Consider the following 57,538-nt stretch of genomic DNA (forward strand, 5'->3'; position numbering starts at 1 on the left):
GCCCCGGCTCCCGCCCCGGGAGCGGCCGGCGCCGGGGCGGGAGCCGGGGCAGGTGCCGGAGCGGGCGCCGGGGCGGGCGCCGGGACCGGTGGTGTGGGCGCCACCGTCAGGCCGGCGAACGGCGGCGGCACCGGGGCCAGCGGAACCGGGACGGCGTGCAGGGCGGCCAGATCGGACAACCCCGCAAGGCCCGCCAGCGGCGCCGCGGCCAGCGGAGCCAGCACGGTGGTCAGCATCGGCAGCATCACCGGGATCAGCACGATCGCCTGCTCCAGCAGCGTCTTGAGCAGCGCGATCACGTCGGTGATGATGGTGCCGACCGCCTCCACGGCGGTGAACAGCAGCGTAGCGGCGATGGTGCCCGGGTTACCGCTGGCGAACGCCGCGGTGAGATCTGCGGCGATGAACGCGAACGTCTGCGACAGGTAGGCGGCGAACGATCCGAAGTCCATCGGGTAGCCCAGCGCGAACGCGATGTTGTACGGGCTGAAGAAGCCCAGCGGGTTGCCCAGAACGGGCAGCCAGGGGTCGAAGCCGGCGAACATCGACTGGAAGTAGGGATTGGCCGCCAGCTCGTTGATCATCGGCTGCAACACGTTGTTGTAGAAGTCGGTGTAGCCGCTGTTCTGCAGCCACTCCATGATGTCGTTCTGCCGATCCGGCGGCAGCTGCGGCTGGCTGGCGTCGCTCGAGCCGGCCGATTCGGCCGTGGCGATCTGCGGCGCCGCGACCGTCTGCGGAGTCGATGCCACCGCCGCCCCGGCGACGGCCTGATAGGTGGCCATCACGGTGGCGGCCTGGATCCACATCCGGCCGTAGTCGGCCTCGTTGAGCGCGATCGGGATGGTGTTGACGCCGAAGAAGTTGGTGCCCACCAGCACCGCATGGGTGGCGTGGTTGGCTGCCAGTTCGGCCAGCGTCGGCATCGCCGCCAGCGCGCTGCTGTAGGCCGCGGCCGCGGTCTGCTGCTGCGCGGCCGTCGCGGCACTGACGGCGGCGGCCTGAAGCAGCCAGGCCAGATACGGCGCGTTGGCCGCCACGTAGGCCTGTGCGCTCGGGCCCTGCCACACTCCGGCCTGCACCGCCCCCAGCAGCGCCGCCAATTCGTCGGCGATCTCGGCGTACTCGGTGCTCAGCGAGCTCCAGGCCGCCGCCGACGCCAACAGTGGACCGGCGCCGGGTCCAGCCGACAGCAACGTCGAATGAACCTCGGGGGGAGACGCGATCCAGATCGGCGCGGTCACGTTCGCCAGCTCTCTCGGGGTGCTCCGCCCCGAATCGCAGGTCGCGACGACGTGAGTATCCTGGCTCTCGGATCGCTGCTCCCCTCGCCTTCCAGCTCGGTGCACGAGCCGTGGCAGTGAGGTTCACTCCCCGATGACAGTGGCGGGACCGCGCCGGATTCGCACCGGCTTCCTCATCGTCATCGCCTTACCAGCGCATTGTCGCATGTCACCGCCGGGCCGGAGAACAAACCGGCGGTCTGCGCCATCAGTCCTTGGCGTCGATCACGGCGTTCAGCGTCGGGCTGGGCCGCATCACACCCGCGGTCATGTCGTGGTCGGGCGCGTAGTAGCCCCCGATGTCCACCGGCTTGCCCTGCACCACGGTCAGTTCCTCGAGAATGGCGTCCTGGTTCTTCTCCAGCGCCTCCCCCACCGCGGTGAAGTGCTTGGCCAGCTCAGGGACCTCGGACTGCGCGGCGAGTTCTTCCGCCCAGAACTTGGCCAAGAAGTACTGGCTGCCGCGGTTGTCCAGCTCACCGGTCTTGCGCGACGGGCTCTTGTCGGCGTCGAGCAGCTTGCCGATCGCCGCGTCCAGCGTGGTGCCCAGGACCTTGGCGTTCGGGTTGCCGGTCTTGACGCCCATGTCATCGAAACTGGCTGCCAGCGCGAGGAATTCGCCGAGCGAATCCCACCGCAGGTGGTTCTCCTCCACCAGCTGCTTGACGTGCTTGGGCGCCGAACCGCCCGCGCCGGTCTCGTACATGCCGCCGCCGGCCATCAACGGCACTATCGAGAGCATCTTGGCGCTGGTGCCCAGCTCCAGGATCGGGAACAGGTCGGTGAGGTAGTCGCGCAGGATGTTGCCGGTGACGGCGATGGTGTCCTGACCGCGGATCAGCCGCTCCAGGGTGTAGCGCATTGCCCACACCTGCGGCATGATCTGGATCTCCAGGCCCTCGGTGTCGTAGTCCTTCAGGTAGGCCTTGACCTTCTTGCGCAGCTCCGCCTCGTGGGGGCGCTCGGTGTCGAGCCAGAAGACCGCCGTCATGCCCGAGACCCGGGCCCGGTGCACGGCCAGCTTCACCCAGTCCCGGATCGCGGCGTCGGTGACGGTGCACATCCGCCAGATGTCGCCGGCCTCCACGTTCTGGGTCAGCAGCACCTCACCGGTGGCCAGATCGACGATGTCGGCGACACCGGACTCGGGAATCTCGAAGGTCTTGTCGTGGCTGCCGTACTCCTCGGCCTTCTGCGCCATCAGACCGACGTTGGGCACCGTGCCCATGGTGGCCGGGTCGAACTGGCCGTGGGTCTTGCAGAAGTTGATCAGCTCTTGGTAGATGCGGGCGAAGGTCGACTCGGGGTTGACGGCCTTGGTGTCCTTCTGCCGGCCGTCGGCGCCGTACATCTTGCCGCCGGCGCGGATCATCGCGGGCATCGAGGCGTCCACGATCACATCCGACGGTGAGTGGAAGTTGGTGATGCCGTTGGCCGAATCGACCATCGCCAGTTCGGGGCGGTGTTCGTGGCAGGCGTGCATGTCCTCGATGACCTCCTCGCGTTGCGAGGCCGGCAGCGTCTCGATCTTGCTGTAGAGGTCGGACAGGCCGTTGTTGACGTTGACGCCGAGGTCGTCGAAGAGCTTCTGGTGCTTGGCGAACGCATCCTTGTAGAACACCTTGATGGCGTGGCCGAACACGATGGGGTGGCTGACCTTCATCATGGTCGCCTTGACGTGCAGGGAGAACATCACGCCGGTCTTGCGGGCGTCCTCCATCTGCTCCTCGTAGAACTCCCGCAGCGCCTTGATGCTCATGAACATCGAGTCGATGACCGTGCCGTCGAGCAGCGCGACCTTCTCCTTGAGCACAATCGTCTTGCCGCCCTTGGTGGTCAGCTGCATCTTGACGTCGCGGTCGCGGTCCAGCGTCATCGACTTCTCGCCGTGGTAGAAGTCGCCGTGGCGCATGGTGGCCACGTGGGTGCGCGACGCCTGCGACCACTCACCCATGCTGTGCGGGTGCTTGCGCGCGTACTCCTTGACCGCCTTCGGCGCACGGCGGTCCGAGTTGCCTTCGCGCAGAACCGGGTTCACCGCGCTGCCCAGGCATCTGGCGTAGCGTGCGTGCACGTCGCGCTCGGTGTCGGTCTTGGGGTCCTCCGGGTACTCCGGCAGGTTGAAGCCCTTGCCCTGCAGTTCCTTGATGGCGGCGACCAGCTGCGGGACCGAGGCGCTGATGTTGGGCAACTTGATGATGTTGGTGTCGGGCAGCTGGGTGAGCCGGCCGAGTTCGGCCAGGTTGTTGGGCACCCGTTGTTCCTCGGTGAGAACGTCGGGGAACTCGGCGAGGATGCGGGCGGCCAGTGAAATGTCACTGGGCTTGATGTCGATACCCGCGGGCCCGGTGAAGGCCTGCACGATCGGCAGGAACGAATACGTCGCCAATAGCGGCGCCTCGTCGGTCAGCGTGTAGATGATGGTCGGCTGGTCGGCGCACATGGCTGTTCTCCCGGCGTCAGTGTTCGTGTGTGGTTGTGCTCCGCGTTGTACACGGCGGCATCAGTATCCCGCACCACGCAACGGCGCCCACCGCCGGTGATCAGGTGGCGGCACCTCCACGGCATGCGATAGGCTGCGAAGCGGTCATGAGTGCCAGCGCTAAGCCCCGGCTTGCTGGCCGGCAACCCTCCAACCGCGGTGGGGTGCCCCGGGTGATTGACCGGGTTGAGTAGCCACCGCCGGCTACGCGGCAAGCGCGGGTCCGCCACAACGGGCCCCCCGAGTAGAACAGGGGAACCTGATGCGTGCCTCCTTGCGCCCGCTCACCCGTTGCTGTTGTCGCTGACCCCACTCCTGCACCAGCGATAACAACTCACGGAAGAAAGCATTCACACATGACCGCCGGTAACAACTGGTCGTTCGAGACCAAGCAGATCCACGTCGGCCACGCCGGTGACCCGGAGACCGGGTCGCGCGCCCTGCCGATCTACCAGACCACGTCGTACCTGTTCAGCGACACCGACGAGGCCGCCGCCCGCTTCGCGCTGGCCGAGCCGGGCAACATCTACACCCGGCTGACCAACCCGACCAGCGCGGTCATCGAGGAGCGCATCGCGGCGCTGGAGGGCGGGGTGGCCGCCACGCTGCTGTCCTCGGGACAGTCCGCCAGCACCTTCGCGATCTTGGCCCTGGCCGAGACCGGCGACCACGTCGTGGCCAGCCCGCGGCTGTACGGCGGCACCTACAACCTGTTCCGCTACTCGCTGCCCAAGCTGGGCATCGAGGTCAGCTTCGTCGAGGACCCCGACAGCCTGGAGTCCTGGGCCGCGGCGGTGCGGCCGAACACCAAGGCCTTCTACGCCGAGACCATCTCCAACCCGAAGATCGACATCCTCGACACCCCGGGGGTCTCGAAGGTGGCCCACGACCACGGTGTGCCGCTGATCGTCGACAACACCATCGCCACCCCGTACCTGATCCAGCCGATCAGCCAGGGCGCCGACATCGTCGTGCACTCGGCCACCAAGTACCTCGGCGGGCACGGCACCGCGATCGCCGGCGTGGTCGTCGACAGCGGCAACTTCGACTGGACCCAGGGCCGCCACCCGGGCTTCACCACCCCCGACCCCAGCTACAACGGCCTGGTCTACGCCGACCTGGGCCCGCCGGCGTATGCGATCAAGATCCGCGCCCAGCTGATGCGTGACTACGGCTCGGTGACCTCGCCGTTCAACGCCTTCCTGATCGCCCAGGGCCTGGAGACGCTGAGCCTGCGGATCGAGCGCCACGTCGCCAATGCCCAGCGGGTCGCGGAGTTCCTAGCCGCCCGCGACGACGTACTGAGCGTCAACTACGCCGGGCTGCCCGACTCGCCGTGGCACCACCTGGCGCAGCGGCTGGCCCCCAAGGGTGTCGGCGGGGTGCTGTCCTTCGAGGTGGCCGGCGGTGTCGAAGCCGGCAAGGCGTTCGTCAACGCGCTGAAGCTGCACAGCCACGTCGCCAACATCGGCGACGTGCGCTCACTGGTGATCCACCCGGCGTCCACCACCCACAGCCAGCTCTCCGGCGACGAACTGCTGTCCACCGGGGTCACCCCGGGCATGGTGCGGTTGTCGGTCGGCATCGAGGGCATCGAGGACATCCTGGCCGACCTGGAGCTCGGGTTCGCCGCAGCCTCGGCACAGCTCGGCGAATCGTCGGCGCTGGCGGCGCGTTGAGGCGGTCGCCGGTGACGATCTCCGACGTGTCCAGGCAGGTGCTGCCCGCCGAAGGCGAAATCGGCGTGGTCGGCATCGGCTCGCTGCGCTTGGAGAGCGAAGCGGTGCTCGACGATGTCAGCATCGCCGTGCAGCGCTGGGGCGAACTGTCGCCGCAGCGCGACAACGTCGTCATGGTGCTGCACGCGCTGACCGGGGACTCCCACGTCACCGGGCCCGCCGGGCCCGGGCATCCCACCGCCGGCTGGTGGGACGGGATCATCGGTCCGGGCTGCCCGATCGACACCGACCGCTGGTGCGCGGTGGCCACCAATGTGCTGGGCGGCTGCCGGGGATCGACCGGCCCGAGTTCGCTGGCCCGCGATGGAAAGCCCTGGGGCTCACGGTTTCCCGCCATCTCGATCCGCGACCAGGTGGAAGCCGACATCGCCACGCTGGACGCACTCGGCATCACCGAGGTGGCCGCGGTGCTGGGCGGTTCGATGGGCGGTGCCCGCGGGCTGGAGTGGATGGTCGGCCACCCGGACAAGGTGGGCGCGGGCCTGCTGCTGGCCGTCGGCGCCCGGGCGACCGCCGACCAGATCGGCACGCAGAGCACCCAGATCGCCGCGATCAAGGCCGACCCGAACTGGCAGGGCGGGGATTACCACGGCACCGGCCGCAGCCCGGACACCGGGTTGGCGATCGCCCGGCGCATCGCGCACCTGACCTACCGCGGCGAAGCCGAGCTGGACCGGCGGTTCGCCAACGCCGCCCAGGACGGTGAGGAACCGGCGAACGGCGGCCGCTTCGCGGTGGACAGCTACCTGGCATACCAGGGCGGCAAGCTGGTGTCGCGGTTCGACGCCGGCAGTTATGTGACGCTGACCGATTCGCTGTCCACCTTCGACGTGGGCCGCGGCCGGGGTGGAGTCGCGGCGGCGTTACGCGGCTGCCGGGTGCCGGCGGTGGTCGCCGGCATCACCTCCGACCGGCTGTATCCGCTGCGCCTGCAGGCCGAGCTGGCCGACCTGCTGCCCGGGTGCGCCGGCCTGCAGGTGGTCGATTCCGAGTACGGTCACGACGGCTTCCTGCTGGAGACCGACCGCGTCGGCGAGCTGATCCGCCAGACCCTGGACCTGGCGGACCCGGCCGGGGGCCAGCGGCGGTGAGCCCGCAGGCGCGGCACGACCGATCACTGTCGTTCGGCTCGCAGGCCGCCGCCTACGAGCGGGGCCGCCCGTCCTATCCCCCGGAGGCCATCGACTGGCTGCTGCCGCCGGACGGCCGTGACGTCCTGGACCTGGGCGCCGGCACCGGCAAGCTGACCGCCCGGCTGGTGGAGCGCGGCCTGGATGTGGTGGCCGTGGATCCGATCGCCGAGATGCTCGAGGTGCTGGCCGCGGCGTTGCCCGACACGCCGGCCCTGCTCGGGACCGCCGAGCAGATCCCGCTGCCGGACAACAGCGTCGACGCCGTGCTGGTGGCGCAAGCCTGGCACTGGTTCGATCCGGCCCGGGCCATCCCCGAACTCGTGCGGGTGCTGCGGCCCGGCGGCCGTCTGGGCCTGGTGTGGAACACCCGGGATGAACGGCTGGGCTGGGTCAAGGAGCTGGGCACGATCATCGGCCGCGAGGACGCCCGCGACGCGGTGGATGCCGGGGTCAGCCTGCCCGAGCCGTTCGGCGACATCGAGGGCCACCAGGTCGAGTGGACCAACTACCTGACACCGCAGGCGCTGATCGACCTGGTCGCCTCGCGCAGCTACTGCATCACCTCACCGGACGCGGTGCGCACCAAGACCCTGGACCAGGTCCGCCGGCTGCTGGCCACCCACCCGGCGCTGGTCGGCGCTACCGGACTGGCGCTGCCCTACATCACGGTGTGCGTGCGGGCGACGCTGCACTGAGCCCGACGGGCGCCGCCGCGCTTGACCCGCGCTACGCCGCGAACAGGTCCGCGAAATCGTCGGCGATCGATTGCAACCCGCTGGCGACGGTCATCAGCTGGAATCCGATGGCAGTCCCGACCAGCCCGATATCGGCAGCGATCGGAAGACCGATGGCGTTGATCAGTGAGGTCAGCAGATCATCACCGCTCTGGAATGCGTTGAGGAACAGGCTCAGATCGTAGGCGGGCATGGCCGTCAGCACTGCGTTGAGGATGTCCGCGGTCGGCAGCAGCATCGAATACAGCGTTGAGGCCGCGCTGGTGAACGTGTTGACGACGTCGGTGAAACCGGGCAGCGCGAAATCCGCCATCGAGCCGGCCGCATCCGCCGCACCGCCCAGCGACAGGTGCCCGAGGTCGTCGAGGAAGGCCTCGAATCCATGTTGGGCTCCTTGCCCCAGGGAGTTCAGCAGCTGGAATACGTCGATGTCCTGCGGGAACAAACCGAAGGGGGTCAACACATTTGCCGGGCCCTGGTCCCAGCCACCGTGGGTCAGCACCCCGTCGACGTAGGTGTCGACATTGCCGTAACCCAGATCGACCAGAATCCTGGTGACGGGCTCGAGCAGGTCGTACAGCGGCTCGCCGAACACCGGAATGCCCAACAGCGGCTGCAACAGCGGCAGCGTCTCCGCCGGAATCATGTAGTAGTCGGTGTTGAGCGCGGCCGCGACGCCGTCGGGAAGTGTCAGCAGCCCGTCGTAGTGCGTCGACCCCAGCAGCAGCTGGGCGCTGTCGATGGAATCGGGCCGGCTGTAGCCGGGTCCGTGCACCAGCGCGATCCCCATGATCGCGTTGAGGGTCGACACCAGGTTGATCGGATAACGCGGGAAGTCGGCGAAGCCGTCGTACTCGGCGATGTAGATGTCGGTCGCGTAGGGGGTGTCGGGCGTGGCCCCGTAGAAGTCGATCCCCATGGACGGGATGTAGAGCGGGACGTCCGGGACCGCGAAGCGGGACAGCAGGCCCCCGTTGGGGAACATCTCGTTGGCGATCAAGACGAACGACAACTGGTCCGGGTCGGGAGCACCGTTCATGGCCGCCAAGTTGTTCATCTCCAGCGAGGAGATGACGGCGCTCTGCGAGACGCCGTAGACCACCAGCTTGTCGCCGGACTGGAGGTGGTCGCGGATCGTCGCGTCGAGAATCCGGACGCCCTGGTCCACCGAGGTCTCCAGCGGCAGGCTCTTGACCCCGGTGCCCGGGTAGAGGCCCTCCGGGGTGAACACGCCCTTGGGCAGGTAATCCCCGTACCCGAGATGGCCCAGGTACGTGGCGGCTCCGGTGAAGTCCCACTGCCCCGGGATGGGTGTCCCGCTGCCGCCCATGATCAGGGCCACGTTGTCCAGCAACGCCACATCGGCGAGCACCGTCGGCACCCCGGACGACAAGGACGGCGTGATTACCGGCGAGACCGCGACAGCGGCGGCGGTGCAGACGGCGGCCGCCGCGACGCCCAGCGCGCGGAACCTATGGTGTGCCTTCATCGGCGACCTCCGGCAGCGGACGCGGGACGACTTACTTGCCGGACCACCGTAACGACAACATGATAAAAACCTCAAGATATTCTAATTAATTCTAAGTTTGGTTGGGTAAATGCTCCGCTGCGCGGCTCGCAGCCCGACATAGGCGGAGCCGAAGGTGCCGTCACCGGCGAACGACCGGACTGTGCGCCAAGCGTGACCTGCTCGTGTCGCCGGTGTGACCGCGTTGCTGCAACGTTCTTATCGACGGGCGGCCATCGAGCCGCCCGCAACCACGACGGATGGGGGACCGACATGGGATACAGCCGCGCGAGAACAGCGGTGCCGACGGCGACGGCGTTGACAGCGGCCGGCGCGGTGTGGGCAGGCCTGATCGCCTCGGTGTGGCTGGCGACGCCGGCAGAGGCGAGCCCGGTGGACACCTCGTTCCTGTCGGAGCTGGCCGGAGCCGGGGTCCCCGTCGGTGACCCGGCGGCGACGACGGCGCTGGGCCAGTCCGTCTGCCCGATGCTGACCGAGCCCGCCGGCACCGCCGCGTCGGTGGCCTCCCCGATCGCCGGACTGGGCGGCGGTCCGGCCATGTCGCCGGAGATGGCGCAGATGTTCACCGAGGTCGCGGTTCAGGCGTACTGCCCGCAGATGCTCTCCCAGCTGGCCAGCGGCCAGGTGCCGGAGTTGCCGCAGATCCCCGGCATGTCCGTCGGGATCCCCGGCCTGTCCGGCGGGCTCCCGGCCATCCCGGAGATTCCGGGCTTGCCCGTCGGCCTGTAGCTCCGGCCCGACCAGGTCACCCCGGCGACCCAGCCGGATCGCCGCGGGACAGCCTCAGCTGGTCCCCAGCGGGTCGATCGTCGCGGCGATGTAGAGCATCACCGTCGACATGGTGGTCATGGTCGCGAAGTCCAGCCCGCGGTCGCGCAGCACCAGCAGCCCGGCCCGGTCCTCGCTCAGCACCAACCGCAACGCTGCCGCCACCCCGGTGCCGATCCCGATCAGCAGCGCCCCGCGGCGCCAGAAGTTTGCCCCGGCCAGCACGAACGCCGCCGTGAAGATTAAGCCCACCACCACGATCGGCCACTGCCGGATGAGCGTCGCGCGGAGCACGGCCAGCGCGTTCACGCTGTGCTCTCGGCCCGTTCGACGACGTTGGTCAGCAGGAACGCCCGGGTCAGCGGGCCCACGCCGCCGGGGTTCGGCGACACGTGACCGGCCACCTCCCATACGTCGGGATGAACGTCACCGGTCAGTCCGGCGTCGGTGCGGCTGACACCGACGTCGACGACGGCCGCCCCCGGGCGCACCATGTCGGCGGTGAGCATGTGCGGCACGCCGACCGCGGCGACGATGATGTCGGCCTGCCGGGTCAGTGCCGGCAGGTCGCGAGTTCCGGTGTGGCACAACGTCACCGTGGCGTTCTCCGAGCGGCGGGTCAGCAGCAGCCCCAGCGGGCGGCCGACCGTCACGCCCCGGCCGATCACCACGACATGAGCGCCGGCGATCGGCACGTCGTAGCGGCGCAGCAGGTGCACGATCCCGCGCGGCGTGCACGGCAGTGCCGCCGGGGTGCCCAGCACCAGCCGGCCCAGGTTGGTCGGATGCAGCCCGTCGGCGTCCTTGGCCGGGTCGACGCGCTCGAGTGCGGCGTTCTCATCCAGCTGTTTGGGCAGCGGCAGCTGCACGATGTAGCCGGTGCATTCCGGATTGGAGTTCAGCTCGTCGATGGTGTCGTTGAGCTGCGCCGTGCTGGCGTCGGCGGGCAGGTCGCGGCGAATCGAGGTGATGCCGACCTTGGCGCAGTCGGCGTGCTTGCCGCGCACGTAGGCCTGTGAGCCGGGATCGTCGCCGACCAGGATGGTGCCCAGCCCGGGCGTACGGCCCGCAGCCGTCAGCGCGGCCACCCGAGTTTTGAGGTCGACGAAGATCTCGTCGCGCGTGGCCTTGCCGTCCAACGTGATCGCACCCACGCGGACAGTCTGGCATGCCCGCCCGCGGTACCGACGATGACGACCCGCCGCGCCCGACTTCGTCGCGCTCGCGGTCGACCCCAACGTCGAACAATGACGACCCGCCGCGCCCGACTTCGTCGCGCTCGCGGTCGACCCCAACGTCGAACAATGACGACCCGCCGCGCCCGACTTCGTCGCGCTCGCGGTCGACCCCAACGTCGAACAATGACGACCCGCCGCGCCCGACTTCGTCGCGCTCGCGGTCGACCCCAACGTCGAACAATGACGACCCGCCGCGCCCGACTTCGTCGCGCTTGCGGTCGACCCCAACGTCGAACAATGACGACCCGCCGCGCCCGACTTCGTCGCGCTTGCGGTCGCCATTAAGCTCCCGATATGCCCGCCCCCGATGTCTTCAGTCCCGCCAAGCTCGGTCCGATCACCCTGCGAAACCGGGTCATCAAGGCAGCCACCTTCGAAAACCGCACGCCCGACGCGCTGGTCTCCGACGACCTCATCGAATACCACCGGCTGCCGGCCGCCGGCGGGGTGGGCATGACCACGGTCGCCTACTGCGCGGTCGCCCGCGGCGGCCGCACGTCCGACGACGGGTTGTGGATGCGCCCGGAGGCCGTCCCCGGGCTGCGCCGGCTCACCGACGCCGTGCACGCCGAGGGCGCGGCCGTCAGCGCGCAGATCGGCCACGCCGGCCCGGTCGCCGACGCCCGGTCCAACAAGGCCCGCGCCCTGGCACCGGTGCGGTTCTTCAACCCGATCGGCATGCGCTTCGCCAAGAAGGCCACCCGCGACGACATCGACGAGGTCATCGCCCAGCACGCCGACGCGGCCCGCTACGCCCTCGACGCCGGGTTCGACGCCGTCGAGATCCACCTCGGCCACAACTATCTGGCCAGCTCGTTTCTGAGCCCGCTGATCAACCGCCGCTCCGACGAGTTCGGCGGCTCGCTGGCCAACCGCGCCAAGGTGGCTCGCGGGATCGTGCAGGCGGTCCACCAGGCGGTGGGCGGACAGATGGCGGTGACGGCGAAGCTGAACATGTCCGACGGGGTGCGCGGCGGTATCAGCCTGGACGAGTCGCTGACCACCGCGAAGTGGCTGCAGGACGACGGCGGCCTGGACGCCCTGGAACTGACCGCCGGCAGCTCCCTGGTCAACCCGATGTACCTGTTCCGCGGGCACGCCCCGATCAAGGAGTTCGCGAGTGTCTTTCCCCCACCGCTGAGTTGGGGCATGCGGATGACCGGCAAGAAGTTCCTGCGCGAGTACCCCTACACCGACGCCTACCTGTTGGAACAAGCCCGGCTGTTCCGCGCCGAGCTGTCGCTGCCGCTGATCCTGCTCGGCGGTATCACCAACCGCGAAACGATGGATCAGGCGATGGCCGAGGGCTTCGAATTCGTCGCGATGGCCCGGGCACTGCTGGCCGAGCCGGACCTGATCAACCGGATCGCCGCCGAGCCGGCGACCCTGTCGGAATGCATCCACTGCAATCAGTGCATGCCCACGATCTATAAGCGCACCCACTGCGTGGTCACCGGCGCGCCGGACTCGCTGCACTGACGGGCCGCTGACGATCCGCGCCGACTCGCGGTGCGCTGGGCAGGCCGCCCATCCATCCGCCCGATACAGTTGATCCAATGAGTCACCCTGCTCCGCCGGTGCTGACCGTGCGCTACGACGGGTCGCAAGGCACGTTCTCCGCGGGCCACGATGTGGTCATCGGGCGTGACCTGCGCGCCGATATCCGCATCCCCCATCCCCTGGTCTCCCGCGCGCATCTGCTGCTGCGTTTCGAGCAGGGCCGATGGCTGGGGATCGACAACGGTTCGCTGAACGGCATCTACGTCAACGGCCAGCGGGTACCGGTCGTCGACATCCGCGATGGGCAGGCCGTCAACCTCGGCAATCCGGACGGGCCGCGGGTGGCCTTCGAGGTGGGGCGGCACCAGGGTCAGGCCGGCCGTCCCCCGCAGACCGTCTCGATCCAGCTGCCGCAGCCGGGTATCGCGCGCCCCGGCCGGCCGCCGCAACAGGGCTGGCCGTCCCATCCCGACCCCGCCCCCCACTACCCGGACCCGCGTTCGGGCGCACACCCCGGCGCGCAGCAGCCCTACCGGCCTGCTCCGCCGCTGCACCAGCCGGCGCCTCCCACGCACCGGCAGCCGGCATATCCTTCCGGTCCCGCCGGCCCGGCCGGTTCGTCGGCGGGCGAGGCCGCGTTGCGGCCCGGCTACCAACCTCCCGTCCAACCGCCCGCGCCGCCGTCGTCGCCCGCCGAGGTGTTTCCGGCCCGACAGCCGTCCACCCGCATGGCGCCGGTGGCGGCGAAGCCCCCGGAGGTCGGCAACCTCGCCACCCGGATGATCGACATCCTGCGGCCCGGTTCCGCCGCACCGCCGGAGGCACCGGCCGGTGCGCTGACCATCGGCCGCGCCACCGACAACGACGTCGTCATCTCCGATGTGCTGGCCTCCCGCCACCACGCGATGCTGATCCCGACCCCGCTGGGCACCGAGATCCGCGACAGCCGAAGCATCAACGGCACGTTCGTCAACGGCGTCCGGATCGGCTCGGCGATCCTGTCCGAGGGCGACGTGGTCACGATCGGCAATGTCGACCTGGAGTTCACCGGCGGCACCCTGCTGCGCCGCACGGAGGCGGCGACCCGCGCCGGCGGCCTCGAGGTCCGCGATGTCTGCTTCGACGTCGAGGGCGGCAAGCGGCTGCTCAGCAACATCTCGCTGACGGCGCGGCCGGGCACCCTGACCGCGATCATCGGTGGCTCGGGCGCCGGCAAGACCACGCTGTCGCGGCTGATCGCCGGCTACACCAAACCGACCGCCGGTTCGGTCACCTTCGAGGGCCACAACATCCACACCGAGTACGCTTCGCTGCGCAGCCGGATCGGGATGGTGCCGCAGGACGACGTCGTGCACCGGCAGCTCACGGTCAACCAGGCGCTGGGCTACGCCGCCGAACTGCGGCTGCCGCCGGACAGCACCAAGGCCGACCGGGACCGGGCGGTGGCCCAGGTGCTCGAGGAACTCGAGTTGACCAAGCACGCCGACACCCGCGTCGACAAACTCTCCGGCGGCCAGCGCAAGCGCGCGTCGGTGGCACTGGAGCTGCTGACCGGGCCGTCCCTGCTGATCCTCGACGAGCCGACCTCAGGTCTGGACCCGGCGCTGGACCGCCAGGTGATGCTGATGCTGCGCGGGCTGGCCGACGCCGGCCGCGTGGTGCTGGTGGTCACCCACTCGGTGTCCTACCTGGATGTCTGCGACCAGATTCTGCTGGTGGCCCCCGGCGGCAAGACCGCCTACTGCGGCCCGCCCAAAGAGGTGTTCTCCGCGATGGGCGCCGACAACTACGCCGACATCTTCGCCAACGTCGGCGCCGACCCCGACGAGGCCAACCGGCGCTTCCTGGAACGCGAAGGCGGCCACCGCCAGGGCGCCGCCGCCTCGGTTCCCTCGACGCCGCCCGTCGATCTGGGCAGCCCGCCACCGGAGAGCCTGCGAAAACAGCTGTCGACGATCGCGCGCCGGCAGGTCCGGCTGATCGTCTCCGATCGCGGCTATTCGATCTTCTTGGCCGTTCTTCCGTTCATCGTGGGCGGGTTGTCGCTGACGGTGAAAGGCAAAGGCGGGCTGGGCATGCCGGGGCCCGACGCTCCCACCGAGCCGCAGTACATCATGGTGCTGCTCATCATCGGCGCGGTCTTCATGGGCACCGCGCTGACCATTCGAGATCTGATCGGGGAACGCCCGATCTTCAAACGTGAACAGGCCGTGGGCTTGTCGACGATGGCCTACCTGCTGGCCAAGGTCGCGGTGTTCTGCGCCTTCGCCACCGCACAGGGCGCGATCGCCACCACCATCGTGATCCTGGGCAAGGGCGGGCCGACACAAGGCGCCGTGATGTTCGGCAGCGCGAATCTGGACCTGTTCCTCGCGGTCGCCGGAACCTGTGTGGCCTCAGCGATTCTCGGGTTGGCCCTGTCGTCGTTTGCGGAGTCCAACGAGCAGATCATGCCGATGCTGGTGGTGTCGATCATGTCGCAGCTGGTGCTGGCCGGCGGCATGATCCCGGTGACCGGGCGCGTCGGCCTGGCGCAGGCCGCCTGGGTGACTCCCGGCCGGTGGGGTTACGCCGCGGGCGCCTCCGCGATCGACTTCAACAAGCTGGTCAACGTGCCGCAGATCCCCAAAGACCACCTGTGGGACCACACCAAGGGCATCTGGCTACTGGACATGGGGATGCTGGCGCTGCTGTCGGTGTTCTACACCGCGGTGGTGTGGTGGAAGATCCGGCTCAAGCGCTGAGCGCCTGGCCGAGATCGGCTCGCTCAACCGTTGGACACCAGGCTGGACAGCGCGTACTCGCTGATCGCGATCAGCGCGTCGCGGGCGGACCGCTGGTCGCGTGCGTCGACGGTGATCACCGGGATGTGGTCAGGCAGCGCCAGCGCCTTTCGAACGGCGGCAACCGGATAGCGCGGTGCGCCCTCGAATTCGTTGACCGCGATCAAGAACGGCAGGTTGCGGTGCTCGAAGAAGTCGACGGCGGCGAAGCTGTCCTGCAACCGCCTGCAGTCGGCCAGGATGATCGCCCCGATCGCGCCGCGCACCAGGTCGTCCCACATGAACCAGAACCGGCGCTGGCCGGGCGTGCCGAACAGGTACAGCACCAGATCATCGGCCAGCGTGATGCGGCCGAAGTCCATCGCCACCGTGGTGGTCCGCTTGTCCGGGGTGGCCTCCAGGGTGTCGACGGCCGCCGTGGCGTCGGTGACCAGCGCCTCGGTACGCAACGGCATGATCTCCGAGACCGTGCCGACGAACGTGGTCTTGCCGACCCCGAACCCGCCGGCGATGACGATCTTCGTCGACGCTGAATCCCTTGCGCCGCCCGGCCTATCCAAGCGCTCGTAGGCCACGGAGCGTCCTTCCTATCAGTTCTCGGCGTTCGTCCCGGGTGGACGCCTCGCTCAGCGTGCGACGCACCCGAAGGTATCCCGAGGTGACCAGATCCCCCACCAGGACGCGCGCAACACCCACCGGCAGATCCAGTCGGGCGGATATCTCGGCGACCGACGGGCCCGCCTGACACAGCTCGACGATCCGGCCGCGCGGGTCGCTGGCCGGCCACTGGTTGGGTTGCGCCGGCCGCAAAGTCTGCACCGGGGCTTCCAGCGGCAGGCTGACGTCGGTGTGGGTCCTACCGGCGGTCAGCGTATACGGGCGTACCAGGTTGGCCTCGGCTTCCTGGGACTCCCGGATATCCGGCTCGGAGGTGTCCATCACCATTCACCGGCGCCTCATGCCGGGCCCCCCGGTGCCGACGGCGCGGCCCGCCGCGCCGACTGCACCACCGCACCGACCCGTTCCACCAGGACCGCCATCTCATAGCCGATCTGGCCGATGTCACAAGAGGCGCTGGCCAGCGTCGCCAGGTGCGAGCCGTCACCGACCCGCATCAGCAGCAGGTAGCCGTGCTCCATCTCCACCACCGACTGCAGCACCCGCCCGCCCTCGAACAACTGGGCCGCTCCACTTGCCAGGCTGGCCAAACCGGACGCCACCGCGCCGAGCTGGTCCGCCCTCTCCGTGGGCAGGTGCTCGCTGGCCGCGACCGTCAGCCCGTCGACCGACACCAGCACCGCGTGCGACACCCCGGGCACCTCGCGGGCGAAGTTGGTCACCAGCCAGTCCAGCGAGCTTTCGGGAGCGCGCCGCGGGTCACTGTGGTCAGTGGGGAAAGTCATTGCTGGTTCTGCCCCTGGTCGGTGTCGAGTCCGTTTTCCCGGGCGTGCGATCTCGCGGCGCGCACCCCGCTGAAGTGGCTGCTGATCGAGGCGCGGATCGCCGCGGGATCGCGCTCCGGTGCCGCGTGGGCGGGCCCGCGCGGCACGCCGTTGGATGCTACCGGTTCCCCGGTGTCGCCGGGATGGCGCTCGGTGCCGTCCGGGCCCTCCGGGGGTGTGTCGGCTTCGGCCGAGCCGGGCACCAGCCGGGCACCGGGTTCGCGGACCGGCAGGCCGTGCTCGGTGTGGGCGACGACCGGGATGTTCTCCACCTCGGCGGCCACCGACCAGCCGCGGTCCCACACCGACTGCCAGTCCAGGTCGGCGCGCAGGCTCGGATCGTTGGGATCGTTGCCCACCGATTCCGAGAGCATCCGCTGATAGATCGTGTCGGTGTCCGGATCGTTCGCGGCGCTCTCGACCCGGGACCGCGCCGCGAAATACGCCGAAGTGTCTGCCGGAGAAGTCTTTTCGGCTACCCGCTCGGCAGCGCCGAAGTCGTCTATGCCCGGTTCCGCAGCGTAGGAGCCTGCTTCGTCGGGCTCGTCGGCCTCCCACCAGGGCTGCGGCAGTTCGCGCCGCCCCGCGCCGCGGTCGGCCTCGGCCGGCACCGGAGGCCCCGCGGGCACCCCGGTGATGCCACTGGAACCCGGAGTGCGGCGCGGCAGCAGCGAGACGACGGGGCCGGGGTCGGTGTCCTCGGGGCGCACATCCGGCTCGGGCTCGTCGGGCGGGTAGGACTCGTCGAACCCCTCGGACTGGTATGTCTCGTAGGGCTGGTCGGGCTGGTATGCCTCGTAGGGCTGGTACGCCTCAGGTTCGGGTGCGTAGGACGGCGCAGGCGCGGTGACCGTCGGGCGCTGCGGCGGAGCCGGTTCCTCGGCGGCCGCGTGGATCAGCAGGTGCGGCGGCAGGTACACCTCGGCGGTGATGCCGCGCGACCCCTGCGACGCCGGGAACAGCCGGACCTCGATCCCGTGCCGGTGGGCGAGCCGGGAGATCACGAACAGACCCATGTGGCGGGCGTTCTCCGGACTGAACTCACCGCCGGACGCCAGCCGCATGTTGGCCATCCGCAAGTCGGCGTCGGTCATCCCCAATCCGACGTCGACCACTTCGACCACCACCCCGCCGTCGTTCTCGATACCGGCGACCACCCGCACCGGCTCCGTCGGCGCGGAATAGCGCAGGGCGTTGTCGATCAACTCCGCGAGCAGGTGCACGCCGTCGGCCGCCGCCGCGCCGATCACCGTGACCTCGGGCACCAGCACCGTCTGCACCCGGTGATAGCCCTCCACCTCCGAGGCGGCGGCGCTGATCAGCGTCGCCAGCGACACCGGCCGGCCGCGCTCATGCGGCACCCGGGCACCGGCGAGCACCAGCAGGTTGGCGCCGTTGCGCCGCATCCGGGCGGCGAGGTGGTCCAGGCGGAACAGGCTCTCGAGACGATCCGGGTCGTCCTCGTTGCGCTCCAGCCGGTCGATGAGCGCCAACTGCTGGTCGACCAGGGACCGGTTGCGCCGCGACATGGTCTCGAACATCTCGTTGACCAGGCGCCGAAGCCGGGCCTCGTCACCGGCCAACAACAGCGCCTGCGCATGCAGTTCGTCGACGGCGTGGGCGACCTGACCGACCTCTTCGGTGGTGTAGACCGGCAGCGGCGCGGGTTCGCGTTCGTCCCCGGCGCGCACGCGGGCGATCTCGTGTTCGAGGTCGGTGTGCGCGACCTGCAGCGCGCTGTCGCGCAGGGTGCGCAGCGGCCGCACCAGCGAGCGGGCCACCAGCCAGACCACCAGCAAGGTGGCGATGAGCGCGGCCAGCACCAGCACGATGTCGCGCACGGCGGCGGCGCGCCGGTCGTCGGCGCGGTCCTCCACCGCCTTGGTCACCGCGCCGGTGTTCTCGGCGATCAGTCGCGCGGCGATCTGGTCGGTGGTGCGGATCGAGTCCCGCAGCACCGGGTTGTTGGGCAGCACCTGTTGCGGGTCGGACATGATCGCCATCCGGGTCACCAGCTGCTGCTGCAGGGTCTTGGCGTCCGGGGAGTCGACGCCGAGCACCTCGCTCATCCCGAACAGCGTCGACGGCTCGGTGCCGGCCAAGGTCATCATCGAGCTGCGCAGTTCCGGGTCGGGAAGCTCACCGCCCCGGTTGACCAGCAGTTCCTGCATCATCATCTGACCGCGGGCGCCGACGGCGCGGCTCAGTGCCTCGGTCTGTGACCGGATCCTTTCGCTGTCCACCCGCACCGACCCGGTGATGGTGTCCTCGGCGGTCAGCAGGATCGGCGCGTAACCGGTCACCTCGTCGCGCAGGCTCACGCCGGTGCTCGACACCAGGTCAAGCAGTCCCTGGCCGCGCTCGATCAGCGTGCTCACCCCGGACCGCACATCGGTCGCGACGTCGGTGTGCGAGAGCCGCGACCGCAGCTCGTACTTGCGGTTCTCGAAGTTCTTCCGGGCGCCCTCGGCGTCGCCGTCGGAGGAGGCGGCCACCAGCGCATCGCCCAGCGCCGACATGTAATGGGTGATCGCCGGGATCATCTCGGCACGGTCGGCGACCAGCCGGAGCCGGTTGGCCTCGGACAGCGCGCTGGAGACCCGCAGTCCGCCGAACACCCCGGCCAGCAGCATCGGCAACAGGGCGATCGCCAGCACCTTCCACCGCACCGGCCAGTTGCGCACCGACCACCGCGACGGGCGTTTCACCACCGCTGCCGCGTCCGGCTCTTCCGCTGGGTCGGCGAACGCCGGGTCCACCCCTTCCGGGTGGTCGAAGAGCGTCACCGCTCGCCGGCCGGCTCACCGACCGCTCGGCTGAAATTCACCGTTTGCGCCTTCATTCATTGGAGCTTCCGGCACATCGCACCCGCTGAACCGTTAGCGGTGTGAGACCCGCCTTGATCTAGGCCGTCCTACGTCGGCAATTCGACGAGTATGACAGTCTGCGCGTGCCATCACCATAGCCTTTACCGAAAAGGCACAGCTCCCGAGATGCTTTCGTGTCTCGCGGCCCCAAGCCCGGGCACGAGCCTCACGCCGTAACCTCAGCAGCGTGTTCAGGGTGCTGTTCTATTCGCCGCGCATCCCGCCCAACACCGGCAATGCGATCCGGATGGTGGCGGCCACCGGCGCCGAGCTGCATCTGGTGGAGCCGCTCGGCTTCGATCTGTCCGAACCCAAACTGCGCCGCGCCGGGCTGGACTATCACGATCTGGCGGCGGTCACCGTACACCCGTCGTTGCCGGATGCCTGGGCGGCGCTGATGCCGGCCCGGGTCTTCGCCTTCACCTCCCAGGCCGCAACGTCGTTCGCCGACGTGCGGTACCAGGTCGGTGACGTGCTGATGTTCGGTCCCGAGCCCGACGGGCTGGATGCGGCGACGCTGGCCGATCCGCACATCAGCGAGCAGGTGCGCATCCCGATGCTGGCCGGCCGGCGCTCACTGAACCTGTCCAATGCCGCCGCGGTCGCGGCCTACGAGGCCTGGCGCCAGCACGGGTTCGCCGGCGGGGTGTAGCCACCCCGGGTCCGGCCATGCCCCGACCCGCGCACGACGCAACACGTTTCACACACCCGGGCGCTTGCCACTTCTCGTTCCCACCGTGTACGGTCTCCGCTATACCCCTACTCCCTAGGGGTATAAAGGAGGCGGTGGTCATGGCTCGTTCGACTGGCGGCCGGACACCGACGAGCCGGGCGCCGGGCCGCAGGGCCCGGACCTGCGCAGTCACGGGAACTGCCAGTGCGGCAGCTGATCTCGCCCCGTCTTCGCCAAACACCCAACGATCGAAGGAGCACATGATGGGAACATTTCGCAAACTCGGCGAGCACAAGCGCGTGGTCGCCGGCACGTTGGCTGCGACCGGGATCGCGGTCGCCACGTTCTTCGGCGGGGCCTGGGCCGGATCCTCCGGGGCGGTCACGCTCGGGGTCACCCCGGCTTCCCACGCAACGCACATGCCGGGCGATGCCGAAGAATCCGGCGGCCACTCGTGCTGCCCCATGCACTCCGGCGAGAAGGGCGCGGGCATGGGCAAGCACGGCGACATGCACTCCGGCGAGATGAGGCCGGGCATGGGCAAGCACGGCGAAAAGTGACGCGCGATGCTTGACACCATCACCGGCCTGCCGGCACATCCTCTGCTGGCACACCTGGTCGCCGTCCTGGTGCCGGTGACTGCCCTGCTGGCCGTCCTGGGTGTGGTCTGGCCGGCCGCCCGCCGGCGCATCGGTGGCGCCTCATTGTTCGTCGCCGTGGCCACGCTGGCGGCCGTGCCGTTGACCACGGCCGCCGGCGGCTGGCTTCACAGCCGCGTGATGGGCAGCCAAATGCTGGACCAGCACGCGGCATTGGGCAGCCGGCTGGTGCTGTGGTCCGCGCTGCTCACGGTGGCCATGATCTGCTGGTGGGCGCTGCACACCCCACTGTTCGCGGCGGAGGTGGGCGCGCTGGCGCCCGCCATCCGCCGCGTCGGTGTCGTCGTGACCGCAGCAGCCACCCTGGTGTTCGCCGTGGCATCGACCTGGCTGGTGGTCCGCATCGGTCACAGCGGCGCCCAGTCGATGTGGGGTCCGATGGCCTGCGGCGGCTAGGTGTTGGCGGCTCGCCAGGTGTCGAAGTGCGCCACCTGCTCGGCCGGCAGCCGCTTGGCCGGCTTGAAGTCGGTGCCCTTGGTGTAGGCGATCGGGAACAACCCACCCTGGCTGTACTGCTCGTAGGGGATGCCGAGCACCTCGGCGGCCTGCTTCTCACCGTCCTCGAGCAGGTGCAGCGTCGTCCAGCAGGAGCCCAGCCCACGGGAGCGCAACGCCAGGCAGTAGCTCCACGCAGCCGGGAACAGCGACGCCCAGAACGACGCGCTGATGCCCAGCGGCGCCTTCTCCGGCCGGCCCTCCAAACAGGGGATCATCATCACCGGCACGTCCTGCAGGTGCTCGGCCAGGTATTTGGCCGAGTCGCTGACGAACTCCATCCGCTCGCCGCGCACGTCGCCCTCGCCGTAGTCGGGCTTCATCTGGTTCAGATACGGCATGGCGTTGGCGCGGTAGATGTCGGCGATCGCCTGCTTCTTGACCGGGTCGGTGACGAACATCCATTGCCAGCCCTGGGCGTTGGAGCCGGTGGGCGCCTGCAGGGCGATCTCGAGGCACTCCATGAGCACCTCACGCGGAACGGGCTTGTCGAAGTCGAGTCGTTTGCGGACCGATCGGGTGGTGGTCAGGACTTCGTCTGCGGACAAGTTGAGTGACATGTGGCGAGACTATCGGGCTTTACCGTCAATGTCCGCAATGCCTGCCGCCTACTACGGCGTCGCCTAGGCCGCCGGCGCGGACGGGCGGTCCTCCAGCCCGTCGAAAAACTCGAGGATGGCCCGCGCACCGGTCTGCGGAATCTCGGCCTGCCAGAAGTGGCTTGCAAACGGCAGCAGCTTGACGTCGTCGGGCGAGCCGGGAATATCGTGGGCCAGCCGTGTTCCCCAGGAGGGCGGCAAGAAGCAATCCTCCGCAGCCCAGATCACCCGTGCCGGCTTGGTCCAGGATTTCAGTGTCGGGACCGCATCGAGCGTCCAGTGCGGCGATTGCGAGATCACATAGCGGATCCAGTCGCGCCGCAGTTGGCCCCCTTGGTCCAAGGCCGCGAACCAGTCCTGGGCCAGCGCGGCGGGAAAACGGCCGCGCACGATGGTCTGCGGCAGACTGTGCCGCTTGAGGATGAACTGCAGGAGCCGTATTCCGGACAGCAGCGGGACGAGCCGGTGCCGAGCCAGCCAGGACGTGATACTGATCATCGGGACCAGCCAATTGTCGTAGCAGACAACGTCGGTGAAGACGACGGCCTTGACGCGCGCGCCGTAGCGTTTCAGGAACTGCTGGCCGTGTGAGCCGCCCTGATCGTGAAAGACCGCGTAGGTTTCGTCGATACCCAGGCCGTCCAGCAGTTGCGACAGCATCAGCGCCTGGCCGGGGCTGGACAGGTCGGCGTCGGCTTTGGGCGCAGATCGCCCCAAACCGAGCAGATCCGGCACGATGCAGTCGTAGCGCTCACCCAGCGTGCCCAACAGCGGTTCCCACAACCGGGAAGAGGTGGGAATCCCGTGGACCAGCAACAGCTTTGGCCCACTGCCGTGGCGCAGGTAGGAGACGCGCCCGCAGTCCAGATCGATGTACTGCCGTTGCAAGGTCCCCACCGCCATGGACGGTGTTTCCGGTTGCATGCGGCGCAGCGGCGCCCTGTTCGCTGTCAGCATCTGTCTCCCCCAGGTATGGCATCCCGGTATCCCCTGCCCCGATTGCGTGAAGCTCAGCGTGCGGGACCCTGAGCTGAGGGTAATCGATGCCATTTGCCGCGACGGACCGCCCTCGGGTGTCAGCGGAAATCCCGGGACCGCGACCCCACCGCCAACTCGAGGGCGCCCAGCCGCTCGGCCAACACGGTGACCGCCCCGCTGGCGTTCTGCACCCGCCCGCGGATCAACAGCGCCGTCGCGGTCTGCGCCAATCGGCGATGCCGCGTCCACACCCCCGGCGTGCACAGCACGTTGACCATCCCGGTCTCGTCCTCGAGATTGACGAACGTCACCCCGCGGGCGGTCGCCGGCCGCTGCCGGTGCGTCACCGCGCCGGCCACCAGCACCCGGGTGCCGTCGGGGACGGCGGTCAGTTGCCCGGCCGGAACGACCCCGGCCGCGTCCAGGTCGGCGCGCAGGAACTGGGTCGGGAAGCTGTCCGGCGACACCCCGGTGGCCCACACGTCGGCGGCGGACAGCTCGATCTCGCTCATCCCGGGCAGTGCCGGGGTGTGCCCGGGCACCCCCACCCCGGGCAACCGGTCCGGCCGCTGGCCCGCCGCCGCCCCGGCCGCCCACAACGCCTCACGGCGCGAGGTGCCGAAGCAGCCGAACGCGCCCGCGGTCGCCAGCGCCTCGGCCTGCGGGGCGGTCAGTTGGACCCGGGCGGTCAGATCCAGCATCGAGGCGAACGGACCGTGAGCCTCGCGGTCGGCCACCAGCCGCTCGGCGAGGTCGACACCGATGCCCCGGACGGCACCCAGCCCCAGCCGGACCTGCGTCCCGGCCTCGGCCAACGTGGCATGCGCCAGGCTGGCGTTGACGTCCGGGCCGTGCACCACGACCCCGTGCCGGCGGGCGTCGGCGACCAGCGACTGCGGCGAATAGAAGCCCATCGGCTGCGCCCGTAGCAGTGCGGCGCAGAACGCAGCCGGGTGGTGCAGCTTGAACCAGGCCGAGTAGAACACCAGCGACGCGAAGCTCATCGCGTGACTCTCCGGAAACCCGTAGTTGGCGAAGGCTTCCAGCTTTTCGTAGATCCGATCGGCCACCGCGCCGGTGATGCCGTGACATTCGGCCATGCCGTCGTAGAAGCGGTCTCGCAGCCGGCGCATCCGCTCCGGGGACCGCTTGGAGCCCATCGCGCGCCGCAACTGGTCGGCTTCACCCGCGGTGAAGCCGGCGCAGTCCACCGCCAGCGTCATCAACTGCTCCTGGAACAGCGGTATCCCCAAGGTTTTTCGTAACGCCCGCTCCATGCTCGGATGCTCATAGGTCACCGGGTCGATGCCGTTGCGACGGCGAATGTAGGGGTGCACCGACCCGCCCTGGATCGGCCCGGGGCGGATCAGCGCCACTTCCACCACCAGGTCGTAGAACACCCGCGGACGCAGCCGCGGCAGGGTGGCCATCTGCGCGCGTGACTCCACCTGAAACACCCCGACCGAGTCGGCGCGGGCCAGCATCTCATACACCGCCGGCTCGGACAGATCGATTGCGGCCAGGTCCACCTCGATGCCCTTGTGCTCGGCCACCAGGTCGATCGCGTAGTGCAATGCGGACAGCATGCCCAGCCCCAGTAGGTCGAACTTCACCAGACCGATTGCCGCACAGTCGTCTTTGTCCCACTGCAACACACTGCGGCCGGGCATCCGAGCCCATTCCACCGGGCACACGTCGGCGATCGGCCGGTCACAGATCACCATGCCGCCGGAGTGGATACCCAGATGCCTTGGCAGGTCGGCGATCTGGGTGGCCATGTCGATGACCTGCCCGGGGATGCCTTCGATATCAGCATCGTCGGCATGATTCAATGCGCCCCACCGGCCCAGCTGCTTGCTCCAGGCGTCCTGCTGGCCCGGCGAGTAGCCCAGCGCGCGGGCCATGTCCCGCACCGCGCTGCGACCCCGGTAGGTGATCACATTGGCGACCTGGGCGGCGTGGTCGCGGCCGTATTTGTCGTAGACGTACTGGATCACCTCTTCGCGCCGATCCGACTCGATGTCGATGTCGATGTCGGGCGGGCCGTCGCGGGCCGGGGACAGGAACCGCTCGAACAGCAACCCATTGGCCACCGGATCCACCGCGGTGACACCGAGAGCGTAGCAGACCGCGGAGTTGGCCGCCGATCCCCGGCCCTGGCATAGGATGTCGCTTTTCCGGCAGAACCGGGTGATGTCGTGCACCACCAGGAAATACCCCGGAAAACCCAGCTGGGCAATGACTTCCAGCTCTCGATCGATCTGAGCGTAGGCTTTTCGAGCGCGCGGCGCTCCCCCGGGCGGCCCATAGCGTTCCGCGGCGCCGGCCAGGGTCAGCCGCCGCAGCCAACTGTTCTCGGTATGCCCGTCCGGGACGCGGAACGAGGGCAGCTGCGGGGCGATCAGCGCCAGCGAAAACGCGCACTGTTCGCCGAGTTCGGCCGCCGCCGGCACCGCCGACGGGTGCGCCGCGAACAATCGGGCCATCTCCGCGCCGGAACGCAGATGCGCACCGCCCAGCGGGGCCAGCCGGCCGGCGGCGGCATCCAGCGACTGCCGGGCCCGGATCGCCCCCATCGCCATCGCCAGTCGCCCCCGCTCCGGCCGGGCGAAATGCGCTGCGGTGGTGGCCACTACCGAAACCCCGAACCGGGGCGCCAGCGCCGCCAAGGCCGCGTTGCGCTCGTCGTCGCAGGGATCGTCGTGCCGGGTCAGCTCGACACTGACCCGCGCGGCCCCGAACCGGTCCACCAGGCCGGCCAGTGCCGTCGCCGCGGCGTCCGGTCCGCCGGTGGCCAGCGCGTGACGGACGTGGCCCTTGCGGCATCCGGTCAGGATGTGCCAGTGCCCGCCCGCGGCGTCGGCCAGCGTGTCCAGATCGAAACGCGGCCTGTCCTTTTCGCCGGCCAGGTGCGCGGCGGCGATCTGCCGTGACAACCGCCGGTAGCCCTCGGGGCCGCGGGCCAGCACCAGCAGGTGCGGGCCGGGCGGGTCCGGGTCCTCGGTGCGGGCCCGGAAAGCCCCGAAACCACCGGAAGCACCCAGCGACAGCTCGGCGCCGAAGACGGTGGCGATCCCCTGGCCCGCGGCGGCCAGCTCGGCGGCCGCCTCGGCGAACCGCACCACCCCGTACAAGCCGTTGTGGTCGGTCAGCGCAATCGCCCGCAGGCCCAGCCGGGCGGCCTCGGCGACCAGTTCCTGCGGGGTGCTGGCCCCGTCCAGGAAGCTGTACGCCGAGTGCGCGTGCAGCTCGGCATAAGGGACCGTCGGGCCGGCCGGGCGGGGCTCGGCCCGCGGCGCCGACCGTCCGCGATCGGCCGACACACCGGCCGGGCTACCAGTGTGACGAGGCTTACCATCGAGCACTCGCTCCATTTCCGCCCAGCTCGGCGGCCCACTGCCCCAACCCACACCCATCACGATATCGAACGTATGTTCGATTCGCGCACCCTTGAGTGTTGGAAAGAACTTTGATGCACTAATCTGTGTCAGATTCCGGCACCACCCGAAAGGCAATTCTTGATGTTCGGCGTTGTCAGACGCGCGTGGTTACCGCTGCTCATCGTGATGGTTCTCGTGGTGGGGGGGTTCGTCGTGCATCGCATTCGCGGCTATTTCGGCGGTGATGACAGCGGCAGCAGGGCCGTCCCCTTCGAGGACACCAAGCCGTTTCACCCCAAGGTCGTCGTCTACGACATCTTCAGTCCGGACGGGACCTACGCCGACATCAACTATCTCGACTTGGAAGCCTTACCGCAGCGGGTCGACGGTGCCGCCCTGCCGTGGTCACTGACCCTGTCGACCACCAACCCGGCGGTGAGCCCCAATATCGTCGCCCAGGGTGACGGCAGCACCATCGGCTGCCGGGTCACCATCGACGGCGTGCTCAAAGACGAACGAATCACCAGCAGCCCCGTCAGCGCCCAGACCTTCTGCATTGTGAAATCAGGATGAGCAAACACCTCAGCGACGACACCCCCACCGAAACGCTGCCGGCCGCGCAGCCGCCCCACCGCGGCGCCATCGCGACCTGGGTCCGCCGGCTCGCGGTACCACTCATTCTGGCCTGGTTGGCGATCACCGTGCTGGTCAACGTGATCGTGCCGCAACTCGACGAGGTCGGGGCGATGCGCGCCGTCTCGATGAGTCCCAAAGACGCCCCGTCGATGATCTCGATGATGCGCATCGGCAAGACCTTCGACGAGTTCAAGTCGGACAGTTCGGCGATGGTGGTGCTCGAAGGCGACCAGCCGCTCGGCGACGACGCGCACAAGTACTACGACGAGCTGGTCGCCAAGATGCAGGCCGACACCGAGCACGTCGAGCACATCCAGGACTTCTGGAGCGACCCGCTGACCGCGGCCGGGTCGCAGAGCCCGGACGGCAAGGCCGCCTACGTGCAGGTGTATCTGGCCGGCAACATGGGCGAGACGCTGGCCAACGACTCGGTCAAGGCCGTCCAGCAGATGATCGCCGAGACCCCGCCGCCGCCCGGTGTGCAGGCCTATGTCACCGGTCCCTCGGCGCTCAATGCCGATCAGCACATCGCCGGCGACAAGAGCCTGAAGATCATCACCGCGCTGACGTTCGTGGTGATCATCGTGATGCTGCTGAACTTCTACCGGTCGATCGGCACGGTGCTGCTGGTGCTGGGCATGGTGGTGTTCGAACTGGCCGCGGCCCGCGGCGTGGTGGCCGTACTGGGCTTCTACAACATCATCGGACTGTCCACATTCGCGGTGAACCTGCTGGTGACGTTGGCCATCGCCGCCTCCACCGACTACGCGATCTTCCTGCTCGGCCGCTATCAGGAGGCGCGGTCGCTCGGCGAGGACAAGGAGTCGGCCTTCCACACCATGTATCACGGCACCGCGCACGTGATCCTGGGCTCGGGGCTGACCATCGCCGGGGCGACCTTCTGCCTGTCCTTCACCCGATTGCCCTACTTCAAGTCACTGGGTGTCCCGCTGGCGATCGGCATGGTGGTGGTGACGTTCGCGGCGCTGACCTTCGGTGCCGCGGTGGTGGTCGTGGCCAGCCGCTTCGGGATGCTCGAGCCCAAGCGGGCGATGCGGATCCGCGCGTGGCGGCGGCTGGGCGCGATGATCGTGCGCTGGCCGGGGCCGGTGCTGGTGGCCACCACCGCGGTCTGCCTGGTCGGGCTGCTCACCCTGCCGGGGTATGAGACCAACTACAACGACCGGGTGTACATGCCGGACTACGTGCCGGCCAACATCGGCTACGCCGCCGCAGACCGGCACTTCTCCCAGGCCCGGATGAACCCGGAACTGCTGATGATCGAATCCGACCACGACCTGCGCAACCCGGCCGACTTCCTGATCATCAACCGGATCGCCAAACGGGTCTTCGAGGTGCCGGGGGTGGGGCGGGTGCAGACCATCACCCGGCCGCTGGGCACGCCGATCGAACACACCACGATCCCGTTCGCGATGAGCATGCAGGGCACCACCCAGCAGCTGAACATGAAGTACATGCTCGACCGCATGAAGGACATGCTCAAGATGGGCGACGACATGATGGTCTCGGTCGAGTCCATGCGCCAGATGCTGGAAGTCACCCGCGAGATGTCCGAGACCACCCACAGCATGGCCACCAAGATGCACATCATGCTCGACGACATCCAGAAGATGCGCGACGAGATGGCCGACTTCGATGACATGTGGCGCCCCATGCGCAGCTACTTCTATTGGGAGCCGCACTGCTTCGACATCCCGATCTGCTGGTCGATCCGGTCGATCTTCGACCTGATGGACGGCATCGATGCGATGACCGAGGACTTCGAGAAGGTGCTGCCCGACATCGACCGGCTCGACTCGCTGATGCCGCGGATGCTCGAGATCATGCCGCCGATGATCTCGACCATGGAAAACATGCGGAACACCCAGCTGAAGATGCAGTCCACCATGGAGGGCCTGCAGCTGCAGATGGACAAGATGATGGACGGCCAGAACGCCATGGGCAAGGCGTTCGACGACTCCAAGAACGACGACTCCTTCTACCTGCCGCCCGAGGCGTTCGAGAACCCCGATTTCAAGCGCGGTATGAAGATGTTCCTCTCCCCGGACGGGCATGCGGTGCGGTTCATCATCAGCCACGAGGGCGACCCGATGTCCCCGGAGGGCGTCAGCCACATCGACCCGATCAAGAAGGCCGTACACGAGGCACTCAAGGGCACCCCGATGGAGGGTTCACGGGTGTACCTGGCCGGCACCGCGTCGGTGTTCAAGGACATGAAGGACGGCTCGGCCTGGGACCTGATGATCGCGGGCATCGCCTCGCTGTGCCTGATCTTCATCATCATGCTGCTGATCACCCGGGCGGTGGTCGCCTCGGCGGTGATCGTCGGCACCGTGCTGTTGTCGCTGGGCACCTCGTTCGGGATCTCGGTGCTGGTCTGGCAGCACATCATCGGACTGCACCTGCACTGGATGGTGCTGGCGATGAGCGTGATCATCCTGTTGGCGGTGGGCTCGGACTACAACCTGCTCTTGGTCTCCCGGATGAAGGAGGAGATGCGCGGCGGGCTCAAGACCGGCATCATCCGCGCCATGGGCGGCAGTGGCTCCGTGGTGACCTCGGCCGGCCTGGTGTTCGCCTTCACCATGATGTCGATGCTGGTCTCCGACCTGCGGGTGATCGGTCAGGTGGGCTCGACCATCGGACTGGGCCTGATCATCGACACCCTGGTGATCCGCTCGTTCATGACGCCGTCGATCGCCGCGCTGCTGGGCCGCTGGTTCTGGTGGCCGCAGCGGGTGTGGTCACGACCGAGCCCGGTGGCTCAACAGGTCTCGCCGGCCGCGGCCCCCGACCCGGTGTCTGTCGGCCGCGTCTGAGCGGTCACGTCTTCGGGCGGACCACCAGCACCGGTGCATGCGCCGACTGCACCACCGCCAGGCTGACCGAGCCCAACAGCATGCCGGTGAAGCCGCCGCGGCCGTGGCTGCCCACCACCACCAGCTGGGCTTGCTGCGACTGCTCGACCAGTTGGTCGGCCGGCCGGTCGCAGACCACCACGCGACGCACCGTGACGTCGGGGTAACGCTCCCGCCAGCCGGCCAGCCGCTCGGCCAGGGCCAGTTCGCCGTCGGATTCCATTGCGGCCGCGTCGATGCCGGGGAAGTCGAGTACTCCGGTGTCGTGCCAGGCGTACACCGCCACCAGTTCCACTCCGCGCAGCGAAGCCTCCTCGAACGCCAGCGCCGTCGCGGCCTCCGACACCTGGGAGCCGTCGATGCCGACCACCACCGGTGCGGTGGCCGGGCGAGGATCGCCCTCCGGAGGGCCTTCGTGGATGACCACAACCGGGCAGTGCGCATGCCGGACCAGTGACGAGCTGACCGAGCCGAGCAGGCTGCGACGCAGCAGCCCGTGCCCGCGAGACCCGACCACCAGCCGGGCGGCATCCCGGCTCATGTCCACCAGCATCGGAACCGTCGAGCCGACCGCGATTTCGGCATCGACATGCAGGTCGGCGCCCTGGCTCTCGGCGATCTCGACGGCTTCCCGCAGGTGGCGCTCACCCTGTTCGTGCTGCCACTCGGTGTAGCCGGGCGGCATCGGCGTCTCGGGGAAGGTCATCACCACCGGCGGGGCCAGCACATGGACCAGGGACAGCGGCAGGTTGTGCAGAACGGCGTCGCGGGCCGCCCACTCGACCGCCGCTTTCGACGACGGCGACCCGTCGACACCGACCAGGATTCCGGGGTTCACCCCTCCACGCTAAGCGGTGTGACACGGTGGTGACTACGTATCGTTCAACTCAGGAAGGCGAGCCGAAGGTGCCCATCACGATCGACCCGCGCCGGCACGACGCGGTGCTGTTCCGTCTCGACGCCGGTGACGGCACGGCGGCGCTGACCGAGCGTCTGCAACAGGCCGGGGTGCGGGCGCAGTCGGTGGCATCGGGCGCCGAGCTGGTGTCCGCGGCCGCCCGACTGGGGGTCCGCCCGGGCCGGTGCGTGGTGCTCACCGGCTCCGAACCGGACCTAACCACCGCTCGCCGTGCGGGTTTCGCGCTGGTGATCGGCCTCGGGTGCGAGGGCGGCGACGCGACGGTGACCGACCCGGGCCAGATCGCGGTGCGCACCGGGGACCGGCCCATGTCGGCGCTGCCCGACGCGATGACCGCCCCGGAGTTGCGGGAGGTCACCCGCCCGGCGGTGTTCTTCGACTTCGACGGCACGTTGTCAGACATCGTCGACGATCCCGAGGCGGCCCGGCCGGTGGCCGGCGCGGTGGATGCGTTGGCCGCGTTGGCCGCCCGCTGCCCGGTCGCGGTGCTTTCCGGCCGCGATCTGGCCGATGTGCGGGCGCGGCTCGACCTGGCCGGGATCTGGTACGCGGGCAGTCACGGCTTCGAGCTGATCGGTCCCGATGGCGCCCATCACCAGAACGACGCTGCCGCCGAGGCGGTACCGGTGCTGGCCGGTGCGGCCGCTTCGCTGCGCGAACAGCTCGATTCGATTCCGGGAGTCGTGGTGGAGCACAAGCGATTCGCCGTTGCGGTGCACTATCGCAACGCGGCCCGGGATCGGGTCGGGGAAGCGCTGGCGGCGGTGCGCGACGCTGGGCGGCGCCTGGGGTTGCGGGTGACGACCGGCCGCGAGGTGATCGAGCTGCGTCCGGAGATCGACTGGGACAAGGGCCGCACGCTGCACTGGATTCTGGACCGGCTGCCCGAGGGTGAACCGGTGACGCCGCTGTTCCTCGGCGACGACATCACCGACGAGGACGCGTTCGACGCGGTGGCCGAGCTGGCAGGCGCCGGAATCGTGGTGCGGCACACCGACGACGGCGACCGCGCCACCGCCGCCCGGTTCGCACTGGACAGCCCGGACCGGGCGGCCGAGTTCACCGCACGTTTGGCCGAGCGGCTCCCCGGCTGACGGTCGGCTGGGGACTTCCGCCCCTTTCGTCGCGCGCCGGCGCGGTGATCGGATGTGGCCATGGACGCGTATACGGCCGCTGAGAACGCGGAGATCGGCAGTGAGTATCTGGAATTCCCGGAGCTGGATGACCGCGACTTCCAGAAGCTTGCCCACGCCCGCGTCCAGAAACTGACCAAGATGTTCATGCCGTCCAATCACCCGCCGGTGCTGGAGCTGATGGTCTCGATCTGGGTGGACGGCCTGGCCACCGGGCTGCGGATGGCCGGCGAGAATGCCTTGGAGGGTTAACCCCGAGCACCGCAACGCCCCCCGCCTAAACCACAGTGACACAAGTGGTTTCAGGGGCTTACGGGGCTGAAGACATCAGTCCCGGTATTCGGCCGCCCCGTCGTCGAGCACCACCCGTGGGTTGGCGCCGTCGCGACCGGCGGCCTCGGTGCGAAACACCGCCTTACCCGGCTCCGTGCGCCAGATCGAGGTGGTCAGCGTCTCCCCCGGGAAGACCGGGTCGGTGAAGCGCGCCGCGATCGCACTGACCCGATGTGCGTCGCCGCCACCGAGTTCGGCGACCAGCGCCCGGCCGGCGAATCCGTAGGTGCACAGCCCGTGCAGGATCGGCTTGGGGAAACCGGCCAAGGTGGTGGCGAACCACGGGTCGCTGTGCAGCGGGTTGCGGTCGCCGGAGAGCCGATACAGCAGCGCCTGGTCCTCCCGGGTCGCATAGGCGATGCGCGCATCCGGCTCGGAGTCCGGTATCTGCGGGGCGGCCGATCGCTGCCCCGGCTCCCCGCCGAAGCCACCGGCCTTGCGGATGACCAGGGTGGTCAGCGTCTCGGCGATCGGCTCGGAGGTCGTGGGGTCGGTGCCACGCGCCCGCAGCATCACGACGGCGTTCTTGCCCTCCCCCTTGTCCTGAATATCGGCGACCTCGGCGACCACCTGCAGGCTGCCGGCGGGCGGCAGCGGCGCGAACAGCCGCACCTCCTGGGAACCGTGCAGCAGCATCGCCGGGTTGAAGGTGCCGATTTTGCCGGCGGCCGCGAAGCCCATGCAGCAGATGACGGCGTAGGTGGGCAGCACCTGCTGGGCGACGTCGTGACTGTTCTCGGTGGTGAACGCCAGATCGGCCGTACCGGCACCGACCCCGAGGGCATAGAGCATGGTCTCGCGATCGGTCCATTCGACCAGCACCGGATCGGTGGTCACACCGACGGCTGTCGGGTCCAGCGCCATGGGTTCTCCTAACGGCAGACATCGAGCGGATTCGACTCACCATTTCAGCAGAACCGGCCCCGTCGGCGTCGCCGACACGGCAGGCTGTCGCCATGGGGACGCTCATGGGGAACCGCAGCAGAAAGTTGATCGGCGTCGTGGCGGCCGCACTCGCCATGGCCCTGGTGCTCGGAGGTTGTTCGGGGACACCGCATCTGCGCACCATCACCCTGACCCTGATCCGGCACGCGGAGTCCGAGAGCAACGCCGCGGGGATCGTCGACACCTCGGTACCCGGTCCGGGGCTGACCGAGAAGGGCCGTGCCGAGGCTCAGGAGATCGTGGATCAGCTCTCGCGCAATCACTACGACGGTGTCTACGCCTCTTCCATGGCGCGTACCCAGCAGACCGCCGCCCCGCTGGCGCGCGAGCTCGGCCGTCAGGTGCAGATCCTGCCCGGGCTGCGGGAGATCAACGCCGGCTGGTTCGCCGACAAGTCCAGCTCGGTGGTCAATGCCCCGTATCTGCTCGCCCCGAAAGCCTGGATTCACGGTGATCGGACCACCGCCATACCCGGCTCGATCGACGGTAACCAGTTCAACGAAGAGTTCAGCGCCGCGGTGCAGCGGATCTACGACAGCGGAGACACCAATCCGGTGGCGTTCTCGCACGCGGCGTCGATCATGACCTGGACCCTGATGAACGTCAAGAATCCGCGCGATGAGCTGATGACCGATCATCCGCTGCCCAACCTCGGCCGGGTGGTGGTCAAGGGCAACCCGGGCACCGGCTGGAAGCTGGTCGACTGGGACGGCATTCGCGCGTTCTGAGCGCGGCGCTGCCGGCTTGCTACCCGGTCGATATCCCGGCGTCGGCGGGCGGCTCCGAAATCGATGGTTGACGTGGCTGCCGAGAGCGGCCACCATGACCGAATGCGTTATGTCGTTACCGGCGGTACCGGGTTCATTGGACGGCGTGCGGTGTCGCGCCTGCTGGAGACACGGCCCGACGCGCAGGTGTGGGTGCTGGTGCGCCGCGCCTCGCTGGGGCGCTTCGAAGCTCTCGCCTCGCAACGCGGCCATGCGTGGGGTGACCGGGTAAAGCCGCTGGTCGGCGACCTGACGGCGGAGAATCTCGGGCTGACCGACACGGTGATCGCCGAACTCGGCAGCATCGACCACGTGCTGCACTGTGCGGCGATCTACGACATCACCGCCGGTGCGGCCGAGCAGCAGGCGGCCAATGTCGAGGGCACCCGCGCGGTGATCGGGCTGGCAACACGGCTCGACGCCACCTTGTCGCACGTGTCCTCGATCGCGGTGGCGGGCGACTACGCCGGCGAGTTCACCGAAGATGACTTCGACATCGGCCAGCAGCTGCCGACCGCCTATCACCAGACCAAGTTCGAGGCCGAAGCGCTGGTACGCGCGGCGCCGGGACTGCGCTACCGGGTATACCGCCCGGCGGTGGTGGTGGGCGATTCGCGCACCGGTGAGATGGACAAGGTCGACGGGCCCTACTACTTCTTTCCGCTGCTGTCCAAGCTGGCGGCGCTGCCCCGGCTCACCCCGATGGCCGTGCCTGACACCGGACGCACCAACGTCGTCCCGGTCGACTACGTGGTCGATGCGCTGATCGAGCTGATGCACGCCGACGGCTACGACGGGCACACCTTCCACCTGACGGCGCCGAAATCCATTGGGCTGCCCGAGATCTACCGGGCCGTCGCGCGGGAGGCCGGGCTGCCTGCGCTGCGCGCCAAGCTGCCCGGTGCGGTGGCGGCCCCGGTGCTCAACGTCGGCGGGCGGGCGCGGGTGTGGCGCAACATGCTGGCCACCCAGTTGGGCCTTCCCGCCGAGGTGCTCGACCTGGTGAACCTGCGGCCGACATTCATCGCCGACGCCACCCGGGACGCGTTGCGGGGAACCGGTATCGAGGTCCCGCGGTTCGCCGAGTACGCGCCTCGGCTGTGGCGATACTGGGCGCAGCAGCTGGATCCCGACCGCGCCCGCCGCGGTGATCCGGCCGGACCACTGGTCGGCCGCCACGTCGTCATCACCGGGGCGTCCAGCGGCATCGGCCGGGCCTCGGCCATCGCCGTCGCCGAGCGCGGCGGTGTCGTCTTCGCGCTGGCCCGCAGCGCCTCCGCACTCGACGAACTGGTGGCCGAGATCCGGGCCGCCGGCGGGAAGGCCCACGCGTTCACCTGCGACGTCACCGATTCGGCCTCGGTGGAACACACCGTCAAGGACATCCTGGGCCGGTTCGGGCACGTCGACTATCTGGTCAACAACGCCGGTCGGTCGATCCGCCGCTCCGTGGTCAGTTCCACCGACCGGCTGCACGACTACGAGCGCACGATGGCGGTCAACTACTTCGGTGCGGTGCGGATGGTGCTGGCATTGCTGCCGCACTGGCGGGAACGCCGTTTCGGGCACGTCGTCAACGTCTCCAGCGAAGGGGTGCTGGCCCACAGCCCCCGCTACAGCGCGTATGTGCCCACCAAGGCCGCGCTGGACGCGTTCGCCGATGTGGTGTCGACCGAGACGCTGTCGGACCACATCACCTTCACCACCATCCACATGCCGCTGGTGGCCACCCCGATGATCGCGCCGTCGCGAAAGCTGTTGCCGGTCGGGGCGATCAGCGCCGAGCACGCGGCGGCGATGGTGGTGCGCGGCCTGATCGAGAAGCCGGACCGGATCGACACCCCGCTGGGCACCCTGGCCGAGGCGGGTAATTACGTCCTTCCCGGGCTGGCGCGCCGGGTGTTGCACCAGGTCTACCTGGGTTACCCGGACTCGGCCGCCGCGCGCGGCGTGGCGCCCCCTGAGGCTGCCCAACCCGTTGCGGCGCACCCGACTCGACGCCGCCCCAAGCGGCCGGCCCGGGCGATCACCCGGGTGCGGGTGCCCCGCCCGGTCAAGCAAGCGGTACGGCTGGTGCCGGGCGTGCACTGGTGATCACGCGGCTGTGACACTGCCTGTCTTCGCCGACGTCGACACCGGCGTCGACGACGCGGTCGCACTGGTGTACCTGCTGGCCAGTCCGGATGCCGAACTGGTGGGTCTCGCCTGCACCGGCGGAAATGTTGCGGTGCAACAGGTCTGCCGCAACAACCTGGCCCTGCTGGAATTGTGTGGGGCCCCCGGCATCCCGGTGTCCAAGGGTGCCGACGCACCGCTGGACGGGCCGGTCCGCACCGCCGAGACCATCCACGGACCGCAGGGGCTGGGCTATGCCGAGTTGCCACCCGGCACCGGCCGGCTCACCGGACACGACGCTGCCGCGGCGTGGGTCGCCGCCGCGCGGGAACACCCCGGGCAGCTGGTCGGGCTGGTGACCGGCCCGCTGACCAACCTGGCGCTGGCGCTGCGGGCCGAGCCCGCACTGCCCACGCTGCTACGCCGGCTGGTGATCATGGGCGGCGTGTTCTCCGGCGAGCGGGCCGACCGGGCCGAGTTCAACATCGGGTTCGATCCCGAGGCGGCCGCCGAGGTGTTCTCGGCGTGGGCGGCTGTTGCGCCGCAACGGCTTCCGCTGGTATGCGGGCTGGATCTGACCCAGCGCATCGCGATCACCCCGGCGATCCTGGCACTGCTGCCGGCTCCGACGGACAGCCCGGTGGTCCGGTTGCTCCACGACGCACTGCGGTTCTACTTCGAGGCGCACGATGCCCGGGGGCACGGGTACCTGGCGTATCTGCACGATCCGCTGGCCGCGGCGGTCGCGCTGGAACCCGACCTGGTGACCACCCGGCCGGCCGCGATACGGGTTGTGCTCACACCCGAGGCGGAGCGCGGGCGCACGATTCCCGACTGGAACGCGCGCCAGCCCAACGCGCTGATCGGCGTGGGCGTCGACCCGGCGGCGTTCTTCGACCGGCTCGTGCAGCGAATCGGCACGTTGGCCCGCCGGACCCCGCCGAGCGTGTAACCACTGCGATTCGGGGCGAGTTTTTTCGCAGTGAGTACACGTTCGGCGAAGAAAGCCGGGAAGGAGACGTGCGAAGGCCCAGCCGCGTCACTCATAGCTGCCCTCCAGGTACCACCGCCGCAGCCGATAACACAGCAGCAATGCCGCACCGGGCGCGCCGCCATCCGGGGAGCCCTCCAGCAGCGCCTGGACCCGGGCGGTGCGCCCCGATCCCGGGCCTTCCCGCTGCGGGTCCCACCACCGCTCGTCGACCGGCCAGGGTCCCGCCCACCAGCGCAACCGGTCGTCACGGCCCCGGGCGACCAGCCAGACCGGGTCGGCGGAGAACAGTCCCCGGCCGGTCACCCGGATCGGATTGCGTTCGGCGTCAAGAAGTTCCACCGGATCATCGAGAAGCACCGCCGGTGACGGCTCGGGGAGCCGACCGGGCCACGGCTGACGCGGATCGGCCAGCGGCACCGGTTCATCGCCCAGCGGGGTCAAGGTGATGCGCTCCGCCGGGCCGCGGCCGCCGGAGAGCACCGGCACCCGCACCGCGTCCGGGCCGAGCAGGCCCTGCACCCGCACCAGCGCCCGGAGGGCACGCAGCCGGTCCTCCTCACCGAGACCACCCCAGAGCGGCAGTTGCAGCGCCTCGGTCGACGAGAGCAGCTCCACCGGCTGCAGCCGCAGCAGCGTCACCGGGCCGGTGGGCCGGCCGGAGGTGCGGCTGCTCAGCCAGCCGTCCAGTTGCCAGCGCACCCGGTCGGCGGTGGCGTCCTCGGTCAGCGGCTCGGCGCACCGCCACACCCGGGTCAACTCCTCTCCGGTGGTGGTGACGGCATGAATGGCCAGCCGGGTGCAGCCGACGCCAGCGGCCATCAGCGTCCGGTGCAGCACACCGGCCAGCGAGCGGCCGGCGAACGCCGCGGCGTCGACCCGGTCGATCGGCGGATCGCAGTGCAGCACGACATCGAGATCCGGTGTCGGCTCCCGTCCGGACGGCCCGCGTTCCGGCTCGCCGCGGGCGAACCGGTGCGCGATGAGCGCATCAAGGCCGAACCGTGATGTCACATCCGGGCGCGGCAGTGCAGCGAACTGACCGATGGTACGAATCCCCAAGCGCCACAACAGATCGACTAGGCTGTCACGTCCGGGCCCGGACAGGCTGGGCTCGGCGGCCAATTGCCTGATCGACAACGCCGACAGGAATCGGGCATCTCCTCCGGGCGGCACCACTGCCCCGGCGCGCGCGGCGAGTACCGCCGTGGAGAGCCCATCGGCGATCCCGACCTGACATTCGACACCGGCCTCGGTGCTGACAGCCACCGCATCGACGAGGCGTTCGGCGGCGTGGCGCTCGGAGCCGAAGGCCCGGGCCGCGCCGCGCACCGACACCACCAGCAGGCCGGGCCGCAACACCTCGGCATGCGGCACCAGTTCGTCGACCGCGGCGAGGACCGGCTCGAACAACCGGGCGTCGCGGTCGGTGTCGGCGGCCACCACATGCAGGGGCGGGCAGCGGGCCGCCGCTTCGCGGCGCCGCAGCCCGCGCCGCACCCCCGCCGCGCGGGCGCCCGCCGAGCAGGCGATCACCCGGTTGGCCAGGGTGACCGCGATCGGCGCGGTGGCCGGCAGGCCCGCCGCGACCGCCGCGGCAACGGCGGGCCAGTCCATGCACCACAGTGCCAGCACTCGGGAATCGGCCATGAGAAGACCCGCTACCCGGCCCCGGTTCGCCCGGCCGCGCCCCCGCGGGCCTGTACCTGGAGCCGCACCGCACCGATCCGCCCGAAGCCGGGGCGCGCCGCACAGCCCCCGCTTGTCACCTCATAGCCGCTCACCCGGGCGTCCAGCCGCAGCGCCGCGCCCTGCCAGTCACCGCCGGAGATCAGCAGGACGCAGCCCCGGTGCCGGGCCCGGGCCAGCACCACCCGGGTGCGCGCCGGCGGCACGCGGCAGCCGCCCAGGCCGAGCACCACCAGATCCATGCCGTCCATCAGCACCGTGGCCACTTCCACCGGATCGTTGCCGGGGTCGGGGATCACCGCGAGTCGGCTCAGGTCGGCGCCCATCTCCGCCGCGGCCAGCAGGCCGGTGTCCGGCTGGCCGACGATGGCCGCGTTACCGCCGGCTCCCGTCACCGTGGCCACCATGCTCAGCACCAGTGAACGGGCCCCCGAGGCCACCGCCACCGTGCCCCGCGGCAATCCCGCGGGCAGCACCGCGGCCAGCAGCGGCGGGACCGGCAACACACGCTCAGAAGCTGGAGCCGCCGGGGCCGCCCCCCGCCGCCCGGCGCCCACCTTCCCGGCCACCGCCGCCATCTGCCGACGCAGCTGTTCCAGCTGGTCAGCACGATTTTCAGGGGCGCTAGGGCGTTGCCCCACGTCCACCGCCGCCGTCATGATCGCCTCCGGGAAAACTCGCCTCAGTTCGAAACTATGTTCGATACGACCGAGTGAACACTTCCCCACCGACAACCGTCAAGCCGGGCCACCTCAGGGGGTATCACCGGCCCCGGGAGTCACATCCGCACCGCGTCAGAAGGTGTGAGATCTTTCCGAAACGGCTAGCGCATGCGCTATCGCGAAGGGGTGCCGGCGGCCATCGCCCGATACCCTTCCCGCACGCTCGGGTACCGGGGCGCCCAGCCCGCGTCCGCGTGGAAACGCGCGTTGCTGACACGTAGTGATCGGGTTATCGATGTGGTGCGATCCCCGAGCAGAAGGGCCAACCGGCCCGGCCCGGCGATCCACGGTTTGGCGCCGACGGCCTCGGCCAGCGCTTGGGTGTGCTGCTTCTTGGTGACGGGTTCGTCGTCGACGACGTTGTAGGTACCGGCGGGGCATGTCAGAGCGGCGGCCACGGCGCCGGCCGCATCAGGGAGGTATATCGATGACATGTAGGAATCCCGGCGGCCGGCCTGGAAAGCGACGTGATGACGGGCCAGGTCCATGATCTGTTCGCTGTGGGCCGCGCCCGGCCCATAGAACTGTCCGAAGCGCAGAATCACTGCGTCACCGCCGGTTTCGGCGAATCGCCGGGCGCTGGATTCTGCGGCGTGGTTCCCCGATGCAATCGGATAGTGGTCCACGGCCGAGTCCTCGTCGAGCCAGCGGTCCCCGCCGTCGTGGTAAATCATCACCACCGACTCCTGCACCACTCGCGGGACTGCCGCGGCCAACGCTGCGTCGACGACCGTCGCCGACCCCTCGGTACGTATCCGCTCGCATGCGGCCCAGGCGGATTGGAGAAGGAACCGCTGCGGAGAAGGGAGCGCGGAGGCCATATTCACCACCGCGTCGTGGCCATGGAAGGCTTTGGTAAGTGCGTTCCGGTCGAACAATGACACGCGAATCGGCCTGGCGCCCTGGCTGATTAGAACCGCCGCTTTGGCGTCACTTCTGGCCATTGCCGTGACCTCGTGCCCAGCGGCGATCAACGCGGGCACCGTGTGGCTACCGATTGCGCCGGTGCCACCCGTGACGAATACGCGCACTGCGGGCACCTCCGTATCGGTCACCCACCGGAGACTGGTGATATCACCGGCGCAATCCGATTTGAACTCATCACACCACAACTCCGCTGGTGCGCAAGTGACAGCTGTTACTCGCAGGTCGGCGCGGCCCGGAGATCACTCCCACTCGATGGTGCCGGGCGGTTTGCTGGTGATGTCCAGCACGACCCGGTTGACCTCGGCCACCTCGTTGGTGATCCGGGTGGAGATGCGCTCCAGCACCTCGTAGGGCACCCGCGTCCAGTCGGCGGTCATGGCGTCCTCGCTGGACACCGGCCGCAACACGATCGGATGCCCGTAGGTGCGGCCGTCGCCCTGCACCCCGACCGAGCGGATGTCGGCCAGCAGCACCACCGGGCACTGCCAGATCTGGTGGTCCAGACCGGCGGCGGTCAACTCCTCGCGGGCTATCGCGTCGGCTTGGCGCAGTGTCGCCAACCGCTCGCCGGTGACCTCGCCGACGATCCGGATCCCCAACCCCGGGCCCGGGAACGGCTGGCGCTCAACGATCACCTCCGGCAATCCCAATTCACGCCCGACCGCACGCACTTCGTCCTTGAACAGCAGCCGCAGCGGCTCCACGAGGGTGAACTTCAGATCATCCGGCAGTCCGCCGACGTTGTGGTGGCTCTTGATGTTCGCGGTGCCGGCGCCCCCACCGGATTCCACCACGTCGGGATACAGCGTGCCCTGCACCAGGAAGTTGATCTCTTCATCGGCGGCCAGATCACGCACCGCGCCCTCGAAGGCGCGAATGAACTGGCGGCCGATGATCTTTCGCTTGCCCTCGGGATCGGACACCCCCATCAGCGCGTCGAGGAATACCTCGGCGGCATCCACCGTGACCAGCCTTGCCCCGGTGGCGGCGACGAAGTCCTCCTGCACCTGCTCGCGTTCCCCGGCGCGCAACAGCCCGTGGTCGACGAACACACACGTCAGCCGGTCGCCGATGGCGCGCTGCACCAGCGCCGCGGCCACCGCGGAGTCCACCCCACCGGACAATCCGCAGATGGCATGGCCGTCTCCGATCTGGGCCCGCACCTGTTCGATCAGCGCATCGGCGATGTTGGCGGGCGTCCAGGCCGCGTCGATGCCGGCGAACTCGTGCAGGAACCGGCTGAGCACCCGTTGCCCGTAGGGGGTGTGGATCACCTCCGGGTGGTACTGCACCCCGGCCAGCCGGCGGGCCCGGTTCTCGAACGCGGCCACCGGCGCGCCGGCGGTGCTGGCCACCACCGCGAACCCGTCCGGCGGGTCGGTCACCGCGTCGCCGTGGCTCATCCACACCGGCTGGGTGCTCGGGAAGCCCGAATGGAGTTCGCCGCCGGTCACTTTCAGTTCGGTGCGGCCGTACTCACTGGTGCCGGTCCGCTCGACGGTGCCGCCGAGTGCGGCCGCCATGGCCTGGAAGCCGTAGCAGATGCCGAACACCGGCACGTCGAGGTCGAACAGCGCCGGATCGAGCCGGGGGGCGCCGTCGGCGTAGACACTGGCCGGCCCGCCGGACAGCACGATCGCCCGCGGTTCACGCGCGGCGATCTCCTCGACGGTCGCGGTGTGCGGGACGACTTCGGAGAACACCCGCGCCTCCCGGACCCGGCGCGCGATCAGTTGGGCATACTGCGCGCCGAAGTCGATGACCAACACGGGGCGAGGCGATGGAGACGACACCAAAGAGAGTTTAGTGGCCGCAAAACTCAGCCGATCCGACGGCGGGCATGGTGAAGTGGACACCAGCGGAAGGAGGGCCGACCGTGTCCGAGCTGCTCGGGCTGCCCCGAACGGTGCGCGCCTGCCTGTTCGACCTCGACGGTGTGCTCACCGACACCGCCAGCGTGCACACCAAGGCATGGAAGGCCATGTTCGACGCCTACCTGGCCCAGCGCGCCGAGCGCACCGGCGCGCCGTTCGTGCCGTTCGACCCGGCGGAGGACTACCTGCGCTTCGTCGACGGCCGGAAACGCGACGACGGGGTGCGCGCCTTTCTGGCCAGCCGCGACATCGTGCTGCCCGACGGCGGCGACGACGACCCGCCCGACGCCGAAACCGTGCACGGCCTGGGCAACCGCAAGAACGCGGCGTTCCTCGAGACGCTGCAGGCCGACGGGGTGGAGGTGTTCGAAGGCTCGCGGCGCTACCTGGTGGCGGTCACCGAGGCGGGCCTGGCCACCGCGGTGGTGTCAGCCAGCGCCAACGCCGGCGAAGTGCTGGCGATCACCGGCCTGGACAAGTTCATCGCACAGCGTGTCGACGGGGTGACCCTGCGCACCGAACACATCGCGGGCAAGCCGGCCCCGGACTCGTTCCTACGGGCGGCGCAGCTGCTCGGTGTGCCACCCGCAGCAGCCGCGGTATTCGAAGATGCACTATCGGGGGTGGCGGCCGGACGGGCCGGCGGGTTTGGATTCGTGGTGGGCGTCGATCGGGTGGGGCAGGCCGAAGACCTGCGCAGCCATGGCGCCGATGTCGTCGTCACCGATCTGGAGGAACTGTTGCGAAGGCAAGCCGATGATTCCTGAGGACTATTTTCCGATCGAGCCGTGGCAGCTCCGCGAAGCCCGGCTCGACCTGGATCTGCTCGGGCAGACCGAATCCCTGTTCACACTGTCCAACGGGCACATCGGGTTGCGGGGCAACCTCGACGAGGGCGAGCCCTACGCCCTGCCCGGCACCTACCTGAACTCGTTCTACGAGGTGCGGCCGCTGCCCTACGCCGAGGCCGGGTTCGGCTATCCGCAGGCCGGCCAGACCGTCGTCGACGTGACCAACGGCAAGATCATCCGGCTGATGGTCGACGACGAGCCGTTCGACGTCCGCTACGGCGAACTGGTCGACCACGAGCGCATCCTCGACATGCGGGCGGGCACCCTGACCCGCCGCGTGCACTGGCACTCCCCGGCCGGCAAGCAGGTCAAGGTGCACTCGGTCCGACTGGTGTCACTGGCCCAGCGCAGCGTCGCGGCCATCGAGTACGTCGTCGAGGCGGTCGGCGAATTCGTTCGTGTGACAGTGCAATCCGAGCTGGTCGCCAACGAGGACCAGCCGCCGACATCCGGCGATCCACGGGTCGCGGCGATCCTGGAGAACCCGCTGGAGGCCGTGGAACGGGAGAACACCGACCGCGGCGCGGTGCTGGTGCACCGCACCCGGGCCAGTGGGCTGATGATGGCCGCGGCCATGCACCACGAGATCGAGGTGCCCGGACGGGTCCAGGTCAACACCATGGCGATTCCCGACGTGGCGGCGACCACCGTGGTGTGCGGGCTGCGCCCGGGACAGAAACTGCGGATCATCAAGTACTTGGCCTACGGCTGGTCCAGCGAGCGGTCCCGGCCCGCGCTGCGCGACCAGGCCGTCGCCGCGCTGACCGGAGCCCGCTACAGCGGCTGGCAGGGCCTGCTCGACGCCCAACGCGCCTACCTCGACGAATTCTGGGACGGCGCCGACGTCGAGGTCGACGGCGATCCGGACTGCCAGCAGGCCGTCCGCTTCGCGCTCTTCCACCTGCTGCAGGCCAGCGCGCGCGCCGAACGCCGGGCGATTCCCAGCAAGGGCCTGACCGGAACCGGGTATGACGGCCACACCTTTTGGGACACTGAGGGTTTCATCCTTCCGGTGCTGACGTACACCGCTCCGCACGCGGCGGCCGATGCGCTGCGCTGGCGCTCATCGACACTCGATCTGGCCCGCGATCGGGCGACCGAACTCGGGCTGGCCGGGGCGGCGTTCCCGTGGCGGACGATCCGTGGCCAGGAGTGCTCGGGGTACTGGCCGGCCGGGACGGCGGCCTGGCACATCAACGCCGACATCGCGGCGGCGTTCGAGCAGTACCGGATCGTCACCGGGGACGGTTCCCTGGAGGGCGAGTGCGGGCTGGCGGTGCTGGTCGAGACCGCGCGGCTGTGGCGGTCACTGGGTCACCACGACCGGCACGGCGTGTGGCACCTGTCCGGCGTGACCGGGCCCGACGAGTACACCGCGATCGTCCGGGACAACGTGTTCACCAATCTGATGGCCGCCCACAACCTGCGCACCGCCGCCGAGGCGTGCGCACGCCATCCCGATGCCGCTCACGAGATGGATGTCACCACCGAGGAGATGGCCGGCTGGCGAGACGCGGCCGACGCGACGCACATCCCCTACGACGAGGAACTCGGCGTGCACCCGCAGTGTGAAGGCTTCACCTCCGCCGCGGAGTGGGACTTCGACAACCGGACCACCTACCCGTTGCTGCTCAACGAACCCTATGTGCGGCTCTACCCGGCCCAGGTGGTCAAGCAGGCCGACGTCCTGCTGGCCATGCACTGGCGCAGCCACCTGTTCAGCCCCGAAGAGAAGGCCCGCAACGTCGACTACTACGAGCGGCGCACGGTGCGGGACTCCTCCCTGTCGGCGTGCACCCAGGCGGTGATGTGCGCCGAGGTGGGGCATCTGGAACTGGCCCACGACTACACCTACGAAACGGCGTTCGTCGACCTGCGCGATCTGCACGACAACACCCGCGAGGGACTGCACCTGGCGGCGCTGGCCGGGACGTGGCTCTCATTGGTGGCCGGGTTCGGCGGCCTGCGGGACGACGAAGGCATGCTGGCGCTGGATCCGGCTCTGCCGGAGGGGATCTCACGGCTTCGATTCCGGTTGCGCTGGAGGGGGTTCCGCGTCACGGTCTGCGCCACCGACAATGACGTCACCTACACGCTGCGCGACGGGCCCGACGGCCGGCTGATGATCCACCACGGCGGCAAGGAACTCGAACTGACCACGCAGGCACCCACGACGGTGCCGGCGCGCCGGCGCGAACCGCTGCTGCCGCCGCCGCAGCAGCCGCCCGGCCGCGAACCCAACCACCGCCGCCGCGTCGCGCGGTGAGGCCTCAGGCGATGCCGGAGGTCCAGCGCAGCGCGCCGACGGCCTGGTCGGGCACCGCCGGGTTCTTCGGCGCGATCGGGTCCAGCCGCCGGTAGGGCTCACCCTGGGCCGGCCGCTGGTCGGCCTCGCCCTTGTTCGGCCACAGTGACGCGGCCCGTTCGGCCTGGGCGGTGATCGACAGCGACGGGTTGACGCCGAGGTTGGCCGAGACCGCCGCGCCGTCCATCACGGCCAGCGTCGGGTAGCCGTACACCCGCTGGTAGGCGTCGATGACACCGTGCTCGGGACTGTCGCCGATCGCGGCTCCACCCAAAAAGTGCGCGGTGAGCGGGATGTTGAACAGCTCGCCCCAGGTGCCCCCGGCCACGCCGTCGATCTTGGCGGCGATGCGGCGGGTGACCTCGTTGCCGACCGGGATCCAGCTCGGGTTCGGTTCGCCGTGCCCCTGCTTGCTGGAGTAGCGGCGGAAGCCGAGCTTGCCGCGTTTGGTGAAGGTGGTGATCGAGTTGTCCAGGTGCTGCATGACCAGCGCGATCACGGTGCGCTCGCTCCACTGCTTCGGATTCAGCAGCCGCAGGATGTGCGCCGGGTCCTCGCGGGCCTGGTCCACCAGCTGCCGCCAGCGCGGAACGTCGGTCCCCTTCGGACCCGCGCCGTCGGTCATCAGGGTCTGCAGCAGACCCATCGCGTTGGAGCCCTTGCCGTAGCGGACCGGTTCGACGTGGGTATCGGCGGTGGGGTGGATCGAGGAGGTGATCGCCACGCCGTGGGTCAGGTCCAGCTCCGGGTTGACCTTCAGCGTCGCCGCTCCGACGATCGATTCGGAGTTGGTGCGGGTCAGTACACCCAGCCGCGGCGACAGGTTGGGCAGTTTGCCCTTGTCCCGCATCTTGAACAGCAACCGCTGGGTGTTGTAGGTGCCGGCGGCCAGAATCAGATACCGCGCGGTGAAGGTCTTACGGTGCCGGCGTGCCCGCAGGCCGGTGCGCACCGTACGCACCTGCCACAGTCCGTCGGCTCCCTGCTCGAAGGCCGTCACCGTCGTCATCGGATGCACCTGTGCGCCAGCGGATTCCGCCAGATACAGGTAGTTCTTCACCAGGGTGTTCTTGGCGCCCCAGCGGCAGCCCGTCATGCACTCGCCACACTCGATGCAGCCGGTGCGCTGCGGGCCGGCGCCGCCGAAGTAGGGGTCGGCCACCGTCTTGCCCGGGGCCTTGACCCCGCTGGCGCCGTCCGGGCCGAAGAACACCCCGACCGGGGTGGGCACGAACGTGTCGCCCACCCCCATGTCGTCGGCGACCTGCTTGATGATGCGGTCGGCGTCGGTGAACGTCGGGTTCTTGACCACCCCGAGCATCCGCTGCGCCTGGTCGTAGTGCGGCATGAGCTCGGCGCGCCAGTCGGTGATGTGCGCCCACTGCTTGTCGGCGAAGAACGGCTCCGGCGGGACGTAGAGCGTGTTGGCGTAGTTCAGCGAACCGCCGCCCACCCCGGCGCCGGCCAGCACCATCACGTTGTCGAGCAGGTGGATTCGCTGGATGCCGTAGCAACCGAGCTTCGGCGCCCACAGGAACTCGCGCAGGTGCCAGGAGTTCTTGGCGAAGTCCGCGTCGGCGTAGCGGCGTCCCGCCTCCAAAACGCCTACGCGATAACCCTTCTCGGTCAGTCGCAGCGCGCTGACGCTGCCACCGAAACCCGAACCGATGATCAGTACGTCGTAATCCGGCTGCATCGCACCAGTATGCACCAGCCGGTACCGGCGGTAGCAGGGTCGTCGAGGCTACATTTCCGCCCGTTTTTTGTCCCCGGGAGACGAAAAACGCTCCGAGCTCAGCTCCCGACGGTCAGCCCGACTTTCTGAAATTCCTTGAGGTCGCAGTAGCCGGCCTTGGCCATCGACCGGCGCAGCCCGCCGACCAGGTTCAGCGACCCGAACGGGTCATCCGAGGGACCGTCGAGCACCTGCGCCAACCCCGGCCGCTCCCCGTAGGCGACCTGCATCAGCGCGCCGCGCGGCAAGGACGGGTGCGCGGCGGCCGACGGCCAGTACCAGCCGTCGCCCTGCGCCTCGGCCGCCGCCGCCAGCGGAGTACCCAGCACCACCGCGTCGGCACCACAGGCGATCGCCTTGGCCAGGTCCCCGGAGGTGTGGATGTCGCCGTCGGCCAGCACATGCACGTAGCGCCCGCCGGTCTCGTCGAGGTATTCGCGGCGGGCCGCGGCGGCGTCGGCGATCGCGGTGGCCATCGGCACGCTGATGCCCAGCACCTCATCGGAGGTGGTCACCCCCGAGGTGGAGCCGTAACCGACGATCACCCCGGCCGCGCCGGTGCGCATCAGGTGCAGTGCGGTGCGGTGGTCGAGCACCCCACCGGCCACCACCGGGATGTCGAGCTCGGAGATGAACGTCTTCAGGTTGAGCGGTTCGCCGTCGTTCGCTACCCGCTCGGCGGAGATGATCGTGCCCTGGATGACCAACAGATCGATACCGGCGGACACCAGTGCCGGCGTCAGCGCCTGGGCGTTCTGCGGGCTCACCCGCACCGCGGTGATCACCCCGGCCTCGCTGATGCGCGCCACCGCGGCGCCGAGCAGCTCGGGGTTCAATGGCGCGGCGTGCAGCTGCTGGAGCAGCCGGATCGCCGCCTCCGGCTCCGGCTCCTTGGCCGCCACCTCGACGACCTGGGCGACCTTGCTCTCGACGTCGGCGTGCCGGCCGATCAGCCCCTCGCCGTTGAGCACCCCCAGACCGCCGAGGCGGCCCAGTTCGATCGCGAACTCCGGGGACACCAGCGCGTCGGTGGGGTGGGCCAGCACCGGGACCTCGAACCGGTAGGCGTCGAGCTGCCAGGCCGTTGAGACGTCCTTGGAGGAGCGGGTGCGCCGGGACGGCACGATGTTGATGTCGTCGAGCTCATAGGTACGTCGAGCGGTGCGGCCCATGCCGATCTCAACCATGTCACGCATGACGGGTCAGCCTCGTTTCTGTATTCGCTGCGCGAGAATGTGCCGGGACGAACGTCTGCTCAGCGCACGTAGTAGTTCGGCGCTTCGACGGTCATGGTGATGTCGTGCGGGTGACTCTCCTTCAACCCCGCGGCGGTGATCCGCACGAACTGCGCCTGCTGCAGCGCTTCGATGGTCGACGACCCGGTGTAGCCCATCGCCGCCCGCAGGCCGCCGGTGAGCTGGTGGATAACGGTGGTCAGCGGACCGCGGAACGGCACCCGGCCCTCAATGCCCTCGGGCACCAGTTTGTCCTCGGAGAGCGCGTCGTCTTGGAAGTAGCGGTCCTTGGAGTAGGACTTGGCGCCGCCACGGCCCTGCATGGCGCCCAGCGACCCCATGCCGCGGTAGCTCTTGAACTGCTTGCCGTTGACGAAGATCAGCTCACCGGGCGACTCGGCGGTGCCGGCCAACAGCGAACCGAGCATGGCCGTCGACGCCCCGGCGGCCAGCGCTTTGGCGATGTCACCGGAGTACTGCAGCCCGCCGTCGGCGATCACCGGCACCCCGGCCGGTTGACACACCGCTACCGCCTCCATGATGGCGGTGATCTGCGGGGCGCCCACCCCGGCGACCACCCGGGTGGTGCAGATCGAACCGGGGCCGACCCCGACCTTCACCGCGTCTGCGCCGGCCTCGACCAGCGCGGCCGCGCCGCTCCGGGTGGCCACGTTGCCTCCGACCACCTCGACCCGCTCCCCCACTTCGGCCTTGAGCTTGCCGACCATGTCGAGCACCAGCCGGTTGTGGGCGTGCGCGGTGTCCACGACCAGCACGTCGACTCCGGCGTCGGCCAGCGTCATCGCCCGGACCCACGCGTCGGCGCCAACACCGACCGCGGCGCCGACCAGCAGCCGGCCGTCACTGTCCTTGGTGGCGTTGGGATGCTGCTCGGTCTTGACGAAGTCCTTGACGGTGATCAGCCCGGTCAGCTTGCCGTGGCCGTCGACGATCGGCAGCTTCTCGATCTTGTGCCGGCGCAGCAGCCCCAGCGCGGCGTCCGCGGAGACCCCCTCCTGGGCGGTGATCAGCGGCGCCTTGGTCATCACCTCGGCGACCGGCTTGTTCTGGTCGACCTCGAAGCGCATGTCCCGGTTGGTGATGATCCCGACCAGGGAGCCGTTCTTGTCGACGACGGGCAGCCCGGAGATCCGGAACCGCGCGCACAGGGCGTCCACCTCGGCCAGGGTGTTCTCCGGGGTGCAGGTGACCGGATCGGTGACCATCCCGGCCTCGGAGCGCTTCACGGTCTCGACCTGGCCGGCCTGCTCGGTGACCGGCAGGTTGCGGTGCAGCACACCCATGCCGCCGGCGCGCGCCATCGCGATCGCCATCCTGGCCTCGGTGACGGTGTCCATGGCGGAGCTGACCAGCGGCACCTTGAGCCGGATCTTGCGGGTCAGCCGACTGGAGGTGTCGGCGTTGGCCGGCACTACGTCGGACGCCGCAGGAAGCAGCAGGACGTCGTCGAAGGTCAGGCCCAGCATGGCGATCTTGTCCGGATGCCCACCGGCTTGGCCGCCGGCGGGCGGCGCATCATCGAGCGGGCCGGTCGCATACGAAATCGTCGGGGCGCTGGCATCACCAACGGACATCGGGAGCCTCCACTACGCAGCCGGGGTAGAAGCCCATCTTAGTCGCGGCGTACAGCGGCTTCCGTCCCCCACCACCCTTGACGGTTATAACCGGCCGCTGGCGTTCTGACATGGGGTCTGCGTACCCTGATGGGCGTGCGTGACCACCTGCCACCCGGTTTGCCGCCTGACCCGTTCGCCGACGATCCCCACGACCCGTCCGCTGCGCTGGACGCCGTCGAACCCGGCCAGCCTCTGGATCCGCAGGAGCGGACCGCGGTCGAGGCCGACCTCGCCGACCTGGCGGTCTATGAGGCACTGCTGGCGCGCAGGGGAATCCGCGGCCTGGTGGTGTGCTGCGACGACTGCCAGCAGGACCACTACCACGACTGGGACATGCTGCGCGCCAACCTGCTGCAGCTACTCATCGACGGCACCGTCCGCCCGCACGAGCCGGCCTACGACCCGGAGCCGGACAGCTACGTGACCTGGGATTACTGTCGCGGTTACGCCGACGCCTCGCTCAACGGGGCCACCTCGGAGGCCGACGGCTACCGCTGAGCCGTTACCGGTGCTGCCACTGTCCGCCGCGGTATCGCACCAGCTCAGCGGCCTCATCCCGCAGGCCGCACAACTCTTCCACGGAGTAGGACGCACTAGCAGCGTCGTTCACATCAATCAGCAGGCACGCCAGCGCCCATCGCAACGGAATCAGTCCCAGCCGCTCGGTGTCCTGCAGTGCGGCCTGGGCCACCGCGCGCGCTCGGTCGACATGCCCCGCGCAGCACAGCGCGCCGGCCAGCACCACCTGGCTTTTGACCCGATGACGCGCCCCGGCATCCGGGGCGTCGTGGGTCTGCTCCAGGGCCTGCTCGGCGTGCCGCACCGCGGTGGCGCCGTCACCGGTGACCATCGCCAGTTCGGCCGTCACCCAGTTCCGGCGCACCGCCAGCCGGGACGGCGCGGGCGGCTCGGGCACCCGGCGCAGCAGTGCCGCCGAAGCGGCGAAGCGCCCGATGCCCAGCGCGTCGGCGGCAAGCCCCACCAGGGCATCGGCGGTGGCCTCGGGGTCGGCTTGCTGTTCGTTGCGGGCCAGGGCCAGCGCCCGGCCGTCCAGGCCGCGGGCGAGCTGGTGGCCGCCGAGTTGGCGCAGGAACGACGCCCGCGTGCTGTAAGCCAGCGAGGCCAACGGGCCGGCCGGGGTCTGGCGCAGCAGCATCGCCAGGTCGGCGTCGGCACTGGCATAACGGCCCTGCCCGCCCGCGGCGACGGCGCGCAGCCACCGCTGCCGGGGAGTGGTCGCGGCGGGCAAAGGCCAGCGGCCGGGGGCACCGCCGAATGCCGCAGCAGCCAGCGCCGCGTCTGGGTCCTCGCTCATCGCTGCGCGACGTTACGCGGCCGGGTCACCACCTCGGCGTCCACCCGGAAAAACATCCACTCTCAGGGAATGCCCACTGTCTTAGGTCACCCTTTCTTAACCGTTACGTGGGTCTAACTTCAGACGGTTTGGCTAGCGTCCCCTCAGCGCCGGAAATCAGCCGGCGCTGTTTTTCGCGCACCACCGAGACACCTCAACGGCCGCAACCGATCCGGCCGACCAGCGTTCGAGAGGGGTTCCCATGCCACTGGTTGAGCAACTTCCCGGCCGCAATGCGGATGTATGGGATTGGCAGCTCCGAGGAGCATGTCGTGGGGTCGACTCGTCGGTGTTCTTCCCACCCGACGGGGAGCGCGGTCGTGCCCGAGCCCAACGGGAGCAGAACGCCAAGAAGTGGTGCCGCAACTGCCCGGTGATGGAGCAATGCCGTCAGCACGCGCTGGCTGTCGGGGAGCCCTACGGCATTTGGGGCGGTATGTCGGAATCCGAGCGGCACGCCGCGCTGCGCTACCTGCGGCCCAGCGGCTGACCACAGGGCCAGACCAGCCCCCGCAATTCGGGGGCTGCGCACTGTTTGTCCACATTGTCGGACCGATCGTGTTGAGTCAGAGGCATGCGATCTGCACCGGCATTGACGGCAGTACTGGTCACCACTTTGGGCGTCGCCCTGGCCCCGGCGGTCAACGCCGACCCGGCGGGCTGCTCCGACCAGCGACTCTGCGGCGATCTGAGCGACGTCTACTACTGCCCCGACACCGGCTCGGTGGTGGGCGCGTTCGACGCCTGCCCCTCACTGGTGACCGGACCCTATGCACCCGGCGGACTGCGCCCCAACGAGGGTCTGACTCCGCTGAGCTGAGATTCCGGTCGTTACCCGACATCGCCGGCAGCGACGCCGCTACGCTTCCCAGCGGTGCAGGCCGTCGCGAGAAGGGGAACAACGTGCGCACACAGCTGCTGTTCGGGACGATTGCGGCCGGGGTCGGCATCGGGTTGATCGGCGCACCCACCGCCTACGCCGATGAGGAAGGGTTCCTCAACGAGTTGCGGGCCAACGGGTTTCCGGGTCTGACCATCGCAGACGCCCAGCTGCCCGACGGTGTGGTCGTGGCGAACGGGTGGATGGCCTGTAACCGGCTGCACCTGGGCGAGAAGCCCGAACAGACACTGGCGCAGCTGAACCCGAACGACCTCGACAAGGGGCGCATGCTGCTCAACGCCGCACAGCACAACCTGTGTCCCGACACGCTCTGACCGGTCCGGAGGGGAACCCGCTCACCCTGATTTGACGGGTGCGTCAGTTAGCAAACGGCCGGAAAAACGGCGAACTCAATATCAGCGTGTGATAAGCACATGCGATGAGAACGCGGGGAGCAACGACGAAGACAGCGATCGCACACGTCGCCGTCGCCGGCCTGATCGGGGCCGGGGCCGGGGTGGGGATCAACCACACCGTCGATGCGGCGGCAACGCTGTTGGCCTCCACCGGTCCGCTGGCGGGCAGCGTGACGGCACTCATCCTCGGGGGCACCACCGAGCCGACGCCGTCACCTCAATTCGCGCGGACCGCCGAGAACCTGTTTTTGAACCCGTTGGGATTCAACGGCGGATCAACCGATTCGACGGTCTGCTACATGGACGGCACCGACCCGTGCAGCGCGCCGCTGCAGGTGCTCACCACACCCGAACTGATCCAGCAGGGCCCGAGCAGTCTCACCGGCGCGTCGGCCATCGTGCTCGCCGTCCAGAACGAATTCAACGCCAACCCGGGCGCATTCGACGCCGACCACCCGCTGACGATCTTCGGCTACTCCCAAAGCGCCACCGCCGAGTCGATCGCCATGACCCGGCTGGCCGAGCTCGGCATTCCCAGTGACGCATTGCATTTCGTGTTCATCGGCGACCCGTCGACTCCCGATGGCATCTGGCAACACGTGGAAGCCGCCATGGTGGCGACACTCGGCCCCGACCTGACGAACTATCTGCTCAACCTGTTCGGCATGACCGAGGTCCTCGGCAACGAGACACCCAATGACCTCTACGCGACGACGATTTACGGCCTGCCGGGTGACCCGGTCTCCAACTTCGCCGACGTCTATGCCGATAAAGGACTGTTCGGCGCGCTGCTGGACATCCTCTGGCCGCACGTGTGGTACCTGGGCCTGACACCCGAGCAGGTCGCCGACGCCACCACCACGATCGACGGCGCCCTGACCTACGTCAATATCGACGACAGCGACATCAACGGCCTCGATGCCTGGCTCAATGCGGTCTTCGTCGGAGGGGCCGCCAACAGTGGCATCTTCGAGAGCCTGTGGGACTCGCTGCAGCTGTTATTCAACAACTTTTTCTGAGCCGACGAGTTCTGAGCCGCGCCTCGTCCCCACCGTGAGCGGGGCGCGAACCAACGGCCGGCCCCGCGGATGAGAATGCTGACTCGATTTTGAGAACGGGATACTCTCATGCGACGCACAGCGGGAGGGAAGGCTATGGCTCAGGTGGCGAGGCGATGCGCGGGGCGGCTACTGGCGGAGACCGAACCCAACACGAGAGAGCGCGGTACAGCCGTTAAGGCCCTTGCCCAGCTTGCGGTCGCCGCGACGATCACCGCCGCGGCCGGCGTGGGAGTCGCTCACACCGTCAGCGCCGCCGCCACGCTGCTCGCCTCTACCGGTCCGCTGGCCGGCAGTCAGACCGCGCTCATCCTCGGCGGAACCGGCCAGCCGACGCCGTCGCCGGAATTCGCGCGATCGGTCGAGAACCTCTATCTCAACCCGCTCGGTTTCAACGGCGGCTCAACCGATTCGATCGTCTGCTACATGGACGGCACCGGCCCGTGCAGCGCCCCCCTCCAGGTGCTGACCACCCCGGAACTCTTCCAACAGGGACCGAGCAGCCTCACCGGCGCGGGGCTGATCGTGCTCGCCGTCCAGAACGCATTCGACGCCAACCCCGGCGCCTACGACGCCGAACACCCGCTGACGATCTTCGGCTACTCCCAAAGCGCCACCGCCGAATCGATCGCCATGACCCGCCTCGCCGAGGCCGGCATCCCACTCGACTCGCTGCACTTCGTGTTCATCGGCAACCCCTCCGCCCCGGACGGCATCTGGCAATACCTTGAATCGGCCATGGTGGCGACGATCGGCCCTGACCTGACGAACTATCTGCTCAACCTGCTGGGCATGACCGAGGTCCTGGGCAACCAGACACCCAATGACCTCTACGCGGCCACCATCTACGGCCTGCCCGACGATCCGGTCTCCAACTTCGCCGACGTCTACGCCTCCGACGGCCTGTGGGGCGCATTGCTGGGCATCTTCGGCGCGCACGTCGAGTACCTGGGGTTGACGCCGGACCAGATCGCCGACGCCGCCACCACGGTCGACGGCACCCTGACCTACGTCAATATCGACGACAGCGACATCAACGGGTTCGACGCCTGGCTCAGCGCCCTACTCTGGCACGGGGTCGCCAACAGCGATCCGTTCCAGGCCCTGTCCGACTCGATAAACCTGCTTTTCAGCAACTTCTTCTGAGCCGGTAGCGGCCGGTTCGAATCGCCTTGACGGCCGCAATTCCGGTCAGCCGTGCGGGGCCTCGGATATCTTGCTGTCCGGGCTTCCCACCGTCTTGCAGTAGGTCGACACCGACAGCCGGGTCGCCGAGATCTCCAGATTGGAGGGATCTGCGCCGCTCTTGTCTTTGAGCATCTTGCTGATTTCGTCGTCCTGCTTCTTCTCGTCCTGCTCGACGAAGTCCTTGCATCGGGTATCGCCACCGGTGTTGATCACCTTCGAGGCCGAGCACCCGCTGGAGAGCAGCACACCCAGTGTCATAGCCGCAACCGCAACGTATTTCATCATTCCTCGCCCCTTACGCCTCGCGCCCGAACAGACGCATCACCCAGAGCAGGATGATCGCGCCCAGGATCGCGGTGAACAAGGTGAACCACCAGCCGCCGCTCGCCGTGTCGACGACGAAGCTCAGCAGAAAACCACCGATCAATGCGCCGACAACGCCCACGACGACGTCGGCGAACAGGCCGTATTTGGTTTTCATGACCATTCCCGCGATCCAGCCGGCAATGGCGCCGATGATGATGTAACCGATCCACCCGACACTGGTCAACGTTGTAGAGCGAGCCAGGAATTCAGTGGCAGCCACTGCGTTCATGGTGATCTCCTTTTCAGCACCGTCATACGCCGTCCTGCTTGACGCCGCGGTGGATCAGTACCCGTTCTCCACGATTGCAAACCAGCTCGCCGCATCCACGCACTGTTGTGGACGAAGCACCGCCAAGCAACGTGGTGGACGGCTGAAATATCGAGCGTTCCGGAAAAGAGCCCGTGACTTTTTGCTCGCGTAGTCGCGCCGTCGGCGCCGGATCAAGTCAGCAGAAGCAGCGGAGCATTCTGTTGGGGACACGTCGAAGCCCAGGTGCGGGTTATCAACTCGGATTCCGGAGTGCCCGCTCGCAGAGCGGTGAGCATCGCCTCAGGGTCGAACGATGGCCTAAACGGGTCACGGCTGTATTCGTCGCCCTTGAGGTACGCAGTCGCTTCGTCTGGCGCCATGTCGTCGATCTGTAGCTCGACCATGTTGCCGTCGGGGTCGCGGTAGTAGAGCGAAGTGGTCGGCCCATGCTGTACCGGGACGCGCGGATAGATCCCGCCCTTCTTCAACTCGGTGAATTTGGCTAAGGCTCTCCAAGTCGGGGAATGCGTACACCGAATGCGAGAGCCCGACCGCCATCGGGGTGCGGGGAACAGGTTGAAGGCGGTGATGCTCCTCATCGAATGCCATGAACCAAAGCACCTCGTTCTCGAAAACCACATGGGCGTCCAGAACTTTGAGGTACCAATCTCTCAGCGCCTTCAGGTGCCCGGTCTACCTGATCGGAGTCTGGCACCGTCGACAGGTCTCGGTCTGGCAAATTCTGGTGATTTGCAGATTGGATGGCATCGGGTGTCTCACAGCATGAAAAAGCCCCCGCCGAAACGGGGGCTTTCTCATGGCTTCCAGGCCTAGTGGGCGTGACCGTGATGCCCGTGCCCGGCGTGCTCGTCGGCCTCGGCCGGCTTGTCGACAACAGCCGTCTCGGTGGTCAGCACCATCCGCGCCACCGAGGCGGCGTTTTGCACCGCCGAACGGGTCACCTTGACCGGGTCGACGATCCCGTCAGCGGCCAGGTCACCGTAGGACAGCGTCGCGGCGTTGAAGCCCTGCCCCGCCGGCAGCTCGGCCACCTTGCTGGTCACCACCGCGCCGTCGACACCGGCGTTGGTGGCGATCCAGTACAGCGGCGCACTCAGCGCGGCGGCGAACACCTCCACGCCCAACTTCTCGTCGCCGGTCAGCGAGGACCGCAGCTCCGCCAGCACCGTGCGGGCCTGCACCAGGGCGGTGCCGCCACCGGTGACGATGCCCTCCTCGACCGCGGCCTTGGCGGCCGCCACCGCGTCCTCGACGCGATGCTTGCGCTCCTTGAGCGCGGTCTCGGTGGCAGCGCCGACCTTGATCACCGCTACCCCACCGGCCAGCTTGGCCAGCCGCTCCTCGAGCTTTTCGCGGTCCCAGTCGGAGTCGGTCGCCTCGATCTCGGCGCGCAGCTGCTTGACGCGAGCGGCGATCGCCTCGGCGGTGCCGGCCCCGTCGACGATGACGGTGTCATCCTTGGAGACCACCACCCGGCGGGCAGTGCCCAGCACATCCAGACCGGCCTCCCGCAGGGTCAGGCCGACGTCGGGGTTGATCACCTGGGCGCCGGTGACGATCGCGAGGTCCTCCAGGAACGCCTTGCGCCGGTCACCGAAGTACGGCGCCTTGACCGCGACGGCCTTGAGCGTCTTGCGGATCGCGTTGACCACCAGGGTCGATAGCGGTTCACCCTCGACGTCCTCCGCGATGACCAGCAACGGCTTGCCTGACTCGGCGACCTTCTCCAGCAGCGGCAGCAGGTCGGGCAGCGAACTGATCTTGTCCCGGTGCAGCAGGATCAGCGCGTCCTCCAGCACGGCTTCCTGGGAATCGAAGTCGGTGACGAAGTACGCCGACAGGAAACCCTTGTCGAAGCCGACGCCGTCGGTGATCTGCAGCTCGGTGTTCAGCGTCGAGGACTCCTCCACACTGACCACGCCGTCGCTGCCGACCTTGGTCATGGCCTCACCGACCAACTCACCGATCTGCTCGTCGCGCGAGGACACATTGGCCACCTGCGCGATCGACTCCTTGCCGGTGACCGGGGTG

The 57,538-nt window shown here is 68.9% G+C and carries 50 protein-coding genes and 2 riboswitches (1 of these 52 cut by a window edge); of the genes, 24 read left to right on the top strand and 26 right to left on the bottom strand.

Annotation, left to right across the window (positions count from 1 at the left end; all coding sequences use genetic code 11):
- A partial coding sequence (locus tag BST28_RS04895; protein WP_109560645.1) for a PPE family protein occupies positions 1–1,244 on the bottom strand: 1,244 nt, incomplete at its 3' end.
- 33 nt (positions 1,245–1,277) lie between these two features.
- A riboswitch (cobalamin riboswitch) is annotated at positions 1,278–1,473 on the bottom strand.
- An 18-nt stretch (positions 1,474–1,491) separates the two neighbouring features.
- Positions 1,492–3,726: an NADP-dependent isocitrate dehydrogenase gene (locus tag BST28_RS04900; protein WP_083080187.1), complete on the bottom strand. Its 2,235-nt coding sequence runs from the start codon at positions 3,724–3,726 to the stop codon at positions 1,492–1,494.
- A gap of 142 nt (positions 3,727–3,868) precedes the next feature.
- Positions 3,869–3,989, top strand: a riboswitch (SAM riboswitch).
- Positions 3,990–4,121: 132 nt separating this feature from the next.
- On the opposite strand from BST28_RS04900, the gene BST28_RS04905 reads away from it, so the two are divergent.
- From BST28_RS04905 to BST28_RS04915, 3 genes are read left to right on the top strand one after another with little or no spacing between them, the layout of a single operon-like run.
- Entirely contained in the window at positions 4,122–5,444 is a 1,323-nt protein-coding gene (locus BST28_RS04905; RefSeq protein WP_083080189.1) for a bifunctional o-acetylhomoserine/o-acetylserine sulfhydrylase, read from the top strand.
- A gap of 11 nt (positions 5,445–5,455) precedes the next feature.
- Positions 5,456–6,595: a homoserine O-acetyltransferase MetX gene (metX, locus tag BST28_RS04910; protein WP_083080190.1), complete on the top strand. Its 1,140-nt coding sequence runs from the start codon at positions 5,456–5,458 to the stop codon at positions 6,593–6,595.
- Complete coding sequence (locus tag BST28_RS04915; protein WP_083080192.1) at positions 6,592–7,332, top strand: class I SAM-dependent methyltransferase; 741 nt, start codon at positions 6,592–6,594, stop codon at positions 7,330–7,332. Before metX ends, BST28_RS04915 begins: the two co-directional genes overlap by 4 nt.
- A 31-nt stretch (positions 7,333–7,363) precedes the next feature.
- Here BST28_RS04915 and BST28_RS04920 read toward each other — a convergent pair whose 3' ends face one another.
- Positions 7,364–8,860, bottom strand: coding sequence for a PE-PPE domain-containing protein (locus BST28_RS04920; RefSeq protein WP_083080193.1), 1,497 nt, complete (start codon positions 8,858–8,860; stop codon positions 7,364–7,366).
- Positions 8,861–9,151: 291 nt separating this feature from the next.
- On the opposite strand from BST28_RS04920, the gene BST28_RS04925 reads away from it, so the two are divergent.
- Complete coding sequence (locus tag BST28_RS04925) at positions 9,152–9,628, top strand: DUF732 domain-containing protein (protein ID WP_083080195.1); 477 nt, start codon at positions 9,152–9,154, stop codon at positions 9,626–9,628.
- Positions 9,629–9,682: 54 nt separating this feature from the next.
- On the opposite strand, the gene BST28_RS04930 is transcribed toward BST28_RS04925, so the two are convergent.
- Both BST28_RS04930 and BST28_RS04935 read right to left on the bottom strand, forming a co-directional pair.
- The gene (locus BST28_RS04930) at positions 9,683–9,976 is read right to left on the bottom strand and encodes a DUF3017 domain-containing protein (protein ID WP_083080196.1); all 294 of its coding nucleotides are present in this window, start codon (positions 9,974–9,976) and stop codon (positions 9,683–9,685) included.
- Positions 9,973–10,821: a bifunctional methylenetetrahydrofolate dehydrogenase/methenyltetrahydrofolate cyclohydrolase gene (locus tag BST28_RS04935; RefSeq protein WP_083080198.1), complete on the bottom strand. Its 849-nt coding sequence runs from the start codon at positions 10,819–10,821 to the stop codon at positions 9,973–9,975. The genes BST28_RS04930 and BST28_RS04935 overlap by 4 nt, the downstream gene beginning before the upstream one ends.
- A 378-nt stretch (positions 10,822–11,199) precedes the next feature.
- Between BST28_RS04935 and BST28_RS04940 the strand changes: the two genes are divergently transcribed.
- Entirely contained in the window at positions 11,200–12,384 is a 1,185-nt protein-coding gene (locus BST28_RS04940) for an NADH:flavin oxidoreductase (RefSeq protein WP_083080199.1), read from the top strand.
- Positions 12,385–12,461: 77 nt separating this feature from the next.
- On the top strand, positions 12,462–15,149 hold the full coding sequence (locus tag BST28_RS04945) for an ATP-binding cassette domain-containing protein (protein WP_029249384.1): 2,688 nt from the start codon (positions 12,462–12,464) through the stop codon (positions 15,147–15,149).
- Between the two features lie 23 nt (positions 15,150–15,172).
- Here the strand turns inward: BST28_RS04945 and BST28_RS04950 are convergent, their stop codons facing one another.
- The 4 genes from BST28_RS04950 to BST28_RS04965 are packed head-to-tail and all read right to left on the bottom strand — an operon-like array spanning position 15,173 to position 19,416.
- Positions 15,173–15,763, bottom strand: a complete 591-nt coding sequence (locus BST28_RS04950) for a GTP-binding protein (protein WP_019738023.1) — start codon at positions 15,761–15,763, stop codon at positions 15,173–15,175.
- Positions 15,741–16,127: a DUF742 domain-containing protein gene (locus BST28_RS04955; RefSeq protein ID WP_029249382.1), complete on the bottom strand. Its 387-nt coding sequence runs from the start codon at positions 16,125–16,127 to the stop codon at positions 15,741–15,743. Before BST28_RS04955 ends, BST28_RS04950 begins: the two co-directional genes overlap by 23 nt.
- A 17-nt stretch (positions 16,128–16,144) precedes the next feature.
- On the bottom strand, positions 16,145–16,591 hold the full coding sequence (locus tag BST28_RS04960; protein WP_019738021.1) for a roadblock/LC7 domain-containing protein: 447 nt from the start codon (positions 16,589–16,591) through the stop codon (positions 16,145–16,147).
- On the bottom strand, positions 16,588–19,416 hold the full coding sequence (locus tag BST28_RS04965; RefSeq protein WP_083080201.1) for an ATP-binding protein: 2,829 nt from the start codon (positions 19,414–19,416) through the stop codon (positions 16,588–16,590). The genes BST28_RS04960 and BST28_RS04965 overlap by 4 nt, the downstream gene beginning before the upstream one ends.
- A gap of 268 nt (positions 19,417–19,684) precedes the next feature.
- Between BST28_RS04965 and BST28_RS04970 the strand changes: the two genes are divergently transcribed.
- The 3 genes from BST28_RS04970 to BST28_RS04980 all read left to right on the top strand — a co-directional run bounded on the left by BST28_RS04970 (position 19,685) and on the right by BST28_RS04980 (position 21,225).
- A complete protein-coding gene (locus tag BST28_RS04970; protein ID WP_019738787.1) occupies positions 19,685–20,149 on the top strand; it encodes a tRNA (cytidine(34)-2'-O)-methyltransferase in 465 nt (154 codons plus the stop codon).
- Positions 20,150–20,430: 281 nt separating this feature from the next.
- Positions 20,431–20,730 (top strand): hypothetical protein, encoded by a 300-nt coding sequence (locus BST28_RS04975; RefSeq protein ID WP_083080203.1) that lies wholly within the window; start codon positions 20,431–20,433, stop codon positions 20,728–20,730.
- 6 nt (positions 20,731–20,736) lie between these two features.
- Positions 20,737–21,225, top strand: coding sequence for a hypothetical protein (locus BST28_RS04980; protein ID WP_083080204.1), 489 nt, complete (start codon positions 20,737–20,739; stop codon positions 21,223–21,225).
- Here the strand turns inward: BST28_RS04980 and BST28_RS04985 are convergent.
- The 3 genes from BST28_RS04985 to BST28_RS04995 form a co-directional block, all read right to left on the bottom strand.
- Positions 21,222–21,884 (bottom strand): nitroreductase family protein, encoded by a 663-nt coding sequence (locus BST28_RS04985; protein ID WP_019736519.1) that lies wholly within the window; start codon positions 21,882–21,884, stop codon positions 21,222–21,224. The genes BST28_RS04980 and BST28_RS04985 overlap by 4 nt on opposite strands.
- Positions 21,885–21,947: 63 nt before the next feature.
- Positions 21,948–22,880 carry an alpha/beta fold hydrolase gene (locus tag BST28_RS04990; RefSeq protein WP_162112999.1) on the bottom strand — a complete coding sequence of 311 codons (933 nt, stop codon included), beginning with the start codon at positions 22,878–22,880 and terminating at the stop codon, positions 21,948–21,950.
- A 119-nt stretch (positions 22,881–22,999) separates the two neighbouring features.
- Positions 23,000–26,311: an error-prone DNA polymerase gene (locus BST28_RS04995; RefSeq protein ID WP_083080284.1), complete on the bottom strand. Its 3,312-nt coding sequence runs from the start codon at positions 26,309–26,311 to the stop codon at positions 23,000–23,002.
- Positions 26,312–26,422: 111 nt separating this feature from the next.
- Here BST28_RS04995 and BST28_RS05000 point away from each other — a divergent pair, with 111 nt between their 5' ends.
- Together BST28_RS05000 and BST28_RS05005 are read left to right on the top strand one after the other, a co-directional pair.
- A complete protein-coding gene (locus BST28_RS05000; RefSeq protein ID WP_019736516.1) occupies positions 26,423–26,854 on the top strand; it encodes an MmpS family transport accessory protein in 432 nt (143 codons plus the stop codon).
- Positions 26,851–29,757, top strand: coding sequence for an MMPL/RND family transporter (locus BST28_RS05005; protein WP_065287285.1), 2,907 nt, complete (start codon positions 26,851–26,853; stop codon positions 29,755–29,757). Before BST28_RS05000 ends, BST28_RS05005 begins: the two co-directional genes overlap by 4 nt.
- 4 nt (positions 29,758–29,761) lie before the next feature.
- Here BST28_RS05005 and BST28_RS05010 read toward each other — a convergent pair whose 3' ends face one another.
- Positions 29,762–30,634, bottom strand: coding sequence for a universal stress protein (locus tag BST28_RS05010; protein ID WP_083080207.1), 873 nt, complete (start codon positions 30,632–30,634; stop codon positions 29,762–29,764).
- Between the two features lie 68 nt (positions 30,635–30,702).
- On the opposite strand from BST28_RS05010, the gene otsB reads away from it, so the two are divergent.
- Together otsB and BST28_RS05020 are read left to right on the top strand one after the other, a co-directional pair.
- Positions 30,703–31,809 carry a trehalose-phosphatase gene (otsB, locus tag BST28_RS05015; protein ID WP_083080209.1) on the top strand — a complete coding sequence of 369 codons (1,107 nt, stop codon included), beginning with the start codon at positions 30,703–30,705 and terminating at the stop codon, positions 31,807–31,809.
- A 60-nt stretch (positions 31,810–31,869) separates the two neighbouring features.
- Entirely contained in the window at positions 31,870–32,100 is a 231-nt protein-coding gene (locus BST28_RS05020; RefSeq protein WP_083080210.1) for a hypothetical protein, read from the top strand.
- A gap of 75 nt (positions 32,101–32,175) precedes the next feature.
- Here BST28_RS05020 and BST28_RS05025 read toward each other — a convergent pair whose 3' ends face one another.
- Complete coding sequence (locus BST28_RS05025) at positions 32,176–33,045, bottom strand: MaoC/PaaZ C-terminal domain-containing protein (protein WP_083080212.1); 870 nt, start codon at positions 33,043–33,045, stop codon at positions 32,176–32,178.
- Positions 33,046–33,137: 92 nt separating this feature from the next.
- On the opposite strand from BST28_RS05025, the gene BST28_RS05030 reads away from it, so the two are divergent.
- From BST28_RS05030 to BST28_RS05040, 3 genes are all read left to right on the top strand, one after another.
- Positions 33,138–33,854 (top strand): histidine phosphatase family protein, encoded by a 717-nt coding sequence (locus BST28_RS05030; protein ID WP_205634562.1) that lies wholly within the window; start codon positions 33,138–33,140, stop codon positions 33,852–33,854.
- Positions 33,855–33,956: 102 nt separating this feature from the next.
- Positions 33,957–35,987, top strand: coding sequence for an SDR family oxidoreductase (locus BST28_RS05035; RefSeq protein ID WP_083080286.1), 2,031 nt, complete (start codon positions 33,957–33,959; stop codon positions 35,985–35,987).
- Positions 35,988–35,997: 10 nt separating this feature from the next.
- On the top strand, positions 35,998–36,960 hold the full coding sequence (locus BST28_RS05040; protein WP_083080213.1) for a nucleoside hydrolase: 963 nt from the start codon (positions 35,998–36,000) through the stop codon (positions 36,958–36,960).
- Between the two features lie 87 nt (positions 36,961–37,047).
- Here the strand turns inward: BST28_RS05040 and BST28_RS05045 are convergent, their stop codons facing one another.
- The 4 genes from BST28_RS05045 to guaA form a co-directional block, all read right to left on the bottom strand.
- Positions 37,048–38,649, bottom strand: a complete 1,602-nt coding sequence (locus BST28_RS05045) for a DNA polymerase Y family protein (protein ID WP_083080215.1) — start codon at positions 38,647–38,649, stop codon at positions 37,048–37,050.
- A gap of 11 nt (positions 38,650–38,660) precedes the next feature.
- Entirely contained in the window at positions 38,661–39,347 is a 687-nt protein-coding gene (gene imuA' / locus BST28_RS05050; RefSeq protein ID WP_083080216.1) for a DnaE2-dependent mutagenesis accessory factor ImuA', read from the bottom strand.
- Between the two features lie 176 nt (positions 39,348–39,523).
- Positions 39,524–40,441, bottom strand: coding sequence for an NAD-dependent epimerase/dehydratase family protein (locus tag BST28_RS05055; protein WP_083080287.1), 918 nt, complete (start codon positions 40,439–40,441; stop codon positions 39,524–39,526).
- 135 nt (positions 40,442–40,576) lie between these two features.
- The gene (guaA, locus tag BST28_RS05060; protein ID WP_083080218.1) at positions 40,577–42,130 is read right to left on the bottom strand and encodes a glutamine-hydrolyzing GMP synthase; all 1,554 of its coding nucleotides are present in this window, start codon (positions 42,128–42,130) and stop codon (positions 40,577–40,579) included.
- Between the two features lie 47 nt (positions 42,131–42,177).
- Between guaA and BST28_RS05065 the strand changes: the two genes are divergently transcribed.
- Together BST28_RS05065 and BST28_RS05070 are read left to right on the top strand one after the other, a co-directional pair.
- Positions 42,178–42,978 (top strand): beta-phosphoglucomutase family hydrolase, encoded by an 801-nt coding sequence (locus tag BST28_RS05065; RefSeq protein WP_083080219.1) that lies wholly within the window; start codon positions 42,178–42,180, stop codon positions 42,976–42,978.
- On the top strand, positions 42,968–45,328 hold the full coding sequence (locus BST28_RS05070) for a glycoside hydrolase family 65 protein (RefSeq protein ID WP_083080221.1): 2,361 nt from the start codon (positions 42,968–42,970) through the stop codon (positions 45,326–45,328). Before BST28_RS05065 ends, BST28_RS05070 begins: the two co-directional genes overlap by 11 nt.
- Positions 45,329–45,332: 4 nt before the next feature.
- Here the strand turns inward: BST28_RS05070 and BST28_RS05075 are convergent, their stop codons facing one another.
- The 3 genes from BST28_RS05075 to guaB all read right to left on the bottom strand — a co-directional run bounded on the left by BST28_RS05075 (position 45,333) and on the right by guaB (position 49,824).
- Positions 45,333–47,063: a GMC family oxidoreductase gene (locus BST28_RS05075; RefSeq protein ID WP_083080222.1), complete on the bottom strand. Its 1,731-nt coding sequence runs from the start codon at positions 47,061–47,063 to the stop codon at positions 45,333–45,335.
- Between the two features lie 98 nt (positions 47,064–47,161).
- On the bottom strand, positions 47,162–48,289 hold the full coding sequence (locus tag BST28_RS05080; protein ID WP_207570044.1) for a GuaB3 family IMP dehydrogenase-related protein: 1,128 nt from the start codon (positions 48,287–48,289) through the stop codon (positions 47,162–47,164).
- Positions 48,290–48,357: 68 nt separating this feature from the next.
- A complete protein-coding gene (gene guaB / locus BST28_RS05085) occupies positions 48,358–49,824 on the bottom strand; it encodes an IMP dehydrogenase (protein WP_205634564.1) in 1,467 nt (488 codons plus the stop codon).
- A gap of 243 nt (positions 49,825–50,067) precedes the next feature.
- Between guaB and BST28_RS05090 the strand changes: the two genes are divergently transcribed.
- Complete coding sequence (locus BST28_RS05090; RefSeq protein ID WP_029249582.1) at positions 50,068–50,472, top strand: DUF5319 domain-containing protein; 405 nt, start codon at positions 50,068–50,070, stop codon at positions 50,470–50,472.
- 4 nt (positions 50,473–50,476) lie between these two features.
- Here the strand turns inward: BST28_RS05090 and BST28_RS05095 are convergent, their stop codons facing one another.
- On the bottom strand, positions 50,477–51,289 hold the full coding sequence (locus BST28_RS05095) for a tetratricopeptide repeat protein (protein ID WP_083080225.1): 813 nt from the start codon (positions 51,287–51,289) through the stop codon (positions 50,477–50,479).
- Positions 51,290–51,530: 241 nt separating this feature from the next.
- On the opposite strand from BST28_RS05095, the gene BST28_RS05100 reads away from it, so the two are divergent.
- From BST28_RS05100 to BST28_RS05120, 5 genes are all read left to right on the top strand, one after another.
- Complete coding sequence (locus BST28_RS05100; protein WP_029249317.1) at positions 51,531–51,818, top strand: WhiB family transcriptional regulator; 288 nt, start codon at positions 51,531–51,533, stop codon at positions 51,816–51,818.
- A gap of 84 nt (positions 51,819–51,902) precedes the next feature.
- The gene (locus tag BST28_RS05105) at positions 51,903–52,148 is read left to right on the top strand and encodes a hypothetical protein (protein WP_234808197.1); all 246 of its coding nucleotides are present in this window, start codon (positions 51,903–51,905) and stop codon (positions 52,146–52,148) included.
- Between the two features lie 83 nt (positions 52,149–52,231).
- Positions 52,232–52,543 carry a DUF732 domain-containing protein gene (locus BST28_RS05110; protein ID WP_083080227.1) on the top strand — a complete coding sequence of 104 codons (312 nt, stop codon included), beginning with the start codon at positions 52,232–52,234 and terminating at the stop codon, positions 52,541–52,543.
- 104 nt (positions 52,544–52,647) lie between these two features.
- Positions 52,648–53,643 carry a PE-PPE domain-containing protein gene (locus BST28_RS05115; RefSeq protein ID WP_234808198.1) on the top strand — a complete coding sequence of 332 codons (996 nt, stop codon included), beginning with the start codon at positions 52,648–52,650 and terminating at the stop codon, positions 53,641–53,643.
- Positions 53,644–53,778: 135 nt separating this feature from the next.
- Positions 53,779–54,828: a PE-PPE domain-containing protein gene (locus BST28_RS05120; RefSeq protein ID WP_234808199.1), complete on the top strand. Its 1,050-nt coding sequence runs from the start codon at positions 53,779–53,781 to the stop codon at positions 54,826–54,828.
- 45 nt (positions 54,829–54,873) lie between these two features.
- Here the strand turns inward: BST28_RS05120 and BST28_RS05125 are convergent, their stop codons facing one another.
- The 4 genes from BST28_RS05125 to groL form a co-directional block, all read right to left on the bottom strand.
- Positions 54,874–55,155 (bottom strand): hypothetical protein, encoded by a 282-nt coding sequence (locus tag BST28_RS05125; RefSeq protein ID WP_019737715.1) that lies wholly within the window; start codon positions 55,153–55,155, stop codon positions 54,874–54,876.
- A 10-nt stretch (positions 55,156–55,165) separates the two neighbouring features.
- Positions 55,166–55,465: a GlsB/YeaQ/YmgE family stress response membrane protein gene (locus BST28_RS05130; RefSeq protein WP_029249315.1), complete on the bottom strand. Its 300-nt coding sequence runs from the start codon at positions 55,463–55,465 to the stop codon at positions 55,166–55,168.
- A gap of 212 nt (positions 55,466–55,677) precedes the next feature.
- Positions 55,678–55,974, bottom strand: a complete 297-nt coding sequence (locus tag BST28_RS24580) for a VOC family protein (protein ID WP_019737713.1) — start codon at positions 55,972–55,974, stop codon at positions 55,678–55,680.
- A 342-nt stretch (positions 55,975–56,316) separates the two neighbouring features.
- On the bottom strand, positions 56,317–57,538 hold the 3' portion of the coding sequence (gene groL, locus BST28_RS05140) for a chaperonin GroEL (protein ID WP_083080230.1). It continues 401 nt past the right edge of the window; 1,222 of the gene's 1,623 nt are visible here — the last part of the coding sequence; its start codon lies beyond the right edge, outside the window; it ends in the stop codon at positions 56,317–56,319.

The organism is Mycolicibacter kumamotonensis, assembly GCF_002086285.1.
Taxonomy (GTDB): Bacteria; Actinomycetota; Actinomycetes; order Mycobacteriales; family Mycobacteriaceae; genus Mycobacterium; species Mycobacterium kumamotonense.

Excerpts from the sequence above, each read along its gene's own strand:
- BST28_RS04900 (WP_083080187.1), bottom strand. The coding sequence starts at position 3,726 with ATGTGCGCCGACCAGCCGACCATCATCTACACGCTGACCGACGAGGCG.
- BST28_RS04905 (WP_083080189.1), top strand. The coding sequence starts at position 4,122 with ATGACCGCCGGTAACAACTGGTCGTTCGAGACCAAGCAGATCCACGTC.
- BST28_RS04920 (WP_083080193.1), bottom strand. The coding sequence starts at position 8,860 with ATGAAGGCACACCATAGGTTCCGCGCGCTGGGCGTCGCGGCGGCCGCC.
- BST28_RS04925 (WP_083080195.1), top strand. The coding sequence starts at position 9,152 with ATGGGATACAGCCGCGCGAGAACAGCGGTGCCGACGGCGACGGCGTTG.
- BST28_RS04940 (WP_083080199.1), top strand. The coding sequence starts at position 11,200 with ATGCCCGCCCCCGATGTCTTCAGTCCCGCCAAGCTCGGTCCGATCACC.
- BST28_RS04945 (WP_029249384.1), top strand. The coding sequence starts at position 12,462 with ATGAGTCACCCTGCTCCGCCGGTGCTGACCGTGCGCTACGACGGGTCG.
- BST28_RS04955 (WP_029249382.1), bottom strand. The coding sequence starts at position 16,127 with ATGGACACCTCCGAGCCGGATATCCGGGAGTCCCAGGAAGCCGAGGCC.
- BST28_RS04960 (WP_019738021.1), bottom strand. The coding sequence starts at position 16,591 with ATGACTTTCCCCACTGACCACAGTGACCCGCGGCGCGCTCCCGAAAGC.
- BST28_RS04975 (WP_083080203.1), top strand. The coding sequence starts at position 20,431 with ATGATGGGAACATTTCGCAAACTCGGCGAGCACAAGCGCGTGGTCGCC.
- BST28_RS04980 (WP_083080204.1), top strand. The coding sequence starts at position 20,737 with ATGCTTGACACCATCACCGGCCTGCCGGCACATCCTCTGCTGGCACAC.
- BST28_RS04985 (WP_019736519.1), bottom strand. The coding sequence starts at position 21,884 with ATGTCACTCAACTTGTCCGCAGACGAAGTCCTGACCACCACCCGATCG.
- BST28_RS04990 (WP_162112999.1), bottom strand. The coding sequence starts at position 22,880 with ATGCTGACAGCGAACAGGGCGCCGCTGCGCCGCATGCAACCGGAAACA.
- BST28_RS05000 (WP_019736516.1), top strand. The coding sequence starts at position 26,423 with ATGTTCGGCGTTGTCAGACGCGCGTGGTTACCGCTGCTCATCGTGATG.
- BST28_RS05005 (WP_065287285.1), top strand. The coding sequence starts at position 26,851 with ATGAGCAAACACCTCAGCGACGACACCCCCACCGAAACGCTGCCGGCC.
- BST28_RS05020 (WP_083080210.1), top strand. The coding sequence starts at position 31,870 with ATGGACGCGTATACGGCCGCTGAGAACGCGGAGATCGGCAGTGAGTAT.
- BST28_RS05025 (WP_083080212.1), bottom strand. The coding sequence starts at position 33,045 with ATGGCGCTGGACCCGACAGCCGTCGGTGTGACCACCGATCCGGTGCTG.
- BST28_RS05030 (WP_205634562.1), top strand. The coding sequence starts at position 33,138 with ATGGGGACGCTCATGGGGAACCGCAGCAGAAAGTTGATCGGCGTCGTG.
- BST28_RS05035 (WP_083080286.1), top strand. The coding sequence starts at position 33,957 with ATGCGTTATGTCGTTACCGGCGGTACCGGGTTCATTGGACGGCGTGCG.
- BST28_RS05045 (WP_083080215.1), bottom strand. The coding sequence starts at position 38,649 with ATGGCCGATTCCCGAGTGCTGGCACTGTGGTGCATGGACTGGCCCGCC.
- imuA' (WP_083080216.1), bottom strand. The coding sequence starts at position 39,347 with ATGACGGCGGCGGTGGACGTGGGGCAACGCCCTAGCGCCCCTGAAAAT.
- BST28_RS05065 (WP_083080219.1), top strand. The coding sequence starts at position 42,178 with ATGGTGAAGTGGACACCAGCGGAAGGAGGGCCGACCGTGTCCGAGCTG.
- BST28_RS05070 (WP_083080221.1), top strand. The coding sequence starts at position 42,968 with ATGATTCCTGAGGACTATTTTCCGATCGAGCCGTGGCAGCTCCGCGAA.
- BST28_RS05075 (WP_083080222.1), bottom strand. The coding sequence starts at position 47,063 with ATGCAGCCGGATTACGACGTACTGATCATCGGTTCGGGTTTCGGTGGC.
- BST28_RS05080 (WP_207570044.1), bottom strand. The coding sequence starts at position 48,289 with ATGGTTGAGATCGGCATGGGCCGCACCGCTCGACGTACCTATGAGCTC.
- guaB (WP_205634564.1), bottom strand. The coding sequence starts at position 49,824 with ATGCTGGGCCTGACCTTCGACGACGTCCTGCTGCTTCCTGCGGCGTCC.
- BST28_RS05095 (WP_083080225.1), bottom strand. The coding sequence starts at position 51,289 with ATGAGCGAGGACCCAGACGCGGCGCTGGCTGCTGCGGCATTCGGCGGT.
- BST28_RS05100 (WP_029249317.1), top strand. The coding sequence starts at position 51,531 with ATGCCACTGGTTGAGCAACTTCCCGGCCGCAATGCGGATGTATGGGAT.
- BST28_RS05105 (WP_234808197.1), top strand. The coding sequence starts at position 51,903 with ATGCGATCTGCACCGGCATTGACGGCAGTACTGGTCACCACTTTGGGC.
- BST28_RS05115 (WP_234808198.1), top strand. The coding sequence starts at position 52,648 with ATGAGAACGCGGGGAGCAACGACGAAGACAGCGATCGCACACGTCGCC.
- BST28_RS05120 (WP_234808199.1), top strand. The coding sequence starts at position 53,779 with ATGGCTCAGGTGGCGAGGCGATGCGCGGGGCGGCTACTGGCGGAGACC.
- BST28_RS05125 (WP_019737715.1), bottom strand. The coding sequence starts at position 55,155 with ATGATGAAATACGTTGCGGTTGCGGCTATGACACTGGGTGTGCTGCTC.
- BST28_RS05130 (WP_029249315.1), bottom strand. The coding sequence starts at position 55,465 with ATGAACGCAGTGGCTGCCACTGAATTCCTGGCTCGCTCTACAACGTTG.